The following is a 57,671-nucleotide window of genomic DNA, read 5'->3' on the forward strand; positions in this document are numbered from 1 at the left end:
TGCCCAGCGCCGGATCGAATTCGCTGCCGTTGACCACCGGCGCGTTGGCGCCGAGTTGCCGGACGATTTCCTGCGCCGTTGGCGGCAGCCGGTGCCCCAGCACGATCAGGCCATCGGCTTCGTTGCGCGGAAGCATCTGCGCGTAGCGCTCCTCCCGATCCGGCTGGTGCTGGGTATCACCGAGCAGGACGGCGTAGTCGGCCGCCTGCGCGGCTTCCTCCGCACCCTGCAGGATCTGGGCGAAGAACGGATTGGCGATGTCCGGGACCGTGACCAGGATCTTGCTGCTGCGTTGGGTCTTGAGCGTCCGGGCCACCGTGTTGGGGACATAGCCCAGCGCGGCCGCCGCCTGTTCGATGCGCTTGCGCGTGGCCGGCAGGACCTTTTCCGGCCGCGACAGCGCGCGCGACACGGTGCCTGCCGAAACGCCGACGTGCTTCGCGATGTCGTAGATGGTCGCCATGTCAGTCCCGGGTTCCCCGATGCGGTGCACAACACGTGTCCGGGTTGGCCCATGCTAGGATAATGCAATCGATTGCATCGAGGCGGATTGACGTGAAAACACTCAAGGGTCCCGCGCTGTTCCTGGCGCAGTTCATCGGTGACAAGCCTCCTTTCAATCGTTTGGACACGCTGGCCGAATGGGCCGCGGGGCTCGGCTATTCTGGCCTACAAGTGCCGACCAGCGCGCCCCATATCTTCGATCTCGCCCAGGCCGCGCAGAGCCAGGCCTACTGCGACGACGTGGCCGGCATGCTGGCCGGACACGGTATCCAGATCACCGAGCTGTCCACCCACCTGCAGGGACAACTGGTCGCCGTCCATCCCGCCTACGACAGCCTGTTCGACGGCTTCGCCCCGCCGGAACTGCGCGGCAATCCCGCCGCGCGGCAGGCCTGGGCCGTCGAGCAGGTGAAGCTGGCGGCCAAGGCCAGCCAGCGCCTGGGGCTGAAGGCGCATGCCACGTTCTCCGGCGCGCTGGCCTGGCCTTACTTCTATCCCTGGCCGCAACGGCCGCCCGGTCTGGTGGAAGAAGCCTTCGCAGAACTCGGCCGCCGCTGGCGCCCGATCCTGGATGCCTTCGACGCCTGCGGCGTGGACCTTTGCTACGAGATCCATCCGGGCGAGGACTTGCACGACGGCGCGACCTTCGAGCGTTTCCTCGAAGCGGTCGATCACCATCCGCGCGCCAAGATCCTCTACGACCCCAGCCACCTGCTGCTGCAGCAGATGGACTACCTGGGTTTCATCGACCGCTACCACGAGCGCATCGGCATCTTCCACGTCAAGGACGCCGAGTACCGCGCCAGCGCGCGCAGCGGCGTCTACGGCGGTTACGAGAACTGGATCGATCGTCCCGGCCGGTTCCGCTCGCTGGGGGACGGCCAGATCGACTTCAAGGCGATCTTCTCCAAGTTCGCCCAGTACGACTTCCCGGGCTGGGCCGTACTGGAATGGGAGTGCTGCCTGAAGCATCCGGAAGACGGCGCGCGCGAGGGCGCGCCCTTCATCCGCGACCACATCATCCGCGTCACCGAGCGCGCCTTCGACGACTTTGCCGACAGCGGCGCCGATCCGGAAGCGTTGCGCGGCATGCTGGGGATTTGAACCAACACCGACCTGGGAGGGGAAGTCATGACGTTCGCCATGTCGCGCCTGAGCGCGATGATGTTCCTTCAGTTCTTCATCTGGGGTGCGTGGTTCGTCACCCTGGGCACCTATCTGGTACAGGGACCGCTGAAGGCCAGCGCCAGCCAGGTGGCCACCGCGTTCCTCAGCCAGTCCATCGGCGCCATCGTCGCGCCGTTCCTGGTCGGCCTGGTCGCCGACCGTTACTTCGCCGCGCAGCGCATCCTGGCGGTGTTGCACCTGGCCGGCGCGGTGTTGATGTGGGTCGCGTCCACAGCCACCAGCTTCAACGCCTTCGCGACCTGCGTGATGGTGTACATGCTGCTGTTCATGCCGACGCTGGCGCTGGTCAACAGCATCGCCATGCGCCACATGCAGTCGCCGGAAAAGCAGTTCCCGCTCGTCCGCGTCTCCGGCACCATCGGCTGGATCGTCGCCGGTGTGCTGATCGGCTGGCTGGGCTGGGAACAGGCCCATCGCCTTGAACTCACCTTCCGCATGGCCGCGGCGGCCTCGCTGGCGCTCGGCCTGTATGCGCTCACCCTGCCGCACACGCCGCCGCTGGCGCAGCAGCGCAACGCGGGCGTCGGACAGATCCTGGGACTGGACGCGCTGCGCCTGCTGAAATCGCGTTCGTACCTGGTGTTCTTCCTGGCCTCGATCGCGATCTGCGTCCCGCTGTCGTTCTACTACAACTTCACCAATCCCTATCTCAACGATCTGGGCGTGCGCGGCGCGGCCGGCCTGCAGTCGCTGGGCCAGGTATCCGAAGTGCTGCTGATGCTGGCCATGCCGTTCCTGTTCGTGCGGCTGGGCGTGAAGACCATGCTGGCGGTCGGCATGGCGGCGTGGGTGCTGCGTTACGGCATGTTCGCCTATGGCGACGCGGGCAGCGGGTTCTCCCTGCTGGTGATCGGCATCGTGCTGCACGGCATCTGCTACGACTTCTTCTTCGTCACCGGCCAGATCTACACCGACGCGCATGCCGGTCCCGACACCCGCAGCAGCGCGCAGGGTTTCATCACCCTGGCCACGTATGGCGTCGGCATGCTGATCGGCACCTTCCTGTCCGGCGCGGTCGTGGAGCACTACACCACTGCGGCGGGTCCGGACTGGCGGCAGATCTGGCTGTTCCCGGCGGGCGTCGCGCTGGTGGTGCTGATCGCCTTCCTGTTCCTGTTCCGTGATCGACCGGCCGCCGCCGCGTCGTCCGCACATTGAGGATTGCGTAGATGAGCAAGCTTGGAGTCGCCATCGTCGGCACCGGCATGATTGGCGCCGTGCATCGCCGCGCCGCGTTGCTGGCGGGCGCCGATGTCCGCGGCGTGGTCGGTTCGTCACCTGGGCGCGGGAAGGAAGTGGCGCAGGCCTGGGATATCCCGCGCGCCTATCGCGACATCGAGGAAGCGCTCGCCGACCCGCAGGTGCAGGTCGTGCACGTGTGCACGCCCAACCACCTGCACCGGGCGATGGCGCAGGCCGCGCTGGAAGCCGGCAAGCACGTCATCTGCGAGAAGCCGCTGGCCACCACCCTGGAGGACGCCAAGGCGCTGGCGGCGCTGGCCGCCTCCACCGGACGGGTGGCCACGGTACCGTTCGTCTACCGCTACCACCCGGTCGTGCGCGAAGCCCGCGCGCGCATCGCCCAGGGTGAACTGGGTCCGCTGCGGCTCATCCACGGCAGCTACCTGCAGGACTGGCTGCTGGATCCGGCCAGCAACAACTGGCGCGTGGATCCGGCGCTGGGCGGCGCTTCGCGCGTGTTCGCCGACATCGGTTCGCACTGGTGCGATCTGGTGGAATGGGTCAGCGGCGAGCGTTTCGTCGATGTCAGCGCCGCCTTCGAAACCGTGATCGCCGAACGCGCCGCCGCCACCGGCCAGAGTTTCGCCACGCCGGCGGCGGGCGGTGCGATGCAGGCGGTGTCGAGCGAGGACGTCGCCGCGGCCCTGTTCAAGACCGCCAACGGCACCCTGGCCTCGCTGACCGTCAGCCAGGTCTCGGCCGGTCGCCGGAACCGCCTGTGGTTCGAAATCGATGGCGCCCAGGCCAGCGTGGCGTTCGATCAGGAAGACAGCGAACGCCTCTGGATCGGCCTGCCCGACCAGCGCGAGGAAATCTTCACGCGCGGACCGGGTGCCGGAAGCGCCGAACAGCGCCGGCTCTCGGTGCTGCCGGCCGGCCACGCGCAGGGCTACGGCAACTGCTTCGAGGCCTTCGTCGCGGACACCTATCGCGCCATCTTGGCCGAACGGCCGGAAGGGTTGCCGACGTTCGAAGACGGACTGCGCTCGGCACTGATCGTCGATCGCGTCATCGCCTCGGCCCGCTCCCGCGCCTGGACCCCCATCGCCTGAACACACGAAGACAGGCCCCGACCGCTTTTCTTTCCTGTAGTCATCGGAATCCCCGGAGGACACCCTGATGCGCACCACCCCACGCAAGATTGCGACCACCGCCCTGCTGCTCCTGGCGACCCTGCCCGGCTTCGCCAGGGACGCCGCCACGCCGGCCCAGCCCATCGCGGTGCAGATGTACACGCTGCGCAACGTCGCCACGCTGGATGAACAGCTGAAGATCGTCCACGACGCCGGCGTCCACGCGGTGGAAACCGTCGGCACGCAGAACGTCACCGCCGCCGAACTCAAGCAGCTGCTGGACAAATATGCGATCAAGGCCGTCTCCACCCACGTGCAGCTGGCGGATCTGCGCAAGGATTTCGATGGCGTGGTGGCGTTCAACCAGACGCTCGGCAACACCCATCTGGTCGTGCCCTACCTCGGCGAGAAGGAACGCCCCACCGACGCCGCCGGCTGGGCCGCACTGGGCAAGGAACTGGGCGAAATTGCCAGCAAGGCCCAGGCCAAGGGCATGACCCTGGCCTACCACAACCACGACTTCGAGCTGATCGATTTCGGTGGCAAGACCGGTCTGGAACTGCTGTTCGACGCGGCCGGCCCCGCGCTCAAGTCCGAACTGGATCTGGCCTGGGTGGCGCGTGCCGGCTACGACCCGGCCGCGATGCTCGGCAAGTTCAGCGGACGGGTGTTCGCGGTGCATGCCAAGGACAACGCGCCGAAGGGCCAGGCCACGGACGAGGGCGGCTTCGCCTCGCTGGGCCAGGGCGTCCTGGACTGGAAGACCATTCTCCCCGCCGCCGAGAAGGCTGGCGTGCAGTGGTACATCATCGAGCACGACCAGCCGCGCGATCCCGCCGCGGTCGTCAAGGCCGGCGCGGACTACCTGCGCGAACACCTGCCGGCCGGCGCGACGCACTGATGCGCGGGCAGCGGATGCTGAAATCCATCGGCATGGCGACCCTGGCCTTTGTCGCCGTGGCGTTGGCGACCGCCGCGGCTTCGGCGGAAGACGCCACCGCGGGCGCCAAGGTCTATGCCACCAACTGCGCGGCCTGCCACGGCGCCAACCGCGCGGGCGTGGCGGGCGCGTTTCCGGCGCTCACCGATGTCGGCAAGCGGCTGGATCCGAAACAGATCAAGGAACGCATCCGGAAGGGCGGCGGCATGATGCCGCCCTTCGGCCATCTGTCGGAAAAGGATATCGAAGACCTCGCGGCCTTCCTGAAGCAGTAGGACGCGCGCGGAGACTCGCTCCGCGCCATCGCTTACAGCTCGCGCACCCAGATGTTGCGGAAGCTGACCTTGGAATCGTGATCCTGGATGTAGATCGGCGCGCAGCCATGCGGCGCGTAGGACGGCGCGCCGATGTATTCGGTCTTGCCGGACAGCACGGTATCGTTCTGCACCAGCACGCCGTTGTGCAGCACGGTGATGCGCGCGGGCGAGAGCAGCCCGCCGCCTTCGGAAAAGCGCGGTGCCTTCCAGATGACGTCGTACGCCTGCCATTCGCCCGGCGCGCGCGAGGCGTTCACCAGCGGGATGGCCTGCTTGTAGATCGAGGCGGCCTGGCCGTTGGGATAGGTCGCGTTGTTGTAGCTGTCGAGCACCTGCAGTTCGTAGACCTCCTGCAGGAAAATGCCGCTGTTGCCGCGATGCTGGCCGTCGAAGCCTTTGGTCTCGGTGGGCGTGCGCCATTCCACGTGCAACTGGACGTCGCAGAAGCGCTGCCTGGTGCGGATGCCCTTGCTGCCCGGCACCACCGTGACCGCGCCATCGGCGACCGTCCAGGGCGCCTTGCCACCCAACTCGCTCTCCCAGGCCGAGAGGTCCTTGCCGTCGAACAGCACCACCGCATCGGAAGGCGCGGCCTCGCGCGGCGTGGCCACCGTTGCCGGAATCGGCTTCCAGACCTCGGTCTTGGCGGGATCGCGTTGCGGGTCGGCCTGCGCCTGTGCGAGCGCGGGGCCCGCGGCCAGGAGGCAGGCCGCCATCAGGATCGGTTTGCTCATCGTGTTCCCCAGCCAGAACGGTTCGGACGAAGCGCCCATGTCCATCAGTCGGTCGCCCAGGCGGGCGTGCCCGGAACGTAGGGCATGTCGCCGTCATAACGGCCAGGCACGGCGACGTACTGCAGCGCCTCGTTCGCCCCCACCTGCGAGGTGAAGAAGGTGAAGATCGACAACTGCTTGAGCATGGTGAAGTAGTGCGGCTTCACCGGACCCTTGCTGGCGCCCCCGGCGGCCGCCTTCGCCGTGCTCAGGTAGTCGCGCGCTTCGGCGTCCAGGGCGCGCAGCAGTTCGGTGCGGGCCTGCGGCGCCAGCGCGACGAAGCGGCCACCGGCACGCTTGTCGAGATCGGCCAATCCGGCGCGGAAGATCGCCAGGTTCTCCGGCGTATAGCAGTCGGTCACGTACAGCGCCATGAAGGGACCCGCGCCCGCGTCCTTGGCACCCGGGGTCTTGGTCCGCGGCAGGATGGTGTCCGCGACCTCGTCCAGCAGGGCGATGTCGGTGGCCGAGAAAGCGCTCTTGCCGTTCGGAGCCGGCGCCTGTCCGTAGACAAAGCCCGGAATGCCAATCATGGCCGCGCCGGTGGCGGCGGCGATCATCTTCAGGAGTTCGCGACGTTCCATCACAGGTTCCCCGCCTTGAGTTCGCGCACCGCGTGATCCGCCGCCCGCGCCGTCATCGCCATGTAGGTCAGCGACGGATTCACGCAGGCACTGGAGGTCATGCAGGCGCCGTCGGTCACGTAGACGTTGGGCGCATCCCAGACCTGGTTGTGCTTGTTCAACACCGAGTTCTTCGGATCCCGGCCCATGCGCGCCGTGCCCATCTCATGGATGCCCATGCCGGGCGCGTAGTCGCTGTCGTGGGTCCTGACGTCCTTGACGCCCGCGGCCTCCAGCATCTCGGCCGCATCCGCGCCCATGTCATGGCGCATGGCCAGCTCGTTCTCGCGCATGGACACGTCCATCGCCAGCACCGGCAGGCCCCACTTGTCCTTGCGGTCCGGGTCCAGGCTGATCCGGTTCTCGTGGTAGGGCAGCATCTCGCCGAAGGCGGTCATGCCGATGGACCAGTCACCCGGCAGGGTCAGCGCGTCCTTCAGTTCGGCGCCCACGTTGAGTTCGGCGATTTCGCGCGACCAGCCGGAACGGCTGGCCCCGCCCTGGTAACCGAAGCCCCGGAGATAGTCGCGCTTGTCGTTGCCGACGTTGCGGAAGCGCGGAATGTAGAAACCGCAGGGACGACGACCGAAGTAGTACTTGTCCTCGTAGCCGTCGACCCGACCGGACGCGCCGACGCGGAAATGATGATCCATGACGTTGTGCCCCAACTCGCCGGAGGACGAGCCCAGTCCACCCTCCCAGATATCGGTGGCCGAGTTCATCAGCACCCAGGTCGAGTTGAACGACGAGGCATTGAGGAAGATGACGTTGGCCGTGTACTGGTAGGTCTGGCCGGTCTCGGCATCGATGATCTCCACCCCGCGCGCCCGCTTGCGATCCTTGTCGTACAGCACTTCCTTGACGATCGAGAACGGACGCAGGGTCAGGTTGCCCGTCTTCATCGCTGCCGGCAGCGTCGCCGACTGGGTCGAGAAGTAGGCGCCGTAGGGACAGCCCAGGATGCACTTGTTGCGGTACTGGCAGTTGACCCGGCCCTGCTCGGGCTTGGGCTGGGTGATGTTGGCGGTGCGCGAGTGGATCATGTGGCGGGTGCCGCCGAAAGCCTGCTTGATCCGCGCGGCCACGTCCTTCTCGACGATGTTCAGCGGAATGGGCGGCAGGAACTCGCCATCCGGCAGCACGTCCAGCCCCTCGCGGGTGCCGGCGATGCCGGCGAACTTCTCGACGTAGTCATACCAGGGCGCGATGTCGGCGTAACGGATCGGCCAGTCGGTGGCGATGCCTTCCTTGAGGTTCGCCTCGAAATCCATTTCCGACAGGCGATAGCTCTGCCGGCCCCACAACAGCGAACGGCCTCCCACGTGGTAACCACGAAACCAGTCGAAGCGCTTGGTCTCGGTATAGGGACAATCCTTTTCGTCGGCCCACATCCCCATCGTTTCCTCGGAAAGCGGGTAATCGCGCATCAGGACCGGATGTTCCGCGATCATCGCCTGGGTCGGCCGGCCGCGATGCGGATAGTCCCACGACTCCTTCATCGCGTTGACGTAGTCCTTGACGTGCTCGATGTTGCGTCCGCGTTCCAGCATCAGGACCTTGAGGCCCTTCTCGGTCAGTTCCTTGGCAGCCCAGCCGCCACTGATTCCTGAGCCAACGACGATGGCGTCGTAGTGATTGTCTGCCATGGGTACTGTTTTTCCCTGGGTGGATAGCTGTTGTTTCAGACGTCGCAGAGGCGGATCGCCTCACGCAGCGAGGCGACCGGATCCGGTGCGGCAGGCATGAACTCCTGCGCCAGGTAACCGTCGAAGCCGGTGTCGCGAATCGCGCGACAGATGGCGGGATAGTTGAGTTCCTGGTCGTCGCCGATTTCGTGCCGACCCGGTACGCCCGCCGTGTGGTAGTGGGTGAAGAATTCGTGGTGCTTTCGGATGGTGGCGATGACGTCGCCTTCCATGATCTGCATGTGGTAGATGTCGTACAGCAGACTGAAGTGCTTCGATCCCAGCCGCTTGCACAGGGCGACGCCCCAGTCGGAGTGATCGCACAGGTAATCGTGGTGATCCACCTTGGAATTCAGCAGTTCCATCACCAGCATCACGCCGCGCTTCTCGGCATGCCCGAGGATGCGCTTGAGCCCGGCCTCGGCGTTGGCCAGGCCCTGCTCGGGATCCATGCCGTTGCGGTTGCCCGAAAAGCAGATCAGGTTGCGATAGCCGGCGTCGGCCACCAGGTCGATGTGGCGGGTGTAGCGCGCCACCAGTTCGTCGTGGAACTCGGTCCCGGCGAAGCCCTTCACCAGGTCGATCTCCGCGCCGTTGCACATCGAACTGTCCACGCCATGCGCCTTCAGCGTCGGCCAGTCTTCCGGCCCGATCAGGTCGATGGCGGAGAAACCAATCCCCTTCACTATCTGGCACAGCTCGGCGACCGACTGCTTCGGAAACGTCCAGCGCGCGACGGAATGTTTCAGCTTGCCCTTGAGCGCGAGCGGCTTCTCGGCGGCAAACCCGGGCATCACCCCGGCGGCGGCCAGTCCGATACCTCCCATCACCGCCGCGCGCAGCGCACTTCGTCTCGTGAACTTCGGGTCCAGGGGATTCATCCCGGCGTCCTCACACCACAAAGGAAAGCTTGCTCAAACGAATCTTTCGAGGCAACGCCAGTGCCACGGGAAGCGCACCGGCCGCCTGCGTGCTGCGCCGGTTCGAACGAATAGACATCCATCCATCCCCGGCCTCCCAACCGGCACAAACCTCGAAGATTCGCCCTGATGCAATCGATTGCACCATAAAGCAGCCCCGCGTGTTCATGCAAGACTCCGGACACGAAATCTTATGCTGCACGGCACAACAACGACGCGCGCCTCGTCGCGTCATTTCCGCTCAGCGCCGGGTGACTTGCCACCAGGGTTCAGAGCGATGAACGCACGGCTCGCAATGCGCAATCCGCCGTCAACGGAACGAAACATCACCCATGGTGATCGGTGCCTTGTTCAAACATGGCCACGATCGTTCCCGGATGCGCCTTGATGCGCGCTCGCCAGGCATCGACGCGCTCAGGATGGCATTCAGGCTCCGCCGTCGTCTTTCTGGTCCGTGCTTCCGACCGCTTTGCGTTCGCCGGTGCGCTGGTTGACCTTCACCCGCCACGGATAGTGATCGCCCTCGCCTCCCGCGTCGCGTTGCTGGAGATGGTTGGTGACCGCCTTGCGCCAGGCGGGGCCGAGGTTGGCGGTGCTCATGTGCGGCGTCTTGGAATGATGGAACGCCACGTCGCCACGCTGCATGGGGCAGATGACGGTGCGGGTTTCATCCACCGCGCAGGTGAGCAGATCGCTCTGCACGCCTTCGACCAGGCGATGCGGAAGGATGCCGAGCCGATGCCCTTCGTCGATGAAATGCATGCAGCCGTTGGTGGCGTCCACGTCCTGCAGGGGAATCCAGCCGGTGATGCCGCGATCGGCCAGATTGCGCCCCCAGTAGCCTTCGTCCTGGTGCCACTCGGTGACCGCGCCATGGCCGGGCGGTTTGCCGAGGAACTGGTCGTACCAGAACGCCATGTCCAATCCCATCAACTGGGACGAAAAACGTTCCAGCCACCGGCGATACGGCTGCCCGGCGATATCCGCCCAGACCTTGCTCGGCGACGATTGCACGATGCGGAAACTGCGGTTCTCGCGGGACTCGCCCTGGCTCCATGCCCAGTCGTTGGCCAGTTCGTTCTTCTGGGCGATGAGGATGTCGCAGTAACTTTCCAGTTCGTCCAGCGCCGGTTGCGGAAGAGCCTGCCTCACCACCAGGTAACCATGCTCCCGGAAGAATCCGATCTGCGCGGCATCTGCATCCGGGTACATGACGGCACCTGAGGGAAGGACGGAAGCGGCAGTAGATACCCCGGTCCGGAGCCGATCAATGCGGCGCCTTTACCTTGAGGCCATAGAAAAAGTACGGATTGGATCCCACTGCCGGCGGGCCGTGGCACAGGCGGGCGCCGCGCAGCCCCGACGGCTCAACGTGCCTGCTGGAAAGCCAGCGACATCAGGCGCAGGGCCTCGCGCGATCGGCGATCGTTGAGGCTGCTGTACAGCATCACTTCCTGTGCGGGAATCGGCGGCAAGCAGAGCACCTCGCCGGCGTCCACCGTGCCCGGAGGCGCCGTGCGCGGCGCCAGGACGGCAACGGCCATGCCGGCGGCGGCGGCCGCGCCGACCATGGCGGCGCCTCTTCCGACGAAGACTTCTTCCCACGCGATGCCGGCTTCATCGAGGGCGCGCGTGGCCGCGTTGCGGATGCGGCAGGCCTTGCCCTGCGTGGCCAGCGGCAGCGGCTGACCGGGAACCGGCCGCCAACCGGGTACCGACACCCAGGCCATCGGTTCGGAATAAACCGCCTTGCCTCGTTTACGACGGTCATCCGGCCGCAGCACCCAGGCCGCGTCGAGTTCGTCCTGATCGTACAGCGCCATCAGATCCCGGCTGCCGCCCACGCGCATCTCCACCCGCAAACCCGGATCGTGGACGTTGATCCGTCGCAGGAGCGAAGGCAGTTCGCTGCCGATCAGTTCGTGGCTGATGCCGACCACCAGCCGGCGCGCTTCGACATCCCATGATGCGACGGCGCGGTCGTGGGCCGCGAGCAATTCGCGCGCGACCTCCAGGAACGCCTGGCCTTCCGCGGAAAGCCGGACGTGGCGCGGCGAACGCTCCATCAGGCGCCTGCCGAGCTGCGCCTCCAGCTTGCCCAGCCGGAGACTGATGGCGGATTGCGTGGTCTCCAGCGCGTCGGCGGCACGGGTGAAGCTCTGCAGTTCCGCCGCCGTCACGAAAGCCCTCACCGCGGTGATGTCCAGGGGCTTCATTTCAAGAATTCGATTTTGGAATGACAGATATCATCATGAATGCATTTTTGAAATGCTGGCGGCAGGGTACCGTTTTCGCCACCCCCACGCACGGTTCTCTCCACCATGAATCCCATCCTCGGCATGACCCTCGCGATGCTCGCCGGCCTGGCCGCGCACGATGCCCGCGCCGCTTCACCGGAATCGCCGCTGCGGGGCACCTGGACACTGGTCGCGGCGGACAAGATCCTGCCCGGCGGAGAACGCGTCCGGGACTACGGCGAGTCCCCCACGGGCCGCCTGATCGTCGATGCCCGGGGGCGCTATTCCCTGCAGATCTTCAAGTCCGAACGCCTGCGTTTCGCATCGGACGACAAGGCACGCGGCAGCGCCGACGAGTATGCCTCGGCCGCGCTGGGTTCCAGCACCCACTACGGCACGATTGCGGTCGACGCCTCGCGGCACACCCTCACCTTCCGCATCGAAGGCGCCTCGTTCCCGAACTGGGAAGGCACAAGCCAGCAGCGCGAGTACACCCTGGACAACGGCGTGCTGACCTACCGGGTGCCGGCCAGGCCGGACGGCTCGATTCCGGTTTCCGTGTGGAAGCTGGACTAGGCCTCTCGCCGGCTCTACACCGACCTCAACCGGTCGGTCGCCGCCTTCGCAATCTCCCAGAACACCGAGGCATTGCCGGTCGCCCGCGCGGAGAGCATGGCGCCATGTATCGACGCCATGAACACGGACGCTTCGGCGGACGGAGTGTCGTTCAATCGCATGTTGCCCTGCTCCACGCCTTGCGCCAGGGTCCGGCCAATCCAGGCATGAAGGTCGTTGAAATGCGCCTTCACTTCATCCGCGACTTCCGACGGCACTGCTGGCAATTCCGCCGCCAGCAGCGCGCAAATGCAGATGGGCGGATTGGAGGCCTGGATGCAGTCCGCCCAGTAGCGCGAATAGGCCACCAGCCGCATGAAAGCATCCGGGGTGGATTCGTCCAGCGCGCGCAGGCCGCGCCGGGTGGCCTCCCGATGCTGCGCCACCGTCGCCTTCACCAGATCCACTTTTGCGGGGAAGTGGTGGTGGATGCTGGCCTTGCGTACGTCGACCAGTTCCGCGATGTCCGCATAGCTGAAACCGTTGTACCCGCCGGAGGCCAGCAGCTCGTTCGTCCGCTGGATGATCTCCTGCGCCTTGGGCGAGTACTGCGGCTGCATGTCTGTTTCTGGAGTAGGCATCAATCGTTCACCCGGCCTGGAGGATTTTTTGCCTGCGCAGCGCGAGCATCTGCAAGGGGACGCCGATGATCAACGCCAGGAACAGCGCGCCCTGCACGCCGAGCAGCAGCGGGTCCTTCAAATCGGTCACCAGCGGATGGCCCACCGGCAGCCTGCGCAGGCTTTCGCTGACCGTGGGGACCATCAGCAGGAACACGCTGATGCTCAGGGCAATCGTTTGCACATGTTTCCAGAAGGTCTTCGCGGTTCGCCACCGCGCGATGCCATAGCCCAGCAACAGCATCGCCAGCGTGACGGACGCCACGATGGCGCTGATCGGCTGGTGCGCAATCGGATACACCGTCAGCACCCCCAGCAGCATGAACCAGAAATACGCACGCCCGGCGCGGGTTTCGGGAACGATCCGCCCGTGCTTGAACAGCATGTAGGCGGCAAGGGGAATGGCCGGAAGGCTGCCCAGCGTGTGGAGCCAGCCAATAGGAGAAATGCCCACGGGGGTCGTTCCTGTCAGGAGAGTGAGGCGACTTTACCTACTAGTAGGTAGATTGTCAATCCGTGAGAAGAACCGATGCGTATGGCGTTCCGCGCTACCAGCCAGGCAGCGACGCTATCCACGTTTCCTCTCGCTGACGTGGCGCTGGCGGCCTTATTGCTGCCACCGGGACCCATTTGCTGGCCGTCGTGCACCACCGCCTGGGAATCCACACGCGAATGAGGGAAAGGCCGCCACGCAAGGTGACGGCCCTTCTGATTGCACGTCCAGGCCGGCGACGTGCGTTTGCGCCGGTCAGTAGTCGTAACTGACGGTCAGGCGCGCATACGTGGGCGTCTGATAGGCGACCGGCTGGTTGTACAGCGGATTCAACGTGCCATCGGGCAACTGCGAGAACGGGTAGATGTTGGTCGCCGCATCCTCGTTGGTGACGTTGAAGACGTTGAAGCTGAAAGCCAGCTTGCCATCGGCGAAGGCGGGCTTGTACAGCACGCCCAGGTCGATCTGGTTCACCCAGCCCAGGCGCCCCTTCGAGCCCGGAGGAGAGGGTGTGCCGACACCGGTTTCCGGGTCATAGCAGTAGTGGTACGGGCCGCCGGTGATCGCGCTGCCACCATAGCCGGCCGGGTCCGTGCCGGCGTAGGTGTCGCCGTAGTAGTTGCCCAGGCAGTTGCGGGGGGCACCGGAAATCATGCTCAGATTGCCGGACACGCCCCACTCCGGGGTCAACTGGTAGTAGCCGTACAGCTTGACCTGATGGCGATGATCATTGGACTGATCGCCGTTGAAGTGCTCCATCAGCGCGGCGTGGTCCCAGCTCTGCGTGGTCGATACCGACGCCTGGCCCTGATAGCTGCCGAGCGCGCCACCGGTACGCCACAGGTCCGAACGCAACTGGCCCTCGGTGGTGCCATAGCTGTGCGACCAGACGTAGTTGAACTTCGTGTACCACTTTCCGTCGAACGGACGCTCCAGATTGAACTCGACCGCCGAGTAGTTGCGCTTGAGTTCCGGGAATCCGGCCGCCTCGCGGGTCACCGTGACCTCATGGAACTGGCCATCGGTGCCGATAACGCCCCAGGTGTTGGTCTTGCCCGGATTGATGAGCGCCGCGCCGGATACCTTCGACCAGTCAATGGTGATGCCCTGCGCGGCGGCCGCCTCGATCAAGGCGGTATTGGACACGTCATAGTTCTGGTCGTCGATGCTGGCATTCAGGCGCCGATGCGTGGCGCGGACGCCGTATACCCAGCCGCTCTCCAGCTGCTTGGTGAAGCCCAGGATGATTTCGTCCTGGTTCTCGCCTTCGATGTCCTTGGCCACCGCGGTGCGCACATCCGCGATGCGACCGAAGCGCGAGTTGGCCGACACCGCGGATCCCAACTGCTGGGAAATGATCGGCGTGCCGTCGGCGTTGATACCGCTGTAGGTGTAGTAGGTGCTGGTGTTGACCGCCGGGGTGAACAGGCCAACCGGTGACAGCGGCAGGCCTAGGTAGTAGCGGCCAAGGTTGCCGAACACCTTCAAGGTGGAATCGCCGTGGACGTCCCAGCTGAAACCGATGCGGGGCGCCCAGGCATCCTTGACCTCGATGTACGCCTGGCCGAACGGCGTGTAGTTGGTGAACTCGTCCTTGCGCAGGCCCAGGTTGAGCAGCAGGCTGTCGGTGATCTGCCACTTGTCCTCGATGTAGTACGCCTTCTGCTTGGCCTCGTAGGAATACAGACTGGTGTTGATGTTCCTGATGACGTAGTAGCCGCTGGCGCCATGCACCGGATCCACCAGGCCCGGGCTCGGTGCACCGATGCCCCCATCTTCATTCGCCGCCTGGGTGATCAGGCCGTTGGTTCGCAGGCCGTTGGGATCGTCGGTACGACCATAGGTCCACGAGTAGCCAGGACCGGACAGGATCGAGCCGATGTTGATGCCCTCGGACTTCTGGTTGTCGATGCCGAAGCTGAGCGTGTGGTCGCCGGCCCGCCATTCCAGGTTCAGGCGGGTATTGGTTTTCTTGTACTCGCGGTCCGGATCGCTGGTCGAGATGACCTTCTGCGTACCGAGGATCGGCGCACCGCCGTTGTACGCGGGGTTCTGCAATGTGGCGTCGGTAATCACCGGTCCGTTGGCCGGGTCATAGCCGAACGGCGTCACTTCATCCGGCGTGGACATCTCGCCGTACAGGGCGGTCACGGTGACGTCGTCGCCGAAATAGCCGGTGTACTTGCCCAGATACAGAGTGGGGCCGGCCTCCTGCCGGGATTCGTCGGTGTAGTACGTGCCACGCTCTCGGGTCAGGTAGTTGTAGCGGTAGATCTGTCCGCTGGTTTCGTACTCGTCGCTGGCGCCGGTAAGTTCGAGCAGATGGTTGTCGGTGATGTACCAGTCCAGCTTCGCGTACCAGCGCTTCTGGGTATAGCTGTAGTCCGTCCATCCACCGTTGGCCCCGTTGGTGGAATCGCGGTTGGACAGCACGCGTACGCCATCGGAATCCGCCTGTTCGGCGGCGACGAAGAAGAACAGACGGTCCTTGAAGATCGGGCCGCCGGCATAGGCGCTGTAGGTAGTCGTGCTTGACTCGGCTTCGCTCAACGGCTGGTACAGGCCATTGGCCGCCCTGGCGTAGTTGTAGGCCGTGTTGTTGGTGGTGCTGTCCAGGCTGTCGGGACGCCAGTAGATATTCTTCTGCTTGGCCTTCAGTCCGTTCGGTTCCCAGATCACCGCCGCGCCGAAATGCCACTCATTGTCGCCGCGCTTGCCGACCTGGTTGATCACGCCGCCATTGCTGCGGCCGTACTGCGCGCCGTAGCCGCCGGTGAAGATTTCCTGCTGGTCGATCGCCCCATAGGGCAGTGTCAGGCCACCCAGGCTGTTGCTGGCCGTGGTGGTATTGAAGCCGTTGAGGTAGTAGGCGTTCTCGCTGGCAGCGGATCCACCGAAGCTGGGAAGCGAGCCGCCCAGCGGGCCATTGTCGAATCCTCCGCTGTTGTTGACCACGCCCGGCGCCAGCAGCGCGATGGCTTCGGCGTTGCGCCCCAACGGCAATTGCAGCAGCTGTTCAGAGGTCACCACCGTACGGGTGTCCACCGTGGTGACATCGATGGGATTGAGTCGCGATCCGGTCACGCTGACCGTGCTCAGGGTCTGCAGGTCGCCCGTACCCGCGAACGAGACGACAGTGCTGGCGCCCACCGTGATGGCCACGTTCTCTCGGGTTTCGACTGCCTCGCCGCCCTGCTTCACCGTGACCTTGTAGGTGCCCAGTGGCAGGTTGCCCAGTGCGTATCGACCACGCTCGTCCACCGCGACCTCGCGGCTGAAACCACTGTTGTTCTCGATGAGTACGGTCTTGCCGGCGCCATTGGCCACGTTGCCGGAGATGTTGCCGGTCGTGGATTGCGCCCATGCCGAGCTGCTGGCGAGCGCGAGTGTCAGGGCAAGCGCCAGCCTGCCAGCGCGGGGGTGATAGGTGCGGGATGTCTCTCTCTTCATTTGGAACCGGCTCCTGTTGTGGGGGAGAAGCGACTACGGGACGCTGGGACGCGTCGCCGGTCTGCCGGCCCCCTTCCAAGCCGGAATTCCTGCGAATCCGAAAAACAAAGACGTTGTTGTACCGCGCCCCCTATCAGTTTTAGCTTTGCCGTAATGGCGTTGTAATAAATATCGGAGCCGTTTTGATAATGCAATGGCATGAACATCATTGCACCCAAGTGGTGCGTCGACGATGCAATGAGGTGAATGCCGTCACCACTTTCATTACGCTTCAAGCGGACACTCGTGATAGAGATCACCGTTGACCGCCACCTGTCCTTGCACTGCAGGAGAGTCATTGGTCAATGCCCGTTCGCGGAGAGGCACGCTCATGAGCCTCGCATGGACAAAGGTGCTTTCTGCAAACCGCCCTTTTCTAAAGAGATGGCCTGCACGATCTTGCATATCGTGCAGGCTCATCCTCTTTGTCACATCGGATCGATGTCAGCGACCGGCGTGTTCAGCAGTTGCTGTCCCGCAGATGGGTCGATGCCGTTATCGGCAGCAAGCTGCTTGGGGAAAACGCCCAGCTTGGCCACGCGCTTGGCGAAGCGGCGGTTGCTGCCATTGAAGGTGTTCAATCCCCCGGCGTTCAATACTGGTGGAGCCGCCAACGCTTCATGACCACCGCAAGTCGATCCACATTGCCAGCACCTGTCCCGGCTCAACGATGTGCGGCGCAAGATTGAATCCATCCGGCGGCCCCGTCTGTGGTTCCACGCAGGTCGCGTGCCCGGCGCCGTCGTACACCACCCAGTGCGTGCAATCGGATGTGACGTGGAGTCGTTGCCGCGCGCGTTCCAGCACGGCGCCGTCTTCGGCGATGAAGCAGTCATCCCAGGGGCCGGGCCGGGGCGGCACCAGCGGGAGCGTCGCGATGCCATCGTGGTCCCGTGGATACATGGCCGAGGGATGGAAGACGAGCCGGTCGGGCTTGCGGAACCAGGGATGCCAGCCCAGCACGGCCGGCATGGGCTGGTCGCCAGCCTGTACCGACAGGTCCAGCCGCAGGCCGTGGTCGTGCAGGGTGATTACCTGCCTCGCGAGACCGCCAAAAGGCCAGTAGCCATCCTGCGGCAGCAGCAGGGACAGGGTTGCGGCGTCGTCATCCTGCGACTCGATTCGCCAGGAGCGGGAAAAGCCGAGGCCATGGATGGCGTGGCCCCCGAAGTTCACCGGCAGTTGGTAGGCGCGCCCACCTGCCTGGAAGCGACCCGCGCGCACGCGTCCGGCCCACGGCACCATGGGATAACAACCCCACGCGATGGTGTCGGGCCAGCCATCGTGGGGACCAATCAGCCAATCCACGCCGTCGAACCGGATCCGGGCGACGCGGCCGCCGGCGGCCGGTGCCAGATCGACCTTCAGCGATCCCCTGTGCAGACGAATCGTTTCGCCCGGCGGCATCGGTGCGGACGCATCGTCCCGGGGCAAACGACGGATCTCAGTCGCCATAGGGGTGGATGGTGCGGATGTGGCCGTGCGCGTCATGCTGCAGTTCCGTGCACTTGGCGGTGCGCAGGTGGGTGGCGCCGCCCGACAGCAGGGCGTCGTGATAGAACAGGTACCACTTGTCCGCGAACGCGCAGATGGAGTGGTGCGTGGTCCAGCCGACCACCGGAGTGAGGATCACGCCCTGGTAGGTGAACGGCCCATAGGGGCTGTCGCCCACCGCGTAACAGAGCAAATGGGTGTCGCCGGTGGAGTAGGAGAAGTAATAGCGGCCTGCATGCTTGTGCACCCAGGCGCCCTCGAAGAACCGTCGTTCGTGATCGCCGGCACGCAGGGGTTGTCCCTGCTCGTCCAGGATCATGATTTCGCGCGCGGGTTCGGCCAGCGTCTTCATGCCGGTATCCAGGCGGGCCACCCGCGGCCCGAGCGCGGGCGCGTCCGGAGTCGGCTCCTCGTGCATGGCGTCATGGCGGTTGTCGCGGTACTTCTGCAGTTGCCCGCCCCAGATGCCGCCAAAGTAGAGGTAGTGCTCGCCGTCATCGTCCCGGAAGACCGCCGGGTCGATCGAGTAGGCGCCCGCGATGGGTTCGGGTTCGGCGGTGAACGGTCCCTCCGGTCGCTCCGAAACGGCCACGCCGATCCGGAACAGGCCATCGGCCTGCTTGGCGGGAAAGTACAGGTAATACTTTCCATCGCGGCAAGCCGCGTCCGGCGCCCACATCTGCCGCTCCGCCCATGGCACATCGCGTACGTGCAGGGCGACGCCGCAATCGGTCGCCGGGCCATCCGGCGAATCCATCCGCAGCACGTGGTAGTCCTCCATGACGAAATGGCCACCGTCGTCGTCGAAGGCGGCACCGCCGTCGATGTCGTGGGACGGGTAGATGTACAGGCGCCCGTCGAACACATGCGCTGACGGATCCGCGGTATACAGATGGGTGAGCAACGGCTGCGAGATGGCGCACGCGGCCAGTCGTTCCAGTTCGGCGGCCGGCGTTGCCGGCTCTCCGTGGGGGAGGATGTCGGTCATGGGGAGGAAACCTCGGCGTGCAGGGGGCGGTCGACGGCGCGGCGGCGCTGGTCGAGTTCGTGCTCGATGCGCACTTCCATCCGCTTGTCGATCTCGTAGATGAAGAGCAGCGCCACCGCGATCAGGAACGGAAGGGCGCAATAGACGCTGACGGTCAGGCGGATGCCGTCCACCACGGCGGCCGGTTGAGTTTCCAGCCCGGCCTGGTAGCCGTAATGGGCGAGGATGCCGGCGACCAACGCACCGCCGGTGCTGAGGCCGATTTTCAGCCCGCACAGCATCGCCGAGAAGATGATCGCGGTGGCCCGCCGGTGGTTCTTCCATTCCGAATAGTCGGCCACGTCGGCGATCATCGCCCACAACAGCGGGATGGTGATGCCGTAGCAGAAGCCGTGCAGCATGAAGGCGACGAACACCCAGCCCACCGCGGTGGGCGGAAACAGGTAGAACGCCAGGAGGAACAGCGTGGAGACCAGCAGCGCGACGCCGAAGACATCGCGCTTGCCAAACCGATCGGCCAGGCGGCGCGACACGCCGATGCCCAGGATCATGCAGACGATGCCACCGCCGTTGAACAGGCTGAAGGTGGACGTGGCCGGATCCTCCGGCCACTGGAAGCCGGCCAGTCCCGCGCCGGTCAGCATGGCGTTCAACGAAGCGATCAGGCCATTGAAACCGGAATCGCGCAGGAAAGCGGCCAGCGCGGCCTCGCTCATGTAGTACTGGAAGTAGTAGATGTAGGTGCCGCCCTTCAACGCCAGGTTGGTGAACACCAGCACCGTCAGGGCCAGCATCACCTGCCACGGCCGGTTGCGCAGCAAATCGGCCAGATCCTGCAACACACCGGCGGACTGCTCGCGGGTGGGAACGATGCGCTCGCGCGTGGTGAGGAAGGTGATCAGGAAGAACACCGTGCCAACCACCGCGAACAGGGTCATCACGCTCTCGAATCCCCTCACCCGATCCCCGCCGCCCAGGATCAGGACCAGCGGCAGCAGCAGCACCTGGATGATGAACTGGGCAATCATCACCGCCACGAACCGGTACGAGGACAGGCTGTTGCGCTGGGCCATGCTTCCGGTGAGCACGCCGCTGAGCGCCGAGTACGGCAGGTTGTTGGCCGCGTACACCAGCACCAGCAGGCTGTAGGTGGCCAGCGCGTAGATGATCTTGCCCCGCTCTCCCAGTTCCGGCGTACTGAAGGCCAGCAGCGACAGCACGCCGAATGGCACCGCGGTCCACAGGATCCAGGGCCGGAACTTACCCCAGCGGGTGGAGGTGCGATCGGCGACGATGCCGATCACTGGCGTGAACACGAACGCACCCAGCAGTCCCACCACGAAGATGATGGTGGCCGCGGTCGCCGGCGGCAGCCGGTAGACATCGGTGTAGAAGAACGCCAGATAGGTGATCAGCGTCTGGAAAATCAGGTTGGCCGCGAGATCACCCAGGCTGTAGCCCAGCTTCTCGCGGATCGACAGCGGCTGTTCTCGGCTGGACATGCGTGTTTTCCCCCTGGCATCGGTGCCATGCAATTCCGGCGATGCCGGTCCCACGGTTGAATCAGTCATCGGCGGCCTTCACCTCGAATTGCGCGGTGGCACGCGCGTCGGCGCTGGAGCCGCCCACCCGCACCTCGTAGCGGCCGGGTGGAACAATGTAGGCCTGGCGTGCTTCGTCGTAGCGTCGCAGTGCGGCCTCCGGCACCAGGTCGAACGTCAGCGCACGCCGTTCACCGGGCCGCAGGTGGATGCGCTGGAAACCGCGTAACTCCTGCCGCGCATCGCCGGGCCGGGCCTGGACGGGGCGGACATACAGTTGCACGACTTCATCACCGGCGCGCTCGCCGATGTTCTCCACCCGCAGCTTGATCCGCACCGTCGCGTCCGGCTTCACCGTACGCTTGTCCACCCGCAGGCGCTGGTAGTCGAAGCGGGTGTACGACAACCCATGCCCGAACGGATACAGCGGGGTGCCATCGAAGTAACGGTAAGTGCGTCCCTGCATGCGATAGTCGTCAAATGCGGGCAGTACTTCATCCGCCTTGTAGAACGTGACCGGCAGGCGGCCGGCCGGGCTGATGTCGCCGAACAGCGCCTCGGCCACCGCCGAGCCCCCACGTTGACCGGGATACCAGCTCATCAGGATGGCGCTCAGATTGGCGTCGGCCCAGTCCACCGCCAGCGCGGATCCGCCGGTCAGGACCAGCACCACCGGTTTGCCGGTGGCGTGCAGCGCCTCCAGCAGCTTGCGCTGGGTCGCCGGCAGGCGCAGATCGGTGCGGTCGCCGCCGGCGAAGCCGGGATAATTGACGGTCATTTCCTCGCCTTCGACATCACCGGTGAGTCCGCCCGCGAAAATCACCACGTCCGCGTCGCGCGCCGCATCCAGCGCCTCCTCGAACGGCGGCTTGGCGCCCGGCATGCGCCAGGCCAGCCGGACCGCGGCATCGCGTTCGCCATCGTAGTACTCCAGGCGCAGGTCGTAAGCGCGGCCAGCCTGAAGATCCAGCTCGACACCGTCGCTGCGCAGGCGATCGCTGGCGGTCCAGTGATCCAGCACCCGCACGCCATCCAGGTACAGGCGGAAGCCGTCGTCGGCCGCCGCCTCGAGCCGGTACTTGCCCGACACCGGCGGCAGCAGTTGGCCGCTCCAGCGGATGCTGAAGCCGTCGCTCGGTATCCCCTGCCCCGGCGCCGCCTCGCCACGCGCGAGCAGGTTGTCGGTGGGCGATCCGCGATCCCAGCGGAATCCGATCTGCGCGTCGGTTCGCACCAGCGCCGGCGCGCCGGACAGATCCCGGCTGCGGAAGTACTCGCCGCGCAGGCCACGTTCGACGGAATCGGCGGACGGTCGCAGGTAGGTCGCTTCGATCAGCGGAGTGGCAGCGGGGTCGTCGCGCCCCTCCACCAGATCCACGCCGCGCGCGTAGGTCACCCGGATCCCCGGCGCCGCGTCGCGAATGCCCTGCAACAGGGTCACCGGCGCGGCCGGCGTGCCGAAGTAGTTGCCGAGCAGCGCCATGGTGTCGTCGGCGGTCGGGCCGATCACCGCGATGCGCTCCAGGCTGCGCGACAACGGCAGGATGCCGTCGTTCTTCAGCAGCACCAGCGATTCGCGGGCGGCCTTGAGTGCCAGCGCATCGTGCGCCGGCGACTGGTTGACGGTGTACGGCATGCGCGCCCAGCGCACGCGCGACGCCGGATCGAACATGCCCAGCCGCATCCGCGCGGTGAACAGCCGCGTCACCGCCTCGTCGATTTCCGCCTCGCTGATCAGGCCCCGGCGCACGGCGGCGGGCAGCGTGGCGTATTCCTCGCCGCATTCCAGTTCGGTACCGTTCTTGACCGCCAGCGCGGCTGCTTCCTCGCGGGTGGCCACTATCTTGTGGTTCTTCCATACATCGACGATGGCCCAGCAATCGGACACCACGTAGCCGGTGAAGCCCCAATCTCGCCGTAGGAGATCGCGCATCAGGAACCGGCTGGCGCTGGCCGACTCGCCGTAGACGCGGTTGTAGGCGCCCATCACCGCGTCCACCTGGCCCTCCTTCACCAGCGCCTCGAACGCGGGCAGGTAGGTGTCGTACAGATCCCGCCGGCTCGGACGGGCATCGAAATGATGGCGGTCGGCTTCCGGCCCACTGTGCACCGCGAAGTGCTTGGCGGTGGCGTCCAGCTTGCGGTGCGTCGGGTCGTCGCCCTGCAGGCCGCGCACGAACGCCACGCCCATGCGCGCGGTCAGGTAGGGATCCTCGCCATAGGTTTCCTGGCCACGGCCCCAGCGCGGGTCCCGGAAGATGTTGATGTTCGGGGACCAGAAGGTCAGGCCCTGGTAGCGGCCATGCGCGCCCTCGCGCACGAACTGGTGGTGCTTGGCGCGCGCCTCGTCGCTGATGGCGGTGGCGACCTCGCCCATCAGCGGCACGTCGAAGGTGGCCGCCAGGCCGATCGCCTGCGGAAACACGGTGGCCTGGCCGGCGCGCGCGACCCCGTGCAGACCCTCGTTCCACCAGTCGTAGGCGGGCACGCCGAGGCGTTCGATGGCGGGCGCGGCGTTCTGCATCTGCGCGGCCTTTTCCTCCAGCGTCATGCGCGCCACCAACGCCGCCGCGCGTTCCTCGAAGCCGCTGCGGGTATCCAGCCAAGGCGCTGGTTCATGCGCGGCCACGGGGCGCGCGGCGAGCAACGCGAGCGCGCACAGGGCCAGCGCACGCAGGCGCGGCGCGTTGCGGAGGTGTGCCTGGCATTTCGGTTCGGTGATGGTCATCGTTCTCTCCCGCTCAGTGGGCACGTTCGTCGCGCGCGAAGGGACCCAGCAACGTGCCGACGAAGCCACCGGCCCGGTCGGTGCTCAGTACGGTGCCGTCGATGTCGCGCGCCAGCGATTGCCAGCCGCGGCCGTCGCCGGCATCGAAGGCGAATCCATAAGCGCCTTCGTCACCGTCGATCTTCAGGCGCAGCGCGACACCGGCCTCGACCTCGCGGGTGGCAAGCGTGCGTGCGGCGCCGGTGCCCCACCGCCCCTCCAGGAACACCTGCAGCCTGCCGCCGCTTGTTCGGCGCGCACCGAGCAAATACCAATGCGTCTCGCTCTGGAACGCGGCCAGTCCGGCCGCGACACCGGCGCCGGGCAGCGACATCGCCGTGCTGGCATCGAAGCGAAGGTGCTGCTGGCGGCGTCCCAGGAACGCCGGGTTGCGCAGCGTGTCCAGGCCTTCGGCCAGCGGATGGAGGGCCAGCGCGCCCGGGCGCGTGGCCAGATCCGCCCAATCCCGCCTGGGCACGCGCACGCGCAGCCATTCGCGTGCCAGCGCCATGCCGTCGAACTCGTCGCGATGGACGAAATTTCCGGTGGACGGCGCCTGCGTGGCATCGGTGCGCATCCACGACGGCGCGCGTGCGATGTACGGGATGGTCTGGCCGGCCGGCAGGATCACCGGCCATCCGTCGCGCCATTGCACGGGCAGCAGATAGGTTTCGCGTCCGGTGTTGTAGTGGCGCTGCTGGTAATTGCGGCTGGCCAGGAACACCGCCCACCACGTCCCGTCGGGCCCTTCGACCAGATCGGCATGCCCGGCGTTGGTGATCGGCAACGACCGATCGACCGGCAGATCGCGCTGGGTCAGGATCGGATTGCCCGGATAGGGCACATACGGCCCCCACACCTGCCGGCTGCGCAGCACCACCTGCGAATGCTGCGGCCCGGTCCCGCCTTCGGCGTCGGACAGGTAATACCAGCCATCGCGCTGGTACAGATGCGGTCCTTCGATCCAGATCGGGTTCGTTTCCGGGGCGACGCCGCCATCGATCAGTACCTTGCGCGGGCCGATCGGCTGCAGGCGCTGCAGGTCTATCTCCTGCATCCAGATCGCGCGATGGCCATCGTAGCGCGGAGGACCGACCGGCTCGTCGTTGTTGAGCAGGTAGACCTTGCCGTCCTGATCGAAGAACAGTGACGGATCGATGCCGCCGATGGTCGGCAGCCAGTGCGGATCGGACCAGGGCCCGGCCGGATCGCGGGCGGTGGCGATGAAATTGCCGCCGCTGTCGGTGGCCGTGGTGACCACGTAGAACACCCCGTCGTGGTATTCGATGGTGGGCGCGAAGATGCCGCGCGAGACGCTCAGCCCGTCGAAATCCAGCTGGGTGGGCCGCTCGATGACGTTGCCGATCTGTTTCCAGTGGACCAGGTCGTCGCTCTCGAACACCGGGATGCCGGGATAGAAGGTGAAGCTGGAATTGACCAGGTAGAACTTGCCCCGCGCGGCAATGATGCTGGGATCGGCGTGGAAGCCGGCCAGCACCGGATTGCGGTAGTGGCCGGCGGGCAGCGCCGGTTCGAACGCGGCATCGCGGCCGGTGTACTCGAACCAGTCGAAGAACACCGGCGCGGCGGCGTCGGCCGGTGGCGCCGAATGCGCCGACGCGGTGGCCAGCAGCAGGGCCAGGCCGCTGGCGAGCAGCCATCCCATCGTCCTTATTCGGGCCGACGATGGCAGGCATGGCGACGTGTTTCGATCCGGATTGGGATCGCGCGCGCGAATTCCGTTGCGGAAGGATGCGTTCATCGGGTCGTCTCGGCCGCGGTGAGTGGAAGTTCGAAAGGTCCGGCGGGCAGGCCGGCGCCGTCACGCAGGGTGCAGGTCGGCCCGTCGGCCCAGCAGTAGCGCACCCGTCCGGCATCGCCGGACCGTTGCGGTGCACGCAGGACCACACGATGGCCATCGATCGTCGCGTCCGCATAACGGCAACCGTCCGCTTCGCCACCGCACAGTTCAAAGCCGATCGGACCGGCCGCGCCCGTCGTCGCCAGCGCGCCGGTGACGCCATCGAACGTCACCACCACCGCATCCGCGGTCCGCCGCGCCTCGCGCGGCACCGGGCCGGAAGGCGCGAGCGCGCGCTCGCCATAGATCACGTGGCGCGCCGCGCGCGCCAGCCGTCGCGCCAGTTCCTGCTTGTTCGGCGGATGGATGTCGTAGTGATCGCCGATGTCGATCGTTATCGCCAACCCCGAGCGCGGCTCCTCCGCCACCACCCGGCGCTGTGCTTCGCGGACCTCCGCCCATCTACTTTCCGTGGGTGCGGAAGGCGGCATGCCGTAACCGGCCAGTTGCGCCACCAGCATCGGCAGGCCGTCGCCCAGTTGCCGGCGCCAGTCCGCGCGCAGCGTGCGCAGTCGCGCCGCGTAGCGCGCGCCGTCGGCGGTGTTGGACTCGCCCTGGTACCAGAGGAAACCACGCAGTCCGTAGCGACCAAGCGGCGCGATCATGCCGTTGTACAACGTCGACAGACCCGCCGCCGCCTGCCAGGGCGCGCTGGGCGGCGCGTCGGTACCGGGCGCGGGCCGGTAGCGCCAGTCCGCATCCAGCGGCACCCGGCTGCCGTCGTCAAAGCGCAGCGCATGCGCGGCCGCCGGTCCGGCGAGCCCGCCTTCGCGCCAGGTATCCAGCACGTTGACGACCACGCTGTTGGCGCCTTCCCGCAACAGGCCGCGCGGCAGCGCATAGGCGCGCGCGGCATCGGCGCCGTAGCTGCTACCGACGGGCACGCCATTGATCCAGGTCATGTCCGTTTCATCGGCCACTCCCAGTTCGAGCACGGCTCCACGCGCGGCTTGCGCCGCGCTCAGTTCCACCTGCGCGCGGTACCACACCATGCCGTCGTAGGCCGCCAGTTCGGGGACACCCCAGCGCTCCCAGGCGCCAAGTCCGGCGGGCGCCGGCCGCCACGCCGGATCGGCCAGCGCATCCGCGCGCCACGGTTCGTCACCGGCGGCCGTTTCCTTGCGCGCATTCCACCAGCGTTGCCAGTGCGCGCCCCAGCGCGCGACCGCGGCGTTCGGGTCGGCGGCGTACAGTGACAGCACGTCGAGCGCCTCGCCCCCCTGCCCGCCCGCGCGCAGCGCGTCCACACTGGTCCAGGCCTCGATCCGCGAACCGCCCCAGGCCGCCTGGATCAATCCCATCGGCACGTCGATCGTCTTGCGCAGTTCGCGTGCGAAGTAGAAGCAGGCCGCCGAGAAATCCCGTACCGTCTCCGGCGATGCAATCCGCCAGGCGGTCGGTTCGGAGAAGTGCGACTGCGGCGTGATCGCACCGGCCCGCGGAACGGTGAACAGGCGGATGCGCGCGTCCGTGGCGGCGGCGATCTCCCCGCCCGCATCCAGCGAGCGCCAGACGGGCAGTTCCATGTTCGACTGCCCGGCGCACAGCCAGACATCGCCAAGCCATATGTCGTGCACGGTCTGCACGGCATCGCCCGCTTCGACCCGCAGATCATGGGGTCCGCCAGCCGCCTGCGCGGGCAGGCGGATTTCCCACGCGCCGTCGTGCCCCGCCCGCGTCGCCGACGCGGCGCCGGCGAAGGACACGCTGACCTGCTGCCCCGGCGCGGCCTGGCCCCAGATACGCAGCGGCGCATCGCGCTGCAAGACCGCGTGATCCTGGAACAACTCATGCAGCAACGCCGGGCGGTTCGCTTCCTGCGCGTGCATGCATGGCGCCGCCATGCACCACAGCGCGACGCAGGCGATGCCCCGGGCGAACAAGACTCCTCGGTTCATCGTCCATCTCCCGGCGCATAGGGAAATCGCAGGGACTGGTAGTACGCCAGCGGCCGCGGCGGCGGCGCTTCGCCTGCGGGCAGCGGTAACCCGTTGATGGACTGGAAGTAGGCCAGGCTCGCATCGCGCCACCACTGCGCCTCACGCTGCTGGATGCGCAGGAAAGCGGCCACTTCGCGATGCCGCGCGTCGTCCACCCGGCCACGCAGGCCCTCCCAGGTGGCGCGCATGTCGCCCACGCGGGCCACGCCGCGCGAATAGCGATGAACCATTTCGTCCCACAGGGAACGCCCGGATTGCATGCGATGGTCCCAGCGCACGTGGTGGAACCACAGCAGGAGCGGCTCGGGCACGCGATCGACGTCGCCGAACACGCGCGCCACCGGCGGCATGTACTGGGCCACGGCATTGCTGCCCCTGACGCTGCGATCGAAGCCGATGCCGTCGCGATCGGCGCGGTGATAGTAGACCGAGGTCCAGTCCGCGCGCGGGCCACCGTCGACCCAGGGGCCGGGGCCGTAGTGATGACCGCGTGCCATCAGGTGATGCAGGCCCAGCGGGGTCATGTAGTCCACCGCCGCCTCGCGCGATGCCATCATCATGTCCACCACCGGCCGCACCACCACCGGGTCGGGCGAGAAGGTCATCGCGACCCAGTCGCGGGCGATGTCACGCGCGGCCAGATGGGGATTCCACGCCAGCCGGCCGAACGCGTACCAGTTGGCCTGATCGAAGTGGGAACCGCTCCAGTTGCGATCGGCGCCCACGTTGGCCACGCCCGCCATGCCGGTCAGCGCCGCGCCGTGCAGCGAACCGTCCACGACCCGCGCCACCGTGGATCCGGCGCCGCGCGCATGGGTATCGGCGCGCAGCGTCTCTTCATAAAGCGTGCCCAGATAGACCAAGTGGGTGGCGAAGCCCAGATACTCCTTGGTGATCTGGAACTCCATCATCAGCGGCGTTTTCGGCATCGCACCGAACAGGGGATGGAACGGCTCCCTCGGCTGGAAATCGATCGGCCCGTTCTTCACCTGCAGCAGCACGTTCGGACGGAACCGGCCATCCTGGTGGACGAATTCGGCATGGGCCTGCCTGGCGCGATCGTCCGGGACCTCGTGCGAATAGACGAAGGCGCGCCACATCACCACGCCGCCGTAATCCGCCAGCGCGTCCGCGAGCAGGTTCGCGCCGTCGGCATGCGAGCGGCCGTAGTCCTGCGGGCCGGGCTGGCCCTCGGAATTGGCCTTCACCAGGAAGCCGCCGAAATCGGGAATCAGACCGTGGATCTCGCGCGCCTTTTCGCGCCACCAGCGCCGCACCCGCGGGTCCAGCGGATCGGCGCTGTCCAGCCCCCCGATCTCGATCGGCGCGCTGAAGCGCGCACTCAGGTACACGCGGATGCCATAGGGACGGAAGACATCCGCCAGCGCCGCCGCCTTTTCCAGGTACATCGGCGTCAGGCTCAGGGCATTGGCGTTGACGTTGTTGAGGACGGTGCCGTTGATTCCCAGCGACGCGTTCGCCCGCGCGTAGTCGGTGTAGCGCGGGTCTCGCCAATCCGGAAGCTTGTGCCAGTCCCACAGCGACGCGCCCGCATAGCCGCGTTCGACGTGCCCGTCCAGATCGTCCCAATGGTTGAGCAATCGCAGCTTCAGCCGCGGGGCTTCGTGGATCTTCAGGGTCTGCAGCGAAGCACCGGTCTGCAACAGCCGCAGCAGATGGAACACGCCGTACAGCACGCCGATGTCACCGCCGCCTGCGACGACGAGGGTTTCTTTTCCGTCAATGTTCGTCTGGCGCAGGAGATAGCCTTCCGGCCCCAATCCGCGCACTTCATCGCCCAGCGTCGCGATCCACCGCGAGGAAGCGGGCGTGCCCAGCAGCAGCGTGCCCTCGCCGATGGGGCCGGAGGACAGGCGCGGCGCCCGCCCCAGCAAGCCCTCCAGTCCGCGCAGCAGTTCGTCGCGCGCGGCGCGCTGGGTCGGCGTGGCCTCCGGCGCGACCAATTCGCGCAGGCGCGCCCGGGCTTCCACGGCCTGTGCCGGAGCCATCGGCACGTAACGCATCCACAGCGCGTAGCCGTCCTCGGCGCGCGCCGCGCCCGCGATCAGCACCATCCACAGCAGCAGGAGTTCGGCCAGCACCGGCAGAACGCGTCGCCGGCCCGGGTCGCCCCGGCGCAAGGTTAGCGTTAACATTCGCCGGCCAGGCGGGCACGCGGGCGTGATGTGTTCCATCATCATCCTGCGAGCCTGGCCGGGTTCGGGCGGCCGCGGAAAGACGCGGCCATGGTCGAAGAAGGGAAAACAGGTTGGACAAGCCGAAGAAGTCGATCCGCCGCAAGAGCAGCGGCGTGACTATCGATGAGGTGGCCGCCCTGGCGGGCGTGTCGCCGATGACGGTCTCGCGCGTCATCAATGGCCAGGGAAAAGTGCGCGACACCACCCGCGAGCGGGTCATGCAGGCGGTGCGCGAACTGGACTACACGCCCAATCTGGCCGCCAGTTCGCTGGCGGCGGCCCAACACACCCGCATCGCCCTGATCTACACCAACCCCAGCGGCGCCTATCTTCGCGAACTGCTGGTGGGACTGCTGCGCGTGGCCTCGCGCACCGCGATCCAGCTGGTAGTGGATTACTGGGACGGCCTGGGTGGCGAAGCCGAGCGTGAAGCGGCGCGCGCGCTCGCCCGCCGCGTCGATGGCGTGATCCTGCCGCCGCCGTTGTGCGAATCCCGGGTCGCGGTGACCGAACTGGTCAAGGCCGGCGTGCCGGTGGTCGCGATCGCCTCGGGACGTTTCAGCAACGACATCTCCTGCGTCAGGATCGACGACTTCACCGCCGGCAAGGAGATGGCCGAGCACCTGATCGAACGCGGCCATGCCCGCATCGGCTTCATCCGCGGACGCAACGACCTGAGCGCCAGTTCGCGGCGCTATGACGGCTTCGTCACCGCGCTGCACGAAGCCGGCCTGGAAGTCGACGCCGACCTTGTCCAGCAGGGCGACTACACCTATCGCTCCGGACTCAAGGCCGCCGAGAAACTGCTTGCGCACCGCAAGCCGCCGACCGCGATCTTCGCCAGCAACGACGACATGGGCGCCGCCGCGATCTCGGTCGCCCATCGGCGCGGGCTGGACGTGCCGCGTGATCTTTCGGTGGTCGGTTTCGACGATACCTCGGCCGCGACCACGGTCTGGCCGGAACTGACCACCATCCACCAACCCATCGCGTCCATGGCCAACGCGGCCGTGGACATCCTGCTGCGCAGCATCCGCCGCAAGGGCGACAGCACCCGCGTGCTGATGGACCACGTGGTCCCGCACCGGCTGGTCAGCCGCGAATCGGTGGCGGCACCGCCCAAACGTCGCTAGCGCGTCGCAAGGCCTGTCCGCACCGCACCGGGCAGCGGCATCGTCGACAGCCAGCGGCATACCGGCCCGGCGGACCAGCGCGCTTGCGATATCGGGGTTCCACATGCCCATGCTGTTTCCCGCCCCTCCCGATGATACGGATGCCTGATCAGCTGATCCGGTCGTCCACCCTGGTCTGTATTCCGTCCGAACAAATCTGCGTCACGATGCACGGCGCACCACGCCTGCCGACTCCCACGCCGGCCCGCTCATCGCGATGCCGGCGCCGGTCCGGGCTCACCCCTCCATCTGTTCTAGTTCCTTGCCCTTGGTCTCGTGCACGTACTTAAGAACGAAGAACACCGAGATCACCGCCGCGGCCAGGTAGATGCCGTAGGTCGCCGCCAGGCCGATGGCGGCCAGCAGGATCGGAAAGGTCACGGTGATGGCGAAGTTGGACGTCCACTGCGCCGCACCCGCCACCGCCAGCGCGGAACCGCGGATCTGGTTGGGGAACATTTCCCCCAGCATCACCCACATCACCGGTCCCCAGGACAGGTTGAAGAACACCACATAGAGATTGGCCGCCACCAGCGCCAGCGTGCCCATGCCGCCGGGCAGTTGCAGATGGCCGTCCACCAGCGATCCGCTGGCGAAGGCCCACACCACCAGTGCCAGCGACGCCGCCATGCCGGCCGAACCGATCCACAGCAGCGGCTTGCGCCCGATGCGGTCGATCAGCAGCACGGTGACGAGGCAGGCACCGATGCTCAGCGCGCCGGACAGCACGTTGATCAGCAGGGCGTCGTTTTCCGAGAAGCCCACCGCCTGCCAGAGCACCGCGCCGTAGTAGAACACCACGTTGATGCCCACCAGTTGCTGGAAGGTGGCCAGGCCGATGCCGACCCACACGATCGGACGAATCCGGCCAGTGGCCTTGTTCTTCAGATCCGACAGGCGCGGGCGATGGTGATCCTCGGACAGCGAGGCATCGATTTCGGCCAGTTTGACGCGCGCCTCGCCCGCGCCGAACAGACGGGTGAGCACGCGCATCGCTTCGTCCTTGCGGCGCTTGACCACCAGGTAGCGCGGGCTTTCCGGAATGGTCAGCAGCAGCACCAGGAACAGCAGCGAGGGAAACGCCTGCATCCAGAACATCCAGCGCCAGGCCGACTGGCCGCCCCACAGCGCCCCGGTCGAGGCGCCTGCGGCGCGGGCCAGCAGATAGTTGCTCAGGAACGCCGCGAACAGGCCGCTGATGATGGCGATCTGCTGCACCGTGGCCAGCCGTCCGCGGTACCGCGCCGGCGCCACTTCGGCGATGTAGGCCGGCGATATCACGCTGGCCGCGCCCACCGCGAATCCGCCCAGCACGCGCGCGGCCACGAACACCAGTGAACTGTGCGCGGCACCGGCGCCGATCGCCGACAACAGGAACAGCGCCGCCGAGATGATCAGCACGCTGCGCCGGCCCCAGCGATCGGCCAGCCGGCCGGCGAAGAACGCGCCGATCGCGCACCCCAGCAGCATCGAGGCGACCTCGAAGCCCAGCCCCGCCTTGCTGGATCCGAACGCCTGCTGCAGGCCGTCCACGGTGCCGTTGATGACCCCGCTGTCGAATCCGAACAGGAATCCCCCGATGGTCGCCACCACGCTGATCAACACGATCAGCCGGGTGTTCTCGTTCTCCGTCAACGCCTGGCTCATGCCGTCCTCCCCTTGCTCAGTTCATGACCGTTGCGATGGCCACCCGACCGCTCAGCGCAACAGGTATTGGTTGAGCAGATTCTCGTAGCGCTCCTGCTTGCCACTGATCTGCCTGGGTTCACCGTTCCCGGCGGCCAGCGCCGCCAGTCCGGACAGGTCCAGCCTACCGTTTTCGAAGTCCTTGCCCGCGCCGCTGTCGAAACTGGCATAACGCTCGGCGCGCCATTGTTCCCACGGGGATTCGGTCAACAGCGCGTGCGCGACCTCCAGGCCGCGCGCGAACGCGTCCATGCCGCCGATGTGGGCCAGGAACAGGTCCTCCAGATCGGTCGACTCCCGGCGCACCTTGGCGTCGAAATTCAGCCCGCCCTCCAGCCCGCCCTGGCGCAGCACCACCAGCATCGCGCCGACGGTGTCGTACAGGTCGGTCGGGAACTGGTCGGTGTCCCAGCCATTCTGGGCATTGCCGCGATTGGCATCGATGCTGCCCAGCAGCCCGTGATCGGCCGCCACCTGCAGATCGTGTTCGAAAGTGTGGCCCGACAGGGTGGCGTGGTTGGCCTCGATGTTGAGCTTGAAGTCCTTCTCCAGGCCATGCTCCTTCAGGAAGCCGGCCACGGTGGCACTGTCGAAGTCGTACTGGTGCTTCATCGGCTCCATCGGCTTGGGCTCGATCAGGAAGTTGCCCTTCAGCCCGATGCTGCGGCCGTAGTCGCGCGCCATGGCCAGGAAACGGGCGAAATGGGCGATCTCGCGCTTCATGTTGGTGTTGACCAGCGAGGCGTAGCCTTCGCGACCGCCCCAGAACACGTAGTGCTCACCGCCCAGTTCCACCGTGGCTTCCAGCGCCGCCTTCACCTGCACCGCCGCGCGCGCGACCACGGCGAAGTCCGGATTGGTCGAGGCGCCATTCATGTAGCGCGGATGCGAGAACAGGTTGGCGGTGCCCCACAACAGCTTCATGCCGGTCGCCCGCTGGCGCTCCCCGGCCAGGCCGACCATGTGCCGGAGGTTCTTTTCGTAGGTGGCGATGTCTTCCGCGTCCGGCGCCAGATCCACATCGTGGAAGCACCAGTACGGCACGCCGAGCTTGGTGAAGAATTCGAACGCCGCATCCATCTTGGCTTCGGCGGTGGCCATCGGCGAACCGGCCTCCCACGGGAAGTGCCGCGTGCCGGGGCCGAACGGGTCATGGCCGGCATTGCAGAACGTATGCCAGTAGCAGACCGCGAACTTGAGGTGCTCGGCCATGGTCTTGCCGCCAATCCTGCGGTTCGCGTCGTAGATCTTGAAGGCCAGCGGATTGTCCGAGCCGCGGCCCTCGAACGGGATGCGGCCGATGCCGGGGAAGTATTCCTTGGCGCCGATGAAGGGCTGCGTGCTCATGCTGGATTTCCTTGGGTTGTGCCGGAGGGGAAGCGTCAGCCGCGCTGCAGCGGCGTGACGGCATCGAGGTACTGGAGGAAGCGCCGGTAACCGTTGGCGTACGCTTGCCTGCGTGATGGATCGGGCGTGGCCGACAACGCCGGGTCGGTCGTCACATGCGCCTGCACGACGGTGGCGATGGACGCGGAGTCGCCGTTCGCGCGAGCGCGGGCCCACAGCGCCTGCAGGGCCGCGCCAAAGGCCGCGCCTTCGGCCTGTCGCGGCACATCCACCGGCAGGCCGAACACATCGGCCACCAATTGCCGCCAGGCCGCGCTGTTGGCGCCGCCGCCGGTCAGCACAATGCGATCGAAACGCATCCCGGCGCGGACGAAGGCGTCATAGCCGTACTTCAGGCTGTAGGTCGCTCCTTCCATCGCCGCGCGATACAGGTGCGCCGGGCTGAGGTTGTGCACGTCCAGGCCGGCGAGCACGCCTTTGCCCAGCGGCAGATCCGGGGTGCGCTCGCCGTTGAGGAACGGCAGCATCACCAGCCCGTCGGCGCCGGCCGGCGTGGACTGCACGAGCGCGTCGCCGTCGCGCGCGTCGAAGCCGAACAGGCGCGCGACCTGCTCGGTTGCCACCGTGCAGTTCATCGTGCAGATCAGCGGCAGCCAACCGCCGGTGGACGAGCAGAACGCCGCCCACGCGCCGGCCGGATCGACCACCGGCGTGTCTGAGTACGCGAACAGCGTGCCCGAGGTGCCCAGGCTCATCGCCAGCCGGCCTTCGGCCACGCAGCCGGTGCCGATGGCCGCCATCATGTTGTCGCCGCCGCCGACCGCGACTTTGACGGTGGCGGGCAGGCCCAGCTTCGCGGCCATCGCCGGCATGATGTCGAACAGCGCGTCCGGCGCGGCGATCGGCGGCAGGCAGGCCACCAGATCGCGATCCGGATCGGTGGCATGCAGCATCGCCTTCGACCAGCCGCGCGTGCGCACGTCCAGCCAACCGGTGCCGGAGGCATCGCCGTACTCGCAGAAGCGCTGTCCGGTCAGCACGAAATTCAGGTAGTCGTGCGGCAGCAGGATCGTCGCCAGCCGCGCGTAGGCCTCGGGACGATGCTTGCGCGTCCACGGCAGCTTGGAGGCGGTATAGCCGGCCAGGATCGGATTGCCGGCCAACTCGATGGCGCCTTGCGCGCCGCCGACCGCCGCCATGATGTCGACGCACTCGCCGGCCGTGCTGGTGTCGTTCCACAACTTGGCCGGCGCCAGTACCTGTCCGTCGATGTCCACCGCCACGAAGCCGTGCTGCTGGCCGGACACCGCCAGCGCATCCACGCGCGCGCGGATCGTCGGGTCGATGCGATCGAAGCAATCGCGCATCGCCTCCACCCAGTCCGACGGATGCTGCTCGCGGCTGCCGTCCTCGCCACTGGTCAATGCCAGCGGCGCACTGGCATTGGCGACCACGGCGCGGGCCTCCGGGTCGTACACCACCACCTTGAGGCTTTGCGTGCCTGCGTCGATGCCTGCGGTCAGTGCCATGCGAAGTCCCCGGAACGAAAAGTTAGCGCTACCATTTCGGCGGTAAAAAAAATCCGCATCCGCGAATACCGCCGGGAAAGCCGCTGCCGCGGCCCGGTCCCTAGCCTGCGGCCACTGTATACACGACCGCGCCGGAGTACATGCTGCGGCGCAGAATCCCCGTCCCGACAAGGACTTGCGGACGGCGGACCGTGCGCTTTCATGCCCGCTGCTCCCGCGCCGGGGCCGGACGTTGCCGCCACACCTCGGCGTTGGCCGGGCAGTAGCGTTCAATGAAGTCCTGCTGCGCCGGCATCGCCGCCACCGTCCGCGTGATCGGCGCGCGGATGCCGTCCAGCAGGCGCTTCAGATCCGGGTCGGACAGGCCACGCGCCAGCGGATGGTGCGCCTGCGGCTGCAGGCCCTGGCCCAGCATCACGTGGGTCCAGGAATCGACGCGGAACAGTTCGTTGGCGCCCTGCCAGGCGTGCGCGCGCTCGCGCCACGCCTGCAGGCGGATCGCCAGCGAATCCGGCAATTCCATGTGGCGGCATTCGCGCCACATCGGTTCCTCGCGCTGGTTGGCGTGGTAATGCAGGATGATGAAGTCGCGCACGTGCTCCATCTCGATCCGGCTGGTCTCGTTGTACAGCCGCACCAGCGCGTCATCGATGCCATCGAGCGGAAACAGTTCGATCAACCGCACGATCGCGGTCATCGCCAGGTGCAGGCTGGTCGATTCCAGCGGCTCGATGAAACCGCTGGCCAGGCCCAGCGACACCACGTTCCTGTTCCAGGCCCGCAGGCGACGCCCGGTCCGGAACGGCACCCGCCATGGATCGCGCACCGGCGGCGCGCCGACGTCGGCCAGCAGTTTGGCGCTGGCTTCGTCGTCGGACATATGACGGCTCGAAAACACCAGGCCGCAACCGACCCGGTGCTGCAACGGGATGTGCCAGCGCCAGCCGGCCGCATGCGCGATCGCGCGCGTGTACGGCACCGGCGCGCCGGTTGGCTCGGTCTGCACCGCCACCGCGCGGTCGCTGGGCAACCAGCGGTTCCAGTCCTCGTAGCCGGTTTGCAGGGTCTGCTCGATCAGCAGACCGCGAAAGCCGGTGCAATCGATGAACAGATCGCCCTCGATCACCTGGCCATCCTCCAGCAGCAACGCGCGCACGTCGCCGGTCCCGGCGTCCTGGCGCACCTCGCGGATCTTGCCCTCGATCCGCTTGAGTCCGTTGCGCTCGGCATGCCGGCGCAGGAAACGCGCGTACAGCCCGGCGTCCAGGTGGTAGGCGTAGTTGACCGCGGGCTGCCCGCCCAGGGCGAACCGATCCCGCAGCGACGCCTGGGTTTCCAGGCAGAAGTCGCCGAGCTCGGAGGCATGGCCGCGGCGCAGGCTCTCCAGCCAGAAATGGTGGAACGCGCAGACCAGGGTGCCCTGACCGGTGATGCCGAACGGATGGATATAGCGCTCGCCGTGCCGGCGCCAGTGCTCGAACGAGATCGACAGCTTGAACGTGCCGGCCACGGCCTGCAGGAATTCCTGCTCGTCGATCTGCAGGAAGCGATGGAAGCTGCGGATCGGCGGCACCGTCGATTCGCCGACGCCGACCGTGCCGATCTGCTCGGATTCGATCAGGGTGATGTCCAGCAGTCCGCGGAACTGGTGCGCCAGCGCGGCGCCCGCCAGCCAGCCGGCGCTGCCCCCACCGGCAATCACCACCCTGCGTATCCGTCCAGCTTCCATCCGTCCCCTCTCCCGGCGTGCCGGTCAGCGATTGAGTTTGTCGATCAGCATGGCGCGCAGCTGCCGCGCCATCGCTTCGTCCAGCGGCCCCATCACCCCGCGCGCGTCTTGGGGCAGGTGCGCGCCGGCCTGATCCGCGGCGCCGAACACGTAATGATCGAAAATCGCGCGCCATCCCCGCTTCTCGCGCTCGGGCCGATCCCGAATCGTCCACAGCGCGTGGTACAGCGCGTGCATCGGCGTCGGCAGATAGGCCGGCGCGCTGCTCCACCAGTAGTTGATCAGTACGTTGAACGGCTCCAGCCCCTGCACGTGGTGCCACCACAGGCTCGGCATGAAGATCGCGTCGCCGGGTTCAAGCACCGCCTCGCGCGCGGTCGCCCACGCCTCGGCGAAGCGCGGGTGGCGCTGCAGATCCGGTGAGGCGAAATCCACGATGCTGACCGCCTGCCCGCCGGGTGTCGGCGCCAGCGGTCCCGGATACAGGTTGGCGATCTGTTCGGGCGGGAACAGGGTGAAGCGGCGCCGTCCGACGGCGCAGCAGGCGATGTTGTTCAGGGCGTCGTAATGGCATGACGCGATCACCCGGTTGCCGATCCAGATGCTCGGCGGCGCGTGGATGCCCTGGGCCGCGAGCCCGAGATCGTTGCCGGCGCGCAGGCGCGGAAGACGGGCGTCCACCGGCAACGACGCCACGTAGTAGGTCGGCGGCCGTTCGTCTTCGATGTGCCGTGCGATCCCGTCGAGTACATCACCCAGGCCATCGCGGCGCACCTCGCAGTTCAAGCCGGTGAAGCCGGCATCGTAGAACGGCCGTCCCGCCACCTCCGGCGCGCCCCACGAATAGGTGACCGGCTGGCCATTGTCGTGATCGCGCAGGTAGTCCATCGCGGCGCGCATCGAACTCCGGCCGGCCCGCACCAGTTCCCAATCGCGCGCGACCCCGCGCAGCACGACCGGCTCGCCGCCGGCCAGCAGCGCCTGCACGGGCACGTTCTCACCTGGCGACAGCGCCAGTTCGGGCAGCGGCGTGGCGGCAGGCAACATCGCTCAGGCCGCCCGTGCCTGGCGCAGGCGACGCTGCTTCTCGGCCATCAACCGGCGCAGGTTCTGCATCGACGCCTGGATCAGATACGCCCCTTCCAGATATCCGGCGCGGTGGAGCCCGTGCAGCGCCCCCGCGTCCAGCGCGGCCAGGCGCTCCCGATCCACGCCATGCAGGCCGGCCAGGCTCACCCGGTGCTGGTCGTCCAGCTGCAATTCCAGGTCCAGCGGCTGGATCAGCTCCAGCGCGTCGAACGCGGCGAACATCGACGCGCCGGATTCGATGCCGTCGCGGACGCCGCGCAACACCGCCGAAACATGATCCAGGTAGGGACTGTGCCCGCCATGCGGCAGGAACACCGCTTCGCCTTCGCTGAAACTGGCGCGCGGATGATCCAGGTCGACATGGATCACCGGTTCGCGCCGGAGTTCGCCCTCCACGCTGCGCTCCTGGAAACCGATTAGGAACGGCCCCTTGGCGACGATGCCCGGCAGGTAGGTGGCGTTCCAGCGGCCATCGCGCAGGAACAGGTTCTCGCGCGCGTCGAAGCCCAGCAGGGCGACCGCCTGCCAGGCGCCGTCGCGGTTGCGGTCGCGACGGAAGAAAATCGGATACTCGCGCTGCAATTCGGCGAACTCGGTCGGGAACGCGGTGACCATGCCGACATCGTCGCCGAACTCCGGCCCGAAGCGGGTGATGACCCGCAGGTCCTTGTGGGCGACGTTGTTCAGCAGTTCGTGTCGTGCCATGGTGATTCGGGACCGGGTGGCGTGCGCGGAGTTATGCACCGTCCCTGCCGGAATTGGAAGGGCCGCCGCCGAAAGCCGGGCGGGCGACCGGTGGGTGAAAAGGGATCGCTGCCGAAGCAGCGATCCCATCCTTCACGATAGCCGGAGAGGGCGGTATCGCAGGACCCTAGAACTTGTAGCGGACACCGAGCATGTAGCGCGGACTCTGATCGACCAGCTTGATTACCTGCTTCTCCGAGCGGCCGTGCCAGCGCACGTCCTCGCCGGTCAGGTTGATCGCCTCGAAGCCCAGCGACCAGCGGTCCGACAGCGCGTAGTTGACGCTGAGATCCCACTGCTCGTATTCCTCGACGTAGTACGGATTGCGGTTGGATCCGTTCTGGTTCGCCGCGATGAGGTACTCGTCGCGCCAGTTCCACGCCAGGCGGACCGACCAGCCATACTTCTCGTACATCAGCATCAGGTTGGCGGTGTCGCTCAGGCCCAGCAGCGCGAACTGGTCGCGGTCCAGCACCGTGTTGTCGAAGCCGACGTCGCCATTGACGATGGTGTAGTTGGCGAACAGACCGAAACCGCTGTCACCGAGGAAGTACTGGCCGCCGATTTCCCAGCCGCGCAGCTTGGCCTTGTTCTGGTTGACCGGCCGGTTGACGTCGAACAGGTACAGCGGATCGTCCGCCTCGCCGACCAGGTTGTAGTCGGTCTCCATCTCCAGCACCTGCGCCGAGCTGCCGTCGTAGGCGGCCAGGCCGCCAGTGGCACCGGCGTTGCGCAGCATGGCCAGGGCCGTGAACAGCGCCGTGTCGTTGGCCGAGCAGGCGGCGTCGACGTCGTTGCCGGCGCCGCTCACCTGGGTGACGCAAGCCTGGCTCTGCAGGAAGTCCAGCGCCGCCTGCGCATCCGGACCGGAGGTCGGATCGGTCAGGCCGTACAGCGATTCGCGGACCACGGTGTTGCCGATGAAATTGTCGACCGCCTTGTTCCAGTAGGTCACCGACACGTAGCTGGCATCGGCGAAGTACCACTCCAGCGCCAGGTCCAGGTTGTCCGATTCCAGCGGCTCCAGCGCCGGGTTCTGGGCGTCGCCGCCGGCGCGCGTGGACGGATTGACCAGCACCGAACCGGTCGGCTGGTTCGGGTTCGGACCGGCGTACAGGTTGCCGTACGGCGGACGCGCGATCGTCTTGCTGAACGAGGCGCGGCCCTTCAGGGTGTCGGTGAAGTCAATCCCGAAGTCCAGGTTCGGCAGCAGGTAGCTGTAGCGGTTGGTCTCGCTGAATGGCTGCACCTCGTCCGAACGCAGGATGCGGAAGTCGTTGTTGGCCGACCACTCGATCGCGTTGGGCACGGCCACTGCCGAAGTGGAGGTGACATCGGTGCGCTCGTAGCGCACGCCAATCCGCGTCTGGGTGGCCATGCCGCCGAGCTCGCCCTGCATTTCCAGCTGCAGGTAGACCGAATCGGTCTTTTCCTCGATCTTGTTGTCGGCCGCCAGTTGCGGGTTGTAGCGGTTGCTCGCCCCGTACTCGCCGGCCGCCCACCGCGCCAGGTCACTGGTGTTGCCTCGCCATGCGCCGGGCGCCGCGCCGTTGGCGCTGTAGTCGTCGAACAGGCCGATGATGCTGGTCCGCCGCAGCAGATCGGTCAGGCCCGGTTCGTCGCCGGCATTGGCCACGCCCCAGTCGCCGAGCGTGGCGTACATCTCGGTCGCCTGCCGCCGCCTCATCGTCATGCGCGAGGAATCGACGCCGAACTGGAAGCGGCCATCCTCGAAATCGAACTCGCCGTCGATCCGGCCCTGCTTGATCTCGGTTTCCTGGGTCTGCGCGTTGATGCGCAGCACCTGTGAGCCCAGTTGCTCGGGCGGGAAGTCGGGATTCAGGGTGCCGCCGGTGCCGGCCACCGCCGATGCCGCGTCCGGATACCAGGTGCGGGCGCCGAGCGGCAGGCCGTTGTTGAAGCGCAGCTCCTGCGCCCAGTTGCCGCCGCAATACGGACCGACCGTGCAGTTGTTGGTGCCGGCCAGGCTGAAGTAGGTCGCGCCGCCACCGGTCAGCGGGTCGTTCGGCTTGCTGCTTGACTTGGTGTTGTGGGCGTCGAAGTTCAGCCGGAACCGATCGCTGACGTCCCACTTGGCGTTGAAGCCCAGCGAGTCCAGCTTGTACTTCTGCTCGTTGTGCTGCTGCTCGTAACCGAAGTCCTTGGCACCTACGATGTCGCGCAGGTAGACCGGCGTGGCGACGGCCTCGTTGGTGTCGAATGCCAGGTGGGTGAAGCTGTTGGCGCGCTGAAGCCAGATTGTCTGCTCGCCGCGATCCTCGGAGATCTCGTTGGTCGAGTACGTGTAGTCCAGGGTCAGGGTCAGGCTGTCGATCGGCGCGAACTGGATCACCGCCTGGCCGTTGATGCGCTCGCGTTCGAAATCGGCGAAGGCGTAGCGCAGGTCGTTCGGCATCGCGTAGAGCTGGCCGATGGCCGGCGCGTTGACCACCTCCGCGCCGGCGCGCAGCGCCGGATCGGTGCCGGTCCAGCGCTGGATGTTCCAGGCGTTCTCGGTCGCCTGCACCGAACCGCCGTGGCGCTTCTGGTAGCTGGCCGCCAGGCCGACGCCCCAGGTCTTGTCGTCGTTGGTGTAGCTGAAGATGCCCGAGACTTCGGGCGTCATGTCGGTGTCGAACGGCTGCGAATCGTCGTAGACCGCCTTGGCGCCGGCGCTGGCGACCACGCCGGTATGGTTGAACGGCCGATCGGTCTGGATGTTGATGGTCGCGCCGATGCCGCCGCTGGGCACGGTGGCCTGGCCGGTCTTGAAGACCTCCAGCGCGCTGATCGCCTCGGAGGCCAACTGGGCGAAATTGAACGCGCGGGTGCCGCCGTCCACGCCGCCGATCGGGATCTGGCCCGGCGCGCCGAACGCGTCGGCGCCGGGAATCTGGCGACCGTTGAGGGTCACCATGTTGAACTGCGGGCCGAAGCCACGCGCGGTGACCTGCGCGCCCTCACCGTCGCGGCGCTCGATCGAGATACCGGTGATGCGCTGCAGGGACTCGGCCAGGTTGGTGTCCGGGAACTTGCCGATGTCCTCGGCGGTGACGCCATCGACGACGCCGATGGCGTCGCGCTTCATCCCCATCGACTGATCCAGACTGCTGCGGATGCCGCTGACAACGACCGTGTCCAGGGTCTTGGCCTGGTCGGTCGCCTGCGACGTGGATTGCTGGGTGGTGTCCGCAGGCGTGGCCTGCGTGGCGGCGTCCTGGCCGAACGCGGGGTTGATGACCAGCACGCCCCCCACGAAGGTGAACATGGCCTTCGATTTGAATCTCGCCAACTTCCGGCTCATGAACTTGCCCTCAGGTCTGGAGTTGCACGGAAACTGCACGCGTTCATGGATCTCCCCTTTCACGATCAATGGATGTATCGCCCTCCCAAGGGCGCCCACGGGCATGGCCCGTTATTTCCAGACCGGAACCGGGCGCGGCGTCCGAGGGCGCACGACCTGGTATTCCGGCTTCAAAACGTGGTTGGACGACTAGCGCGCGATGGAGGGGCAGGCCATTGACCGGGCTGTGCAGCAGTCGAGTGGTAGCGCTACCATTACGTTGGGCCGCAGACTAATCACGCGTCTTCGTCCTTGTCACCATGCAGCGCAGCAAATCGACGCAAAGTCCCCGAAACACCGCGCCGAGTACGTTGGGAGGAACCGTGATGGAAACGATTCCAGCCACGGGACTGCGCGTGTAATGGAGGTTTCCCGCCCGCAGGCCGCCTGAACCACGCAGAATGACCGGATGAATTCCCGCATGAACAAGACCAGCAAGTCGGTCCGCCGCAAGGGACGGGCCATCACCATCGACGAAGTCGCCGCGCACGCCGGCGTCTCGCCGATGACCGTGTCCCGCGTGATCAATGGCCACGAAGGCGTGCGCGACGCCAATCGCGAACGGGTGATGCGCAGCGTGCGCGAGCTCGGCTATCGGCCCAACCTGGCCGCCAGCGCGCTGGCCGCGGCGCAGCACACCTGCATCGCGCTGATCTACACCAACCCCAGCTCCAGCTACCTGCGCGAGCTGCTGGTCGGCGCCTTGCGCGGCTCGGCGCGCGCGGCCGCGCAATTGGTGATCGCCACCTGGGACACCCTCGACGCGGAAGGCCAGCGCGCCGCCGCGCGGCAGTTGGCGCAGAGCGTGGCGGGCGTGATCCTGCCGCCGCCGCTATGCGAGTCCAAGGCGATCGTCGCCGAGTTCGCGCAGGCCGGAATTCCGGTCGTCGCGATCGCGTCGGCGCATTTCAGCGACCGGATTTCCTGCGTGCGCATCGACGACCATCGCGCCAGCCACGAAATGACCACGCACCTGATCGCGCACGGCCATACCCGCATCGGCTACATCAAGGGCGATCCCAACCAGACCGCCAGCGCGCATCGCCTGCGCGGCTACCAGGAAGCCCTGGCCGAGGCCGGCCTCGCCTTCGACGAGGCACTGGTCCAACCCGGCTATTTCACCTATCGCTCGGGCCTGGAAGCGGCGGAGAACCTGCTGGCCCTGCGCCGCCCGCCGACCGCCATCTTCGCCAGCAATGACGACATGGCTTCCGCGGTGGTCTCCGTCGCCCACCGCCGCGGCCTGGACGTGCCGCGCGATCTCTCCGTGGTTGGCTTCGACGACACCTCGGCGGCGACGATGGTCTGGCCCGAACTGACCACCGTCCACCAGCCGGTCGCCTCGATGTCCGATGCGGCCATCGACATCCTGCTGCGCGAAATCCGGCGCCCGAATACCTCGGCGCGCACCCTGGTCAACCATGTCGTCCCGCATCAGTTGGTGAAGCGTGCCTCGGTCGAAACCCTCGCCAAGCGCAAGACGGGCGGACGGTAGAAGGTTGGGAGACAGAGGCCAGGTGACATGCGTGGTGCGGGCCACCGATGAAGTGCTCAGTGACTCACGCCATTGGCGTCGCGAGCAGGCCGTCCGGGAAGGCGAGAAGCAACGGCAAGCATCCGCAACGCCGGATTCATCCGTACGCGGACGCAGTAGCGAGACCGGCATCGAATGCCCGCCCGTCAAGGGAACCCCCGTCCATATCACGCTTCCCTTGGCGTCGCCGGCCGGATAACGGCCAAGAAAGGCGCGCATTGGCTCCCCGGAACCTTTAGCGCATTTTGTTCAAGCCCTTATGGGGCCAGATAAAAGTCCATGGGGATGAGTTCGACGGCCCACCCTCCCTCTTCGCCCAAGATGGCGGCCGGGTGCATAGAGGCGATGCGCAATGCCTCCTCAGGGCTGTCCGCCTCAATGATGAACAGGCCACCCACCACTTCCTTCGCCTCGGCGTAAGGTCCATCGGTGACATGCGTCTTGCCGCCACGCGGACGAAGCGTCCGCCAGCTTCCGGTATCGCCCAGTGACGCGGACACCCGCACCTTGCCGGTCGCGAGCATCTTTTCGTCCAGGGCGGGACACTGGCTCTCCAGCGCTTCCACTTCGTCTGGACTCATTGCGGCGAACTTTTCGGGGGAGTAATAGGCAAGGCCGAGGTACTTCATGGGAGGTCCTTTGTGTGAGTGTATTTCACGACGAAGCAGAGGACGGAAATCGACCCGCTTGGGAATCGTCTAATCAAGGAGTGAATCCATGAAGAGCAAGATGTCATCCTGCGTGTTTGCGGTTCTGATGACTGGACTATTTTTCGCCGCGACCGCTGGCGCCACAACGAAAACAATCTACGCGACGGCAAATAGCAACGGTTCGACCACGGGTAGTGCTTCGATGTCGTCGGCCTCCAAGGTCACGTGTACATCCGCATCAGGGGGAGGCACCAGCTCCCGGTGCTTCATTCAAGCCCCCGGCTGGAGTGGTCTGTTGACGGCCGGACAATCGATCGGGACCAGCGGGCCAGGCACGGTCACCCTTTCGTGTGCCGGGACCTACCCGGTGGGTGGGTCATTGTCTTGTTCCGCAAAGGTTGATGACACCACCTGTTCGCCTGAACAGACTCTCTCGGCCTCCGCGAATTGGGCAGGTACCACGCAGGGTCTCGCAGCCATAAAGGGACCGGCGATCGTTGAATGCACGTTTGCGTCCGGCGGTGGTACCAGCTCCAGGTGCTTTGTTACGGCGCCTGGGTTCAGTGGACTCATGTTGGAGGGCCAGACGGTTTCCGCCACGGGTGCCGGCACCGTGGTTCTGGGGTGCGCAGGCAGCTACCCGGTAGGCGGCTCTCTGTCTTGCAATGCGCAAGTCAGCCAGATCTGCCCTTGACCAGGCGCTGATGCTGCAAGGATGAACGGATGGGCCGCACTGCGGCCCATCTCCATTGGTGTCGGGTAGTTCTTCCACCCGGCAGAGCCGCGCAGCGCATGCCAGGGCGAAACACATCGCCCTGGCATGACCATCGACTGCGGTTTGTCCACCGCCATGGACATCGCCCTTTCGGGCGATGTCCGAGCGGGTTTCAGTAAGCCGAACCACCCGCCTGGGTGGAACTCAGCACACCGGCTTCGGCCGTGACCGTGTAGGTGGTTCCACCCACCGGCGCCCAGTTGACCAGATCGAAGCCATCGCCGGCGGCGATGCGTGCGACGCCGATGTTGCGATAGGTCAGCGGTTGCTTGGCCGAGCACACCTGCGGCAATCCCGGCGCTTGCAGGAAATACACCTTGCCGGTGCCGACCACGCTGGCATAGCCGCCGTTGGCGACCAGCAAGGCGGTCGCTTCATCGACGGCGATGCCACGCGGCGCGGAGCTCCAGCCGTTGGCCGCCACGCGGCACAGGAAGGCGAGGTTGCGGCCCATGCGGTCGCGCGCGGCGAAGTGGGGGTCGCCGATGACGCCCTGCAGCGTCGACACCGCGGCGAAGTCGCGGTCGAAGGTCAGGTAGCGGTTGAACGGATCGGCCAAGGCCTGGCTGCTGGTCGCGCCCTGGCTGGCGTTCGCGCTGTAGACGAACTGGGTGAGCACGTTGAGGCCGGCGCTGGTGCCGCCCACCGGCACGCCCTGCGCGATGCGCGCGTTGAGCGTGGACTGCACCGGCGTGCCTTTCCAGAAATTGATGTAGTTGGACTGATCGCCGCCGGCAATCCACACCACCTCCGCCTTGGCGATGATGGCCGCGACGTCCGCATGGTTCGCCGCCGCCGCGTCCGGAATGATCAGCGTAGCGACCGAATTCGCGTTGGGGCACAGGCCCTGCACGTACGGGTTGTAGGCATCGGCGCCGGTGGCGCGGATGATCAGGAAATCCCCATTGCCGCCCCGGTTGCAAAGCCACTGGAACGCGGCATCGACATCGCTGCCGCCGCCCATCAGGACGGTGCCGGACGTGGTGGCCGGCGAGACATCGCTCGCGCTGCCGACGCGGACATACGTGTAGGGCGGGGCCTTGCCGGCCATCGCGGAAGTAGCCAGGACCGAAGCGAACAGGAACAGCAGCAGACTGCGCATGGAACACCTCATCGTTGGGTGACAAAAACCCAGACGAGCCAGTTGTCCCAATCCCCCACGCACCGCGACAGGCGGTCGCGTGCGGGCGCCATGCCCGAAACTCCTCTTACGCCCGCACCCAAGCCCTCCAAGGCAGGCCCTGCCCCGCCAACACATGCCAGGGCGGAACACATCGCCCTGGCATGACCGTCGCCCGGTGCTAGCGCATCGCGCGCTTGCGCTTCAGCACCTTTCGCTCGGACCCATCGCCGGCCTCGGGCGCCCGGACCGATATCCACTCCGACTGGCTCATGATCCGGTCCACCTGGCGCTCCATGTTCTCGAAGCTCGCATACCAGCGGTGAATCGCCATGGTCGGCTCGTTGTCCTCATCGCCACCACACGCGGCGCTGAGACAGCTCATCAGATTGAGCTGGTTGCGCAACTGCTTCAACTCGTAGATTGCGGCTTCGGAAAAGAAATAACCCGTGCGTGGCAACGGGGTCGCGGGGGCATCAGAACTCATCGGCGGTACTCCAGTCCGCGGGGAAAGAACCCCGTTCACTAAAGTGCGAACGGGGATGTCGGGAGGCTAGAAAACCGCATTGAGTCGGCGGGCGTATTCCCTCAAGAAGAGGTGTTTTATTAGCCGCCCTCCCGACGCTGAACTTCTATCGCGTCGGAGTACCGATGTCGCTAGTACAGAAGAGCCACCGAGAGATGCTGCGATGGCTCCGCTCAATGAAGGAGTTTCTAGACTCCGGCGACGAGTCTGCCTTCGCCGTTAAACGCATTCAATGCTTTGGCGTTCAAAGTTAGTTTAGTGACTGGATCGGGCTACATCCCATGTATCGTAGCAGCTGACCGCTTGCTGTTTCCGATGGGTTTCAGCTGCTGCAACTGCCTCTGTTTTTAGAGATTCTCCAAAATAGGTTCTATGCCTTTACCTTTCAGGTATCTGCCGCAGCCCATTTTATCTGAACGGCAACTCTTACGATCGCAGCTTTGCATCGAAGTACTGCATTAGGCTCCTGACCAGGTTGATAACAAGAAGCGCCTCGTCGTGAGAGATCAACTCCTCGTTTGCATGTGCGAGGGTCGCACGGTTACGGATCGGGTCCAGCTGCTCCAACAGTGTCGCGGCGCTATTGAGAATATTCTTCATGGCCGCTTGCTGTGCCATCGGAGCCTCGAAGCCTGGATGGCGCTGCCTAAGCACCTTGAAGTAGTACACGATTCTGGGATCGCTTGGTGCATCTGAAAGATCCAAATTAGCAGTACGACAGGCCGTTCTTAGATAGCCATGTAGTGCCGTATGCAAACGATCAACGGCACTAGTAGGACCATGCGTCTTGAGGAGCGTTGTCGCCTCTGCTAAAGCACGTTGAACAATGTCGCTGGTGACTCTCGGCTCCTCACCGTCGACTACAGCCACTTGCTGGCACCGCTTGGCTAACGCCAATAGCTTCTGATAAGCGGTCGCGTTGCGTTGCATCTCGGAACCGACTGGGAATCGCCGAGCCAAGCCAATCAGAATGGCAGCCTGGGTGCGCGGCTCGGATGCGCTGAGGATGGCGATGAATTTCTTTCTTGTCGTGTTCTCTGCGAATGCGTCGACATCGATCTCAAGATCGCAGTAGTCCGCATAAAACTCACGATGGGAGGCGTAGCTGAAATCGCCCAGATAGCCACCTGAGACCCCGATGTAATTGTTAACCACCCAGTGGATTTCGCTCGATTTAAGCCCCTCCATGGCGCCCCCTCAGGCCCTCAAATAGTGGATGGCGGTCTCATTTGGGAGCACTATAGCGCCTTGTTGGCCGCCGGGGGGCGGCAGGGGATAGGTGCGATGGAACGACTTGAGGAAGAGGCGGGCAAGTCCGCCCTAGAGAGTGGTTCGGTCCTGAGAGAAGCAGGCCCACTTGTAGATAAGGTCAACCGGGCGCGGCTGGAGTTGTTAGACCTCTCCACGCGCAACCGGTTGCTTAATACACCGCGCAGCGGACGCGCCAAGACGGTCGAGGTCATTAATGAACTCGCCAAGGTAATGTACCAAACTCTGGTCATCGACGGTAAGCGCTTTACGTTCATCGCGGGTCGGGCAGAACCGACGCAGGTCGAAGAAGAACTGCCTGGGCTCTCGATAGAGCTCACCGTCGATGGCGAACCTCTGTCCGACTTTCATGAAGGACCGGAAGACCCGGAACTCCTCGCCCAACCTGATCTCGAGCTGGACGAGCATGGCCGCGTGGTCAGCCAGTGGGACGCCCATCTAACCACACGCTTCACGCCGACCGGCTTGCAGAAGCGTCTTCTTGATCTCTACATCGACGCGCGTACGCTCCAAGAAGAACAGGGCATCAATGTTCTCTACTTAGCCATCGGCTATTTGAAGTGGCGCGCACCAGGCGCCCCCAAAGTCGATCGCTACGCCCCGCTCGTTCTGGTCCCTGTGGCCTTGGAGCGAAGCAATGCGGGCGAGAAGTTCCATCTCCGCTGGCAGGGTGATGAAATCCAGGCAAACCTTTCGCTCCAACTGTTCCTCCAGCGTCAGTTCGGCCTGAAGCTGCCGGATATTGATGATTTTGAATCCCTGGATATCGATGCCTACTTGGCGTCAGTGGCCCAATTGATCGAGGACACGCCTGACTGGGAAGTGCTGTCCAATGATGCTGTGCTTGGCCTGTTCTCATTTGCCAAGTTCATGATGTATCGCGATCTGGACCCTGCACTCTGGACAGCGCATGGTGGGATGGAATCAATTCCCATGCTGCGGGGGGTTGTGTCAGATGGATTTCCAGGGGCAGCGCTGTCTGGCGATAACTTCGATATAGACAAGGAGATAACGCCAGATAGCATGCGGCACGTCGTCGACTCAGACAGTTCGCAATCGCTGGTTGTCTATGACGCTCTGAATGGACACAGCATGGTGGTACAAGGACCGCCTGGCACTGGCAAGTCACAAACTATCGCCAATGTCATCGCCGGTGCCGTCGCTGCCGGCAAGCGGGTCTTATTTGTGGCCGAGAAGCTAGCCGCTCTGGAAGTAGTCAAGCGCCGACTCGATCAAGTCAGGATCGGTAACGCATGTCTCGAACTCCACAGTAACAAGGCTAACAAGCGCACATTGTTGGAGGACCTTCGCCTCACGTGGCAGTTGGCCCAACTACCGGAGGAACCCAGCGGGGCGATAGTAGAACAGCTCGCGGAGCGTCAGGCGGAACTGAATGCCCACGTCCAGCGCTTGCACCGCGTCTTGTTGCCCGCCGCAATGACGCCCTACGCCGTGTTCGGCGAACTCGTGAGGCTTCGCCGAGAGGGCTTCACCACAGAACATCTGCCGTTGTCTGAGCCTCTGAAGTGGGCTCCTCACGAAGTCGATGCTCGGCGGAAGCTACTGGTAGATATCTGCGATCGCATCATAAGCATGGGGGTTCCCGCAAACCATACCTGGTCGGGCGTGGATAATGATGTCCTTCTTCCCAACGACGTTGAGCGCCTAGGAAAAGAAGTCGGAGCCTTGAAGCAGCGCTTGAAGTCTTGGCATGAAGCTGCCATTTGCCTTCACGATGAACTGTCGTTGTCACCACCCGATCAACTGAGTGCATGCACGCAAGCCGTCGCTCGGTGCGACCTACTCCTAACCGCGCCGCATCTTGATTCGGCCTCTTTCAGAGACGCTGCTTGGGAAGATATCGCCTCCATCGAAGAAGCTCTTCAGGCTCTGATACTCGCACAGACGCTGAGAGACACCACCCAATCACTAGTCGCCGACGATGCCCGTGACTTGGACTGGTCTGGGACAAAGGCCATTTTCGCAGATCTACCCCAATCCTTCACCGTCGGATCTGAACTTCAGATCCTCTCTGCCGCGTATCGCGACCTAATCTCAATAACTCCTGACTTGACGCGCCTTGGTCAGCTGCTATCGGAACGCGCTGAGCTTACTTTCACCAGTGCGAGCAGGCTGGTAGCCATCGGTGAACGCGCGGCCACGATCCCCGAGCTAGATCGCGATGCATTGGTAGCCCGCATCTGGGAACGTGGTGTCGATACGGTGGAGGGGGTGGTCGAATCTGTAGAACGCGTGCAGAGAGCAAGAAAACAGATCGCCGGCATCCTCCGTGATAGTGCGTGGTCGAAGGATTTTGAGACGGCGCGAGAAGAGTTAGCGAGCCGGAGTGGGAGTTGGCTGAGGTTCCTCAGCGGCCAATGGCGCAGCGCAAATCGGTCTGTTCGCGCTCAGCTCACCAACCCCAAGCTCCCCTCTGACCAAATGCTGACGGCGCTTGATCAGCTTCTCGATGGTCAGGCTGCGTTGCAGCGAGTTCAAGCCAGCGATGCTCAAGGCCTTGAGGCATTTGGGTCCAGTTGGGAGCGAGACCGCTCCAACCCAGCGTACATGCGCGGCGTTGTCGCCTGGATGCGCACTCTTCGGCCGCTCGGCACAGGTGTCCGAGAGCAGCTGGCAGACGTCTCCGACAGGCACCTGGCGGTCGAACTCGCCTCCCGGGTGCGTCCCATCCTGGAGCGTGCTCAGAAGTCATTGGCGTTTGTGCATGAGGCATTACTGGTTGGCGGAAAGAAGCTATGGGGTGATGAAACATCGCTCGTGAATCTTCCGCTGGCGGATATCACCAAGCGTATCGCCCCTTTTGCAACCTCGTTCGACGATGTACAGCACTTGGTGGATCGTGACCATCTAACAGTTTCTCAGGTAGCTGAGCACATTGACATGCTTGAGCGGGACCAAGCCGCTCGTAAGGAACTGCACAGAAAATCACCCCTTGGTCGGTCCGCGTTCGGCCCTTTGTGGCTAGACATCGACTCTGATGCCGCAGTGCTGGGCTCCGCTTTGTCGTGGATGCATATGAATGGGGACCTGCGCGGCCTAGCCGCAGGGATCCAGGACCCTACCTCAAAGCGCACGCAAGCCCTAGACCTGCTTGCGGGGGGTGAAGTTCTGGCTGGCGAGCTCATGAGTCTGTTCGCAACGCTCGCCTTCTCTGGCACACAGCTGTTAAATGCGGACCCCGCCAAGGCCTCGGTTGCTGAGGCAATTAAGCAGCTTGATGCTTGGGAGTTGGACCCGGAGGGTCTGCCGCAGTGGGTTGGTTACCTGGCTCAGGCGAAGTGTGCCCAGCGGCAGGGGCTCGGCGCGATCATCAAGGAGCTCCATCAGGGGAACCTTGAGCCTGATCGCACACTGGGCACCTTTGACTTAGCCTACATGGAGTCTTTGCTCGCTGCGATGATCATTCGAGATCGTGAGCTAGGTCAGTTCGACGGCAAACGGCAGACGGCGCTCGTAGAGAGCTTCACGACACTGGACCGCGACCGTATTGATTTGGCACGACGCCAAGTTAGCCAGGTACATCGCGCAAGCATTCCGCAACGAGGCGGGGCCACTGGCCCTACCGCCGCACTCATGGGCGAAATGGCGAAGAAGCGAGCCCACTTGCCAATCCGTGTCCTCATGGAGCGTGCGGCGCCAGCCATCCAGGCGCTCAAACCCGTCTTCATGATGAGTCCACTGTCAGTGGCCCAGTTTCTCCCGCCAGGCAAGATAGGGTTTGACCTCCTCGTGGTCGACGAAGCCAGCCAGGTGCAGCCGATCGACGCGCTGGGAGCCATCGCGCGTGCCAAGCAGATTGTCGTTGTGGGTGATGAGCGCCAACTTCCGCCGACTCGCTTCTTCTCAAAGACACTGGGCGACGGCAATGATGGTGCAGATGACGATGGTGCTCAGGCGGGCGATGTCGAGAGCATTCTTGGCCTATGCAGGGCCAGGGGCCTCCCTGCGCGCATGCTGCAATGGCACTATCGCAGTCGACATCAGTCTCTGATTGCCGTCTCCAACCAGCAGTTCTACGAGAACAGGCTGGTCATCGTGCCCAGCCCCTACACAGGCGAAGCCGGTGTTGGCCTGCGTTTCCACCATCTCTCTGATGCCATCTACGACCGTGGCAATACTCGCACCAATCCCAAGGAGGCCAAAGCGATTGCTCAGGCCGTCATTTCACACGCCCTGACCACGCCCAACCTAACTCTCGGCGTTGCGACCTTCTCTACGCAACAACGACGTGCAGTATTTGACGAAATCGAGCTTCTGCGACGGCAGCACCCCGAGACTGAAGGATTCTTTGGGGCGCATGCGCATGAGCCCTTCTTCGTTAAAAGTCTCGAGAACATACAAGGTGACGAGCGTGACGTGATCCTGATTTCGATCGGTTACGGACGCGACGCGCACGGCAACGTTAGCATGAACTTTGGACCGGTGAGTAGCGAGGGCGGCGAGCGCCGCCTGAACGTTCTTATCAGCCGAGCAAAGTCTCGCTGCGAGGTATTCTCTTCGATCACCGATGAAGATATAGATCTTGAACGCGGAAGAGGCAAAGGCACCGCCGCGCTTAAGCTTTTTATGCATTACTCGCGCACAGGCCGCATGCAAATAAGCGCGAGCACCGAGCAACACAAAGATAGCGTGTTCGAACAAGAAGTGGCCGCAGCTCTTCGTATGCGGGGGTATGATTTCCATACGAATGTCGGTGAAGCGGGAATTTTCGTTGACATTGCCATCTACGACCCCGCCAAGCCCGGACGTTACATTCTTGGCATTGAGTGCGACGGAGAATCGTATCGAGCAGCAAAGAGCGCTCGGGACCGTGATCGTTTGCGCGAGCAGGCGCTGCGCGATAAGGGCTGGAACATTCATCGGATCTGGAGTTCTGAGTGGTTCCGTCGACCAAAGGCGCAACTCGAAGAGCTTATTGCCATCATAGAACTGGCGAAGGCCGAGCCAGATCCTCTTGCCGCCGAGGGAGTTTCACGCAATCGTGCAGTGCCGGTCGATTTTGAGAGCATTGAGCGCGAGGACTATGTGGAAGTCGGCTTGGTTCCGGTTGAGGCGCTTCCCGCGCAAGCCTATGTGGAAGCTTCGTTCTCCGTCCCTAAGCACGAGTACGAGCTTCACCTGGTCCCGCCCGCGCGTATGGCGACAATCGTACGAGACGTTGTCCAAGCAGAAGGCCCCGTTCATTGCTCCGAGGTGGTCGTGAGGATTCGCACGCTTTGGGATCTACAGCGTACCGGCGGCAGAATTCAGGCTGCAGTTGACGATGGCATTGAGCGCGCCGTCCGAGAGCGTATGATCAATCGTGACGGAGACTTTCTGCTTTGGCCAGGTCGAGAAGTTATCGCACGCGATCGTAGCTCGACCGAATCAAACACCCTGCGCAGGCCGGAACTTCTTCCGCCCATGGAGATTGACGCAGCGATATTGAGCTTGATCAAAGAAAATCTCGGCGCAACGCTTGACGAGATGGCGCTCCATGTATCCAGGCGACTCGGCTATCGCACTACGAGTTCGCAACTGAGGGCAGCGCTGATTGCGCGGGCCGAAGCATTGATATCGGACGGAAGGCTGGAACTAAGGGCGGGAAGCTTGTCGCTAGCCTCTCGGCAATGATGCGAAGAATGCAGAGTGGCGATAACCGAACTGTGCTAGGGAGGGACGAGGCCCCCCTCTCCCGTGAGGCTATGTAGGGCTATCAGGGGCGTTTCTGTTCTTCCGGCGTTAGGGGCGATAAGAGGGCGGCACTGACATGTCCAGGCGGACACTTAGAAAGATAGTCCATATCCAACTGGATCCTACGGCTTGGACAGGGAAAGGGCTGTCACCTACCAACAGCTTATTGGTTGGTGCGATTCTGTTGGCAACGATGAGTGCAATCATCGGCACGGAGCCTACCTTGACTGGGAGGTTCGCAGGAACGTTCAGTATCCTCGAGCTTGGCTTGGGAGTCGTGTTTGCAGTCGAATACATCGCTCGGCTATGGAGCGTGGTCGAGCGAAAGACCCCGGGCATGAGTCCTGCTAGTGAACGCCTACGCTTCGCTGTGCGACCCAGTGCTCTGCTAGATCTTTTTATCATTGTTATTACCCTGGTGCCGTTCTTTGCAATGAACGTCATGGCGCTGCGACTGGTCAGGCTGCTACGGATTGTTCGCCTGGCCAAGCTGGGTCGTATGTCGAGTGCCCTTCGACTTCTTTACGGCGTGGTGTCGTCTCGCAGATACGAGTTGATGGTGACGCTCGGTCTGGCTAGCACCCTCCTGATATTCGGCGCCTCCGCTCTGTATTGGATAGAGGGCGACATTCAGCCTGAAAAATTCGGCAGTATTCCACGTGCTCTGTGGTGGGCCGTTATCACCCTGACCACCATCGGTTATGGCGACGTCTATCCCATTACAGCCGCTGGCAAGTTCGTTGCAGGGCTTGTCGCTATCGCTGGTATTGGACTAATCGCTATGCCTACCGGCATTCTGGCTTCTGCGTTCAGCGAAGCTATGCGCAAGCAGTAAGGGGATTCAGCAGATGTCTCAGTCCAGGGGCGGAACTCTTTTATTCTTTTCTCTCGTGGTTCTTACTGTATTGAGCTATTGCAGCAGACCCGACGTTCGCGGGCGTCTTGATTCTCCTCAAGCCCCTTCTGCATCAGTAGAAAAAGCACAGGATTCGTCGCTTCCGAACTCTTCCCCGGAGCCTTCTTCTACTCGCTACGTCAGATCCATTCAACTCAATGTCCGATCTTCTCCCAACGGCGCAGTGATCGGCACGCTTGCGCGTGGCGCTCCAGTAGGCATCTATGGAAATCGGGGAAAGTGGGTTCGCATTAGCCGAGATGGACAGCCGGAGCAGTGGGTCTCTGGACCTAATTTGTGCTCGGAAATTGGCTGTGCCGAAGCTCAAAGCACCCCCGCACGTTCACAATCATCGGACCTGACCACGTCATTTACGCCGATTGAGACGCCTCGTTATCGATCCAGCGCATCGCCCACCTATGATTGTCCCTGTTCGCGCAGCGCCAACTGCATAGGCCCGCGCGGGGGCAGGTATTGCATTACCTCTGGTGGAAACAAGCGTTATAGGTAGGGACAACTCAAAGCGGTGACCAGCTACCGTAAGCGGCTGATTTTCAGGTGGAACCACCCCAAGTCACCCCCGCCCCCCACGCCGCGTAGACGACGCCTCCACCAGCGGATACCCACTGAACGGCTTGACCTCGTCCATCAGGAAGTACGAGACGATCTTCTCCACGCCGTAGTCGCCGCCGAGCAGCAGGCGGGCGATGTCTTTCCAGTGGTGCACGTCGTTGACGATGACCCGCAGCAGGTAGTCGTACGCGCCTGAGATCCGGCAGGCCTCCACCACCTCGGGCATGGCCAGGATGCGGCGGTCGAATTCGGTGAATTCTTCCAGCGCGTGCTGCTTGAACGAGACCTGGGCCAGCACGACGGTCGCGGAGCGGATGCGGTCCACGGCGACGTGGGCGCGGTAGCCGCGGATGAGACCCTTGGCCTCCAGCGTGCGTACGCGGGCCAGGCAGGCGCTGGGCGAGAGCGCGACACGCTCGGCCAGGGCCTGGTTGGTGATGCGCGCGTCCTGCTGCAGCACATCCAGGATCTTCAGGTCGATGCGGTCCGGCGTTTTGGCGGTCATGGGTGTCCGGCGGTTGGGGGGTGCCGCAGGTTGTTCACCATTTGGCGGTCCTCGCCGCAGATTCTGCATATTTTTTGCGGGAGACCAACCACATCTTCGGCCTACCGACCAGCAATGCCATTTGAATCAACCGGTTACTTCCGTTCCGGCACCCGTTGATTCTGCTGGACAGCGGTGGCCTTTTTCACTTTCACTCGGGTCAGCCATGTTGGCCGAGGCGCGAAAGCCGCCGGCGGCCCTTTCCATCGCCATCCCGGGGAACCGTGTCATGTCATCGCATCCGCGTCTTCGCAAGCTCACCCGCGCCATCCGTTTCGGTTGCTGTTTCGGCCTGATGGCCAGTACGCCTGCCTGGGGACAGGATGCGGCGCCGCAGACGGACCCGGACGCCGCCACCAACCTGGAAACCGTGGTGGTCACCGCCGGCAAGTTGAACGAGTCCGTCCGCGAGATTGCCGGTTCGGTCTCGGCGGTCACCGACCAGCAGTTGCAGGACCTGGGCGCGCAGTCGTTGGCCGACTACATCCAGCGCACCCCCGGTGTGGTGTTCAACAGCTACCAGCCCGGCGTTTCCCATGTGGTGATGCGCGGCATCGCCACCAGCTCGGGCAATGTGCAGGGCCAGCCGACCACGGGCTACTTTCTCAACGAGGTGCCGCTGACCGAGCCGGGTTGGACCATCGCCATTCCCGATGTGGATGCCTTCGACCTCAATCGCGTCGAGGTGCTGCGCGGGCCGCAGGGCACGCTGTTCGGATCGGCGTCGATGGGCGGTGCGGTCAACTATGTAGCCAACGTGGCCGATGCCAGCGGGTTTGATGCCTCCGCCGAACTCACCGTCAGCCAGACCAAGAACGCCGACGTGGGCTTTGCCGCCAAGGCGATGGTGAACGTGCCGCTCAAGGAGGACCTGCTGGCGGTGCGCGCGGTGGCGCAGTACCGCGATGCGCCGGGCTTTCTGGACAACATCGGCACGGGCCGGAAAGGCGCCAATGACAGCACGCTGGAGGGCGGCCGCCTGTCGGTGGTGCTCACTCCGAGCGAAGCGACCACCCTGACCTGGCTGAGCCTGTTGCAGAACAGCGACAGCGACGACAACAGCTACCAGATCGTTGGCCTCGGTGACCTGGAGCGCAACACCGCGCTGCCGGAATTCACCAACACCAAGATTGCCGTGCACAGCCTGCGGCTGGATCAGGATCTCGGCTTTGCGGATCTGACGGCGCTTCTGGCGTACCAGAAGAAGCAGCAGGACTGGCGGTTCGACTACACGCCCATCCGCGCGGCCTACAACGCCGACCTGGGCCTGGACCTGAGCACGCCGCTGTACATCGTGTCCGGCGGCGAGAGCCGGGGCAAGAGCATCGAACTGCGTCTGGCGTCCAAGCCGGGCGGCCGCGTGGACTGGCTGATTGGCGGCATGTACTTCGACTCGGACAAGGATCTGTACGAGCGTATCGCCGCCGAGGGCGCGGCGGGGGCGTTCGATCGGTCGCCGCTGTTCGGGCCGGGCAGCGGCGCGGTCATCGCGCCGGACGGGCAAATATTCAACAGTTACTTCACGGATCTCACCGGCTCGGAGGCCGCGCTTTTTGGCGAGGCCAGCTTCCATTTCAATGAGCAATGGAAGCTCACCGCCGGCGGCCGCCTGTTCCGCAACAAGGTGCAAACGACCAGCACCCAGGTCGGCTTCTCGACCTATCCCGGCAGCCCGATCATTTCCCGGCAGCAGACCGAGGAGGACGGCTTCAATCCGAAGGTGGCGCTGACCTGGCAACCCAGCGCCGATGTGATGGTCTATGGCCTGGTCTCGGAGGGCTTTCGCTTTGGTGAGCCGAACACCGCCGGCCTCAGCGCGTATCCGGTCCCGTCGGGTTCCAAGAGCGACAGCCTGATCAACTACGAACTCGGTACGCGCACCACATGGGCCGATGGCCGCCTTCTGCTGGACGCGACGCTGTTCTACGTGGACTGGAAGGACAT

Annotated in this window: 43 protein-coding genes (2 of these 43 cut by a window edge); 12 read left to right on the forward strand and 31 right to left on the reverse strand. The window is 65.1% G+C overall.

Going from position 1 to position 57,671, the window contains the following annotated elements:
• Positions 1-463, reverse strand: the 5' portion of a protein-coding gene (locus IQ458_RS10730) for a LacI family DNA-binding transcriptional regulator (RefSeq protein WP_203322783.1). The gene continues 542 nt to the left of window position 1, outside the view; 463 of the gene's 1,005 nt are visible here — the first part of the coding sequence; it begins with the start codon at positions 461-463; its stop codon lies off the left edge, out of view.
• Positions 464-555: 92 nt separating this feature from the next.
• Between IQ458_RS10730 and IQ458_RS10735 the strand changes: the two genes are divergently transcribed.
• From IQ458_RS10735 to IQ458_RS10755, 5 genes are all read left to right on the forward strand, one after another.
• Positions 556-1,608: a sugar phosphate isomerase/epimerase family protein gene (locus tag IQ458_RS10735; protein WP_183639482.1), complete on the forward strand. Its 1,053-nt coding sequence runs from the start codon at positions 556-558 to the stop codon at positions 1,606-1,608.
• 27 nt (positions 1,609-1,635) lie between these two features.
• Entirely contained in the window at positions 1,636-2,850 is a 1,215-nt protein-coding gene (locus tag IQ458_RS10740; protein ID WP_203322784.1) for a nucleoside permease, read from the forward strand.
• Between the two features lie 11 nt (positions 2,851-2,861).
• Positions 2,862-3,986 carry a Gfo/Idh/MocA family protein gene (locus IQ458_RS10745; protein ID WP_183639484.1) on the forward strand — a complete coding sequence of 375 codons (1,125 nt, stop codon included), beginning with the start codon at positions 2,862-2,864 and terminating at the stop codon, positions 3,984-3,986.
• A gap of 67 nt (positions 3,987-4,053) precedes the next feature.
• Positions 4,054-4,908 carry a sugar phosphate isomerase/epimerase family protein gene (locus tag IQ458_RS10750; RefSeq protein WP_183639485.1) on the forward strand — a complete coding sequence of 285 codons (855 nt, stop codon included), beginning with the start codon at positions 4,054-4,056 and terminating at the stop codon, positions 4,906-4,908.
• Between the two features lie 32 nt (positions 4,909-4,940).
• Positions 4,941-5,222 carry a c-type cytochrome gene (locus IQ458_RS10755; protein WP_235996763.1) on the forward strand — a complete coding sequence of 94 codons (282 nt, stop codon included), beginning with the start codon at positions 4,941-4,943 and terminating at the stop codon, positions 5,220-5,222.
• 32 nt (positions 5,223-5,254) lie between these two features.
• Here IQ458_RS10755 and IQ458_RS10760 read toward each other — a convergent pair whose 3' ends face one another.
• From IQ458_RS10760 to IQ458_RS10790, 7 genes are all read right to left on the reverse strand, one after another.
• Positions 5,255-5,998 carry a 3-keto-disaccharide hydrolase gene (locus IQ458_RS10760; protein ID WP_192199557.1) on the reverse strand — a complete coding sequence of 248 codons (744 nt, stop codon included), beginning with the start codon at positions 5,996-5,998 and terminating at the stop codon, positions 5,255-5,257.
• Positions 5,999-6,042: 44 nt separating this feature from the next.
• Entirely contained in the window at positions 6,043-6,621 is a 579-nt protein-coding gene (locus tag IQ458_RS10765; RefSeq protein WP_203322786.1) for a gluconate 2-dehydrogenase subunit 3 family protein, read from the reverse strand.
• Positions 6,621-8,306 carry a GMC oxidoreductase gene (locus IQ458_RS10770; RefSeq protein WP_203322787.1) on the reverse strand — a complete coding sequence of 562 codons (1,686 nt, stop codon included), beginning with the start codon at positions 8,304-8,306 and terminating at the stop codon, positions 6,621-6,623. Before IQ458_RS10770 ends, IQ458_RS10765 begins: the two co-directional genes overlap by 1 nt.
• A 35-nt stretch (positions 8,307-8,341) precedes the next feature.
• Entirely contained in the window at positions 8,342-9,172 is an 831-nt protein-coding gene (locus tag IQ458_RS10775; protein ID WP_235996776.1) for a hydroxypyruvate isomerase family protein, read from the reverse strand.
• Positions 9,173-9,236: 64 nt separating this feature from the next.
• The gene (locus IQ458_RS10780) at positions 9,237-9,434 is read right to left on the reverse strand and encodes a hypothetical protein (protein ID WP_203322789.1); all 198 of its coding nucleotides are present in this window, start codon (positions 9,432-9,434) and stop codon (positions 9,237-9,239) included.
• A 257-nt stretch (positions 9,435-9,691) separates the two neighbouring features.
• Positions 9,692-10,477, reverse strand: a complete 786-nt coding sequence (locus IQ458_RS10785) for a phytanoyl-CoA dioxygenase family protein (protein WP_203322790.1) — start codon at positions 10,475-10,477, stop codon at positions 9,692-9,694.
• A gap of 155 nt (positions 10,478-10,632) precedes the next feature.
• The gene (locus IQ458_RS10790; protein WP_235996764.1) at positions 10,633-11,481 is read right to left on the reverse strand and encodes a LysR family transcriptional regulator; all 849 of its coding nucleotides are present in this window, start codon (positions 11,479-11,481) and stop codon (positions 10,633-10,635) included.
• 105 nt (positions 11,482-11,586) lie between these two features.
• On the opposite strand from IQ458_RS10790, the gene IQ458_RS10795 reads away from it, so the two are divergent.
• Positions 11,587-12,078 (forward strand): lipocalin-like domain-containing protein, encoded by a 492-nt coding sequence (locus IQ458_RS10795; RefSeq protein ID WP_225562550.1) that lies wholly within the window; start codon positions 11,587-11,589, stop codon positions 12,076-12,078.
• A gap of 14 nt (positions 12,079-12,092) precedes the next feature.
• Here the strand turns inward: IQ458_RS10795 and IQ458_RS10800 are convergent, their stop codons facing one another.
• The 11 genes from IQ458_RS10800 to IQ458_RS10850 form a co-directional block, all read right to left on the reverse strand.
• Positions 12,093-12,677 (reverse strand): TetR/AcrR family transcriptional regulator, encoded by a 585-nt coding sequence (locus IQ458_RS10800; protein ID WP_203322791.1) that lies wholly within the window; start codon positions 12,675-12,677, stop codon positions 12,093-12,095.
• Between the two features lie 28 nt (positions 12,678-12,705).
• A complete protein-coding gene (locus IQ458_RS10805) occupies positions 12,706-13,191 on the reverse strand; it encodes a hypothetical protein (RefSeq protein WP_328805151.1) in 486 nt (161 codons plus the stop codon).
• Positions 13,192-13,485: 294 nt separating this feature from the next.
• On the reverse strand, positions 13,486-16,680 hold the full coding sequence (locus tag IQ458_RS10810; protein ID WP_203322792.1) for a TonB-dependent receptor: 3,195 nt from the start codon (positions 16,678-16,680) through the stop codon (positions 13,486-13,488).
• Positions 16,681-17,147: 467 nt separating this feature from the next.
• Complete coding sequence (locus tag IQ458_RS10815) at positions 17,148-17,300, reverse strand: hypothetical protein (RefSeq protein ID WP_181444231.1); 153 nt, start codon at positions 17,298-17,300, stop codon at positions 17,148-17,150.
• Positions 17,301-17,337: 37 nt separating this feature from the next.
• On the reverse strand, positions 17,338-18,174 hold the full coding sequence (locus IQ458_RS10820) for an aldose 1-epimerase (protein ID WP_203322793.1): 837 nt from the start codon (positions 18,172-18,174) through the stop codon (positions 17,338-17,340).
• The gene (locus tag IQ458_RS10825; protein ID WP_192199548.1) at positions 18,164-19,201 is read right to left on the reverse strand and encodes a glycoside hydrolase family 43 protein; all 1,038 of its coding nucleotides are present in this window, start codon (positions 19,199-19,201) and stop codon (positions 18,164-18,166) included. The genes IQ458_RS10820 and IQ458_RS10825 overlap by 11 nt, the downstream gene beginning before the upstream one ends.
• Positions 19,198-20,703, reverse strand: a complete 1,506-nt coding sequence (locus IQ458_RS10830) for an MFS transporter (protein WP_203322794.1) — start codon at positions 20,701-20,703, stop codon at positions 19,198-19,200. The genes IQ458_RS10825 and IQ458_RS10830 overlap by 4 nt, the downstream gene beginning before the upstream one ends.
• Before the next feature lie 61 nt (positions 20,704-20,764).
• Positions 20,765-23,470: a glycoside hydrolase family 3 protein gene (locus IQ458_RS10835; protein WP_203322795.1), complete on the reverse strand. Its 2,706-nt coding sequence runs from the start codon at positions 23,468-23,470 to the stop codon at positions 20,765-20,767.
• 13 nt (positions 23,471-23,483) lie between these two features.
• Positions 23,484-25,175, reverse strand: coding sequence for a glycoside hydrolase family 43 protein (locus IQ458_RS10840; protein WP_203322796.1), 1,692 nt, complete (start codon positions 25,173-25,175; stop codon positions 23,484-23,486).
• A 92-nt stretch (positions 25,176-25,267) separates the two neighbouring features.
• Positions 25,268-27,268, reverse strand: coding sequence for a sialate O-acetylesterase (locus IQ458_RS10845; RefSeq protein ID WP_425504675.1), 2,001 nt, complete (start codon positions 27,266-27,268; stop codon positions 25,268-25,270).
• Entirely contained in the window at positions 27,265-29,466 is a 2,202-nt protein-coding gene (locus IQ458_RS10850) for an alpha-glucuronidase family glycosyl hydrolase (protein WP_203322797.1), read from the reverse strand. The genes IQ458_RS10845 and IQ458_RS10850 overlap by 4 nt, the downstream gene beginning before the upstream one ends.
• A gap of 113 nt (positions 29,467-29,579) precedes the next feature.
• Here IQ458_RS10850 and IQ458_RS10855 point away from each other — a divergent pair, with 113 nt between their 5' ends.
• The gene (locus IQ458_RS10855) at positions 29,580-30,641 is read left to right on the forward strand and encodes a LacI family DNA-binding transcriptional regulator (RefSeq protein WP_203322798.1); all 1,062 of its coding nucleotides are present in this window, start codon (positions 29,580-29,582) and stop codon (positions 30,639-30,641) included.
• A gap of 276 nt (positions 30,642-30,917) precedes the next feature.
• Here IQ458_RS10855 and IQ458_RS10860 read toward each other — a convergent pair whose 3' ends face one another.
• From IQ458_RS10860 to IQ458_RS10890, 7 genes are all read right to left on the reverse strand, one after another.
• Positions 30,918-32,327 carry a sugar porter family MFS transporter gene (locus IQ458_RS10860; RefSeq protein WP_203322799.1) on the reverse strand — a complete coding sequence of 470 codons (1,410 nt, stop codon included), beginning with the start codon at positions 32,325-32,327 and terminating at the stop codon, positions 30,918-30,920.
• Between the two features lie 51 nt (positions 32,328-32,378).
• Positions 32,379-33,713 carry a xylose isomerase gene (xylA, locus tag IQ458_RS10865; protein WP_203322800.1) on the reverse strand — a complete coding sequence of 445 codons (1,335 nt, stop codon included), beginning with the start codon at positions 33,711-33,713 and terminating at the stop codon, positions 32,379-32,381.
• A 35-nt stretch (positions 33,714-33,748) separates the two neighbouring features.
• Positions 33,749-35,242 carry a xylulokinase gene (gene xylB / locus IQ458_RS10870; protein WP_203322801.1) on the reverse strand — a complete coding sequence of 498 codons (1,494 nt, stop codon included), beginning with the start codon at positions 35,240-35,242 and terminating at the stop codon, positions 33,749-33,751.
• A gap of 199 nt (positions 35,243-35,441) precedes the next feature.
• The gene (locus tag IQ458_RS10875) at positions 35,442-36,971 is read right to left on the reverse strand and encodes a tryptophan halogenase family protein (RefSeq protein WP_203322802.1); all 1,530 of its coding nucleotides are present in this window, start codon (positions 36,969-36,971) and stop codon (positions 35,442-35,444) included.
• A gap of 24 nt (positions 36,972-36,995) precedes the next feature.
• The gene (locus IQ458_RS10880; RefSeq protein WP_203322803.1) at positions 36,996-38,018 is read right to left on the reverse strand and encodes a cupin-like domain-containing protein; all 1,023 of its coding nucleotides are present in this window, start codon (positions 38,016-38,018) and stop codon (positions 36,996-36,998) included.
• A gap of 3 nt (positions 38,019-38,021) precedes the next feature.
• Positions 38,022-38,765: a SapC family protein gene (locus tag IQ458_RS10885; RefSeq protein WP_203322804.1), complete on the reverse strand. Its 744-nt coding sequence runs from the start codon at positions 38,763-38,765 to the stop codon at positions 38,022-38,024.
• A 166-nt stretch (positions 38,766-38,931) separates the two neighbouring features.
• Positions 38,932-42,108, reverse strand: a complete 3,177-nt coding sequence (locus IQ458_RS10890; RefSeq protein ID WP_203322805.1) for a TonB-dependent receptor — start codon at positions 42,106-42,108, stop codon at positions 38,932-38,934.
• 460 nt (positions 42,109-42,568) lie between these two features.
• Between IQ458_RS10890 and IQ458_RS10895 the strand changes: the two genes are divergently transcribed.
• Positions 42,569-43,642: a LacI family DNA-binding transcriptional regulator gene (locus IQ458_RS10895; protein ID WP_203322806.1), complete on the forward strand. Its 1,074-nt coding sequence runs from the start codon at positions 42,569-42,571 to the stop codon at positions 43,640-43,642.
• 296 nt (positions 43,643-43,938) lie between these two features.
• Here the strand turns inward: IQ458_RS10895 and IQ458_RS10900 are convergent, their stop codons facing one another.
• From IQ458_RS10900 to IQ458_RS10915, 4 genes are all read right to left on the reverse strand, one after another.
• Complete coding sequence (locus IQ458_RS10900; RefSeq protein WP_203322807.1) at positions 43,939-44,310, reverse strand: YciI family protein; 372 nt, start codon at positions 44,308-44,310, stop codon at positions 43,939-43,941.
• A 908-nt stretch (positions 44,311-45,218) separates the two neighbouring features.
• Complete coding sequence (locus IQ458_RS10905) at positions 45,219-46,208, reverse strand: cyanophycinase (RefSeq protein WP_203322808.1); 990 nt, start codon at positions 46,206-46,208, stop codon at positions 45,219-45,221.
• A gap of 199 nt (positions 46,209-46,407) precedes the next feature.
• Entirely contained in the window at positions 46,408-46,713 is a 306-nt protein-coding gene (locus tag IQ458_RS10910; RefSeq protein WP_203322809.1) for an XAC0095 family protein, read from the reverse strand.
• Between the two features lie 465 nt (positions 46,714-47,178).
• Positions 47,179-47,940, reverse strand: a complete 762-nt coding sequence (locus IQ458_RS10915) for an abortive infection family protein (protein WP_203322810.1) — start codon at positions 47,938-47,940, stop codon at positions 47,179-47,181.
• Between the two features lie 96 nt (positions 47,941-48,036).
• Between IQ458_RS10915 and IQ458_RS10920 the strand changes: the two genes are divergently transcribed.
• From IQ458_RS10920 to IQ458_RS19970, 3 genes are all read left to right on the forward strand, one after another.
• The gene (locus tag IQ458_RS10920; RefSeq protein WP_203322811.1) at positions 48,037-53,655 is read left to right on the forward strand and encodes a DUF3320 domain-containing protein; all 5,619 of its coding nucleotides are present in this window, start codon (positions 48,037-48,039) and stop codon (positions 53,653-53,655) included.
• Positions 53,656-53,791: 136 nt separating this feature from the next.
• Positions 53,792-54,550 (forward strand): ion transporter, encoded by a 759-nt coding sequence (locus IQ458_RS10925; RefSeq protein ID WP_328805153.1) that lies wholly within the window; start codon positions 53,792-53,794, stop codon positions 54,548-54,550.
• Positions 54,551-54,563: 13 nt separating this feature from the next.
• Positions 54,564-55,121 carry an SH3 domain-containing protein gene (locus tag IQ458_RS19970; RefSeq protein ID WP_203322813.1) on the forward strand — a complete coding sequence of 186 codons (558 nt, stop codon included), beginning with the start codon at positions 54,564-54,566 and terminating at the stop codon, positions 55,119-55,121.
• 63 nt (positions 55,122-55,184) lie between these two features.
• Here the strand turns inward: IQ458_RS19970 and IQ458_RS10935 are convergent, their stop codons facing one another.
• The gene (locus IQ458_RS10935; protein WP_203322814.1) at positions 55,185-55,688 is read right to left on the reverse strand and encodes an Lrp/AsnC family transcriptional regulator; all 504 of its coding nucleotides are present in this window, start codon (positions 55,686-55,688) and stop codon (positions 55,185-55,187) included.
• A gap of 268 nt (positions 55,689-55,956) precedes the next feature.
• Between IQ458_RS10935 and IQ458_RS10940 the strand changes: the two genes are divergently transcribed.
• Positions 55,957-57,671 carry the 5' portion of a TonB-dependent receptor gene (locus IQ458_RS10940; protein WP_203322815.1) on the forward strand. It continues 535 nt past the right edge of the window, so only the first 1,715 of its 2,250 coding nucleotides appear in the window; it begins with the start codon at positions 55,957-55,959; its stop codon lies beyond the right edge, outside the window.

This window comes from Pseudoxanthomonas beigongshangi (genome assembly GCF_016820515.1).
In the GTDB taxonomy this organism is placed as follows: domain Bacteria; phylum Pseudomonadota; class Gammaproteobacteria; order Xanthomonadales; family Xanthomonadaceae; genus Pseudoxanthomonas_A; species Pseudoxanthomonas_A beigongshangi.

Coding starts and splice junctions, on each gene's coding strand:
- IQ458_RS10890 (WP_203322805.1), bottom strand. CDS start 42,108: ATGAGCCGGAAGTTGGCGAGATTCAAATCGAAGGCCATGTTCACCTTC.
- IQ458_RS10895 (WP_203322806.1), top strand. CDS start 42,569: ATGAACAAGACCAGCAAGTCGGTCCGCCGCAAGGGACGGGCCATCACC.
- IQ458_RS10835 (WP_203322795.1), bottom strand. CDS start 23,470: ATGACCATCACCGAACCGAAATGCCAGGCACACCTCCGCAACGCGCCG.
- xylA (WP_203322800.1), bottom strand. CDS start 33,713: ATGAGCACGCAGCCCTTCATCGGCGCCAAGGAATACTTCCCCGGCATC.
- IQ458_RS10755 (WP_235996763.1), top strand. CDS start 4,941: ATGGCGACCCTGGCCTTTGTCGCCGTGGCGTTGGCGACCGCCGCGGCT.
- IQ458_RS10760 (WP_192199557.1), bottom strand. CDS start 5,998: ATGAGCAAACCGATCCTGATGGCGGCCTGCCTCCTGGCCGCGGGCCCC.
- IQ458_RS10740 (WP_203322784.1), top strand. CDS start 1,636: ATGACGTTCGCCATGTCGCGCCTGAGCGCGATGATGTTCCTTCAGTTC.
- xylB (WP_203322801.1), bottom strand. CDS start 35,242: ATGGCACTGACCGCAGGCATCGACGCAGGCACGCAAAGCCTCAAGGTG.
- IQ458_RS10810 (WP_203322792.1), bottom strand. CDS start 16,680: ATGAAGAGAGAGACATCCCGCACCTATCACCCCCGCGCTGGCAGGCTG.
- IQ458_RS10885 (WP_203322804.1), bottom strand. CDS start 38,765: ATGGCACGACACGAACTGCTGAACAACGTCGCCCACAAGGACCTGCGG.
- IQ458_RS10750 (WP_183639485.1), top strand. CDS start 4,054: ATGCGCACCACCCCACGCAAGATTGCGACCACCGCCCTGCTGCTCCTG.
- IQ458_RS10780 (WP_203322789.1), bottom strand. CDS start 9,434: ATGAACACGCGGGGCTGCTTTATGGTGCAATCGATTGCATCAGGGCGA.
- IQ458_RS19970 (WP_203322813.1), top strand. CDS start 54,564: ATGTCTCAGTCCAGGGGCGGAACTCTTTTATTCTTTTCTCTCGTGGTT.
- IQ458_RS10905 (WP_203322808.1), bottom strand. CDS start 46,208: ATGCGCAGTCTGCTGCTGTTCCTGTTCGCTTCGGTCCTGGCTACTTCC.
- IQ458_RS10850 (WP_203322797.1), bottom strand. CDS start 29,466: ATGTTAACGCTAACCTTGCGCCGGGGCGACCCGGGCCGGCGACGCGTT.
- IQ458_RS10825 (WP_192199548.1), bottom strand. CDS start 19,201: ATGACCGACATCCTCCCCCACGGAGAGCCGGCAACGCCGGCCGCCGAA.
- IQ458_RS10745 (WP_183639484.1), top strand. CDS start 2,862: ATGAGCAAGCTTGGAGTCGCCATCGTCGGCACCGGCATGATTGGCGCC.
- IQ458_RS10785 (WP_203322790.1), bottom strand. CDS start 10,477: ATGTACCCGGATGCAGATGCCGCGCAGATCGGATTCTTCCGGGAGCAT.
- IQ458_RS10910 (WP_203322809.1), bottom strand. CDS start 46,713: ATGAGTTCTGATGCCCCCGCGACCCCGTTGCCACGCACGGGTTATTTC.
- IQ458_RS10925 (WP_328805153.1), top strand. CDS start 53,792: ATGTCCAGGCGGACACTTAGAAAGATAGTCCATATCCAACTGGATCCT.
- IQ458_RS10795 (WP_225562550.1), top strand. CDS start 11,587: ATGAATCCCATCCTCGGCATGACCCTCGCGATGCTCGCCGGCCTGGCC.
- IQ458_RS10875 (WP_203322802.1), bottom strand. CDS start 36,971: ATGGAAGCTGGACGGATACGCAGGGTGGTGATTGCCGGTGGGGGCAGC.
- IQ458_RS10915 (WP_203322810.1), bottom strand. CDS start 47,940: ATGGAGGGGCTTAAATCGAGCGAAATCCACTGGGTGGTTAACAATTAC.
- IQ458_RS10860 (WP_203322799.1), bottom strand. CDS start 32,327: ATGAGCCAGGCGTTGACGGAGAACGAGAACACCCGGCTGATCGTGTTG.
- IQ458_RS10920 (WP_203322811.1), top strand. CDS start 48,037: ATGGAACGACTTGAGGAAGAGGCGGGCAAGTCCGCCCTAGAGAGTGGT.
- IQ458_RS10830 (WP_203322794.1), bottom strand. CDS start 20,703: ATGTCCAGCCGAGAACAGCCGCTGTCGATCCGCGAGAAGCTGGGCTAC.
- IQ458_RS10840 (WP_203322796.1), bottom strand. CDS start 25,175: ATGGGATGGCTGCTCGCCAGCGGCCTGGCCCTGCTGCTGGCCACCGCG.
- IQ458_RS10770 (WP_203322787.1), bottom strand. CDS start 8,306: ATGGCAGACAATCACTACGACGCCATCGTCGTTGGCTCAGGAATCAGT.
- IQ458_RS10900 (WP_203322807.1), bottom strand. CDS start 44,310: ATGAAGTACCTCGGCCTTGCCTATTACTCCCCCGAAAAGTTCGCCGCA.
- IQ458_RS10800 (WP_203322791.1), bottom strand. CDS start 12,677: ATGCAGCCGCAGTACTCGCCCAAGGCGCAGGAGATCATCCAGCGGACG.
- IQ458_RS10790 (WP_235996764.1), bottom strand. CDS start 11,481: ATGAAGCCCCTGGACATCACCGCGGTGAGGGCTTTCGTGACGGCGGCG.
- IQ458_RS10845 (WP_425504675.1), bottom strand. CDS start 27,268: ATGAACCGAGGAGTCTTGTTCGCCCGGGGCATCGCCTGCGTCGCGCTG.
- IQ458_RS10775 (WP_235996776.1), bottom strand. CDS start 9,172: ATGGGAGGTATCGGACTGGCCGCCGCCGGGGTGATGCCCGGGTTTGCC.
- IQ458_RS10820 (WP_203322793.1), bottom strand. CDS start 18,174: ATGGCGACTGAGATCCGTCGTTTGCCCCGGGACGATGCGTCCGCACCG.
- IQ458_RS10880 (WP_203322803.1), bottom strand. CDS start 38,018: ATGTTGCCTGCCGCCACGCCGCTGCCCGAACTGGCGCTGTCGCCAGGT.
- IQ458_RS10935 (WP_203322814.1), bottom strand. CDS start 55,688: ATGACCGCCAAAACGCCGGACCGCATCGACCTGAAGATCCTGGATGTG.
- IQ458_RS10765 (WP_203322786.1), bottom strand. CDS start 6,621: ATGGAACGTCGCGAACTCCTGAAGATGATCGCCGCCGCCACCGGCGCG.